This window comes from Actinophytocola glycyrrhizae (genome assembly GCF_042653545.1).
GTDB lineage: Bacteria > Actinomycetota > Actinomycetes > Mycobacteriales > Pseudonocardiaceae > Actinophytocola > Actinophytocola glycyrrhizae.
The window spans coordinates 171,781-229,451 of sequence record NZ_JBHSIS010000027.1 but is presented as its reverse complement, the minus strand read 5'-3'; the positions used below and the strand labels follow the sequence as shown (position 1 = coordinate 229,451).

At 65.7% G+C, this 57,671-nt stretch carries 44 protein-coding genes and 2 pseudogenes (1 of these 46 running past the window's edge); 33 read left to right on the top strand and 13 right to left on the bottom strand.

Translation table 11 applies throughout. The annotated features are described in order from the left end of the window. Positions 1 to 451: 451 nt before the first annotated feature. The 3 genes from ACFPCV_RS37930 to ACFPCV_RS37920 are packed head-to-tail and all read left to right on the top strand — an operon-like array spanning position 452 to position 4,382. Positions 452 to 1,906 carry a hypothetical protein gene (locus tag ACFPCV_RS37930; RefSeq protein WP_378062284.1) on the top strand — a complete coding sequence of 485 codons (1,455 nt, stop codon included), beginning with the start codon at positions 452 to 454 and terminating at the stop codon, positions 1,904 to 1,906. After that, positions 1,903 to 2,469 carry a hypothetical protein gene (locus ACFPCV_RS37925; protein WP_378062283.1) on the top strand — a complete coding sequence of 189 codons (567 nt, stop codon included), beginning with the start codon at positions 1,903 to 1,905 and terminating at the stop codon, positions 2,467 to 2,469. The genes ACFPCV_RS37930 and ACFPCV_RS37925 overlap by 4 nt, the downstream gene beginning before the upstream one ends. Next, a complete protein-coding gene (locus tag ACFPCV_RS37920; protein ID WP_378062281.1) occupies positions 2,466 to 4,382 on the top strand; it encodes an AAA family ATPase in 1,917 nt (638 codons plus the stop codon). The genes ACFPCV_RS37925 and ACFPCV_RS37920 overlap by 4 nt, the downstream gene beginning before the upstream one ends. A 75-nt stretch (positions 4,383 to 4,457) precedes the next feature. On the opposite strand, the gene ACFPCV_RS37915 is transcribed toward ACFPCV_RS37920, so the two are convergent. Continuing rightward, positions 4,458 to 8,135, bottom strand: coding sequence for a tetratricopeptide repeat protein (locus ACFPCV_RS37915; protein WP_378062280.1), 3,678 nt, complete (start codon positions 8,133 to 8,135; stop codon positions 4,458 to 4,460). Positions 8,136 to 8,833: 698 nt separating this feature from the next. Between ACFPCV_RS37915 and ACFPCV_RS37910 the strand changes: the two genes are divergently transcribed. Then, on the top strand, positions 8,834 to 11,650 hold the full coding sequence (locus ACFPCV_RS37910; protein WP_378062278.1) for a helix-turn-helix transcriptional regulator: 2,817 nt from the start codon (positions 8,834 to 8,836) through the stop codon (positions 11,648 to 11,650). Between the two features lie 746 nt (positions 11,651 to 12,396). On the opposite strand, the gene ACFPCV_RS37905 is transcribed toward ACFPCV_RS37910, so the two are convergent. Next, complete coding sequence (locus ACFPCV_RS37905) at positions 12,397 to 14,949, bottom strand: SIR2 family protein (protein ID WP_378062277.1); 2,553 nt, start codon at positions 14,947 to 14,949, stop codon at positions 12,397 to 12,399. 834 nt (positions 14,950 to 15,783) lie between these two features. Then, positions 15,784 to 21,102: a hypothetical protein gene (locus tag ACFPCV_RS37900; RefSeq protein ID WP_378062276.1), complete on the bottom strand. Its 5,319-nt coding sequence runs from the start codon at positions 21,100 to 21,102 to the stop codon at positions 15,784 to 15,786. Positions 21,103 to 21,241: 139 nt separating this feature from the next. Between ACFPCV_RS37900 and ACFPCV_RS37895 the strand changes: the two genes are divergently transcribed. The 6 genes from ACFPCV_RS37895 (at position 21,242) to ACFPCV_RS37870 (ending at position 28,627) form a co-directional block, all read left to right on the top strand. Then, positions 21,242 to 22,618, top strand: coding sequence for a serine/threonine-protein kinase (locus ACFPCV_RS37895; RefSeq protein ID WP_378062274.1), 1,377 nt, complete (start codon positions 21,242 to 21,244; stop codon positions 22,616 to 22,618). After that, entirely contained in the window at positions 22,618 to 23,445 is an 828-nt protein-coding gene (locus ACFPCV_RS37890; RefSeq protein ID WP_378062273.1) for a hypothetical protein, read from the top strand. The genes ACFPCV_RS37895 and ACFPCV_RS37890 overlap by 1 nt, the downstream gene beginning before the upstream one ends. A gap of 217 nt (positions 23,446 to 23,662) precedes the next feature. Continuing rightward, on the top strand, positions 23,663 to 25,612 hold the full coding sequence (locus ACFPCV_RS37885; protein WP_378062272.1) for an ATP-dependent nuclease: 1,950 nt from the start codon (positions 23,663 to 23,665) through the stop codon (positions 25,610 to 25,612). Continuing rightward, entirely contained in the window at positions 25,609 to 27,519 is a 1,911-nt protein-coding gene (locus ACFPCV_RS37880; protein ID WP_378062270.1) for a UvrD-helicase domain-containing protein, read from the top strand. The genes ACFPCV_RS37885 and ACFPCV_RS37880 overlap by 4 nt, the downstream gene beginning before the upstream one ends. 274 nt (positions 27,520 to 27,793) lie before the next feature. After that, positions 27,794 to 28,414: an alpha/beta fold hydrolase gene (locus ACFPCV_RS37875; protein ID WP_378062269.1), complete on the top strand. Its 621-nt coding sequence runs from the start codon at positions 27,794 to 27,796 to the stop codon at positions 28,412 to 28,414. Positions 28,415 to 28,438: 24 nt separating this feature from the next. Then, a complete protein-coding gene (locus ACFPCV_RS37870; RefSeq protein ID WP_378062267.1) occupies positions 28,439 to 28,627 on the top strand; it encodes a hypothetical protein in 189 nt (62 codons plus the stop codon). 3 nt (positions 28,628 to 28,630) lie between these two features. Here ACFPCV_RS37870 and ACFPCV_RS37865 read toward each other — a convergent pair whose 3' ends face one another. Continuing rightward, positions 28,631 to 28,987 (bottom strand): VOC family protein, encoded by a 357-nt coding sequence (locus ACFPCV_RS37865; RefSeq protein ID WP_020641977.1) that lies wholly within the window; start codon positions 28,985 to 28,987, stop codon positions 28,631 to 28,633. 128 nt (positions 28,988 to 29,115) lie between these two features. Between ACFPCV_RS37865 and ACFPCV_RS37860 the strand changes: the two are divergent. Further along, positions 29,116 to 30,638: pseudogene (locus tag ACFPCV_RS37860) on the top strand (IS1634 family transposase). Between the two features lie 155 nt (positions 30,639 to 30,793). On the opposite strand, the gene ACFPCV_RS37855 reads toward ACFPCV_RS37860, so the two are convergent. Continuing rightward, the gene (locus tag ACFPCV_RS37855) at positions 30,794 to 34,435 is read right to left on the bottom strand and encodes a PIN domain-containing protein (RefSeq protein WP_378062265.1); all 3,642 of its coding nucleotides are present in this window, start codon (positions 34,433 to 34,435) and stop codon (positions 30,794 to 30,796) included. A gap of 550 nt (positions 34,436 to 34,985) precedes the next feature. Between ACFPCV_RS37855 and ACFPCV_RS37850 the strand changes: the two genes are divergently transcribed. Then, positions 34,986 to 36,134 carry a hypothetical protein gene (locus ACFPCV_RS37850; protein WP_378062264.1) on the top strand — a complete coding sequence of 383 codons (1,149 nt, stop codon included), beginning with the start codon at positions 34,986 to 34,988 and terminating at the stop codon, positions 36,132 to 36,134. A gap of 267 nt (positions 36,135 to 36,401) precedes the next feature. Here the strand turns inward: ACFPCV_RS37850 and ACFPCV_RS37845 are convergent, their stop codons facing one another. Further along, a complete protein-coding gene (locus ACFPCV_RS37845) occupies positions 36,402 to 37,358 on the bottom strand; it encodes an alpha/beta hydrolase (protein WP_378062263.1) in 957 nt (318 codons plus the stop codon). 365 nt (positions 37,359 to 37,723) lie between these two features. On the opposite strand from ACFPCV_RS37845, the gene ACFPCV_RS37840 reads away from it, so the two are divergent. Then, positions 37,724 to 38,044 (top strand): hypothetical protein, encoded by a 321-nt coding sequence (locus ACFPCV_RS37840; protein WP_378062262.1) that lies wholly within the window; start codon positions 37,724 to 37,726, stop codon positions 38,042 to 38,044. A 444-nt stretch (positions 38,045 to 38,488) separates the two neighbouring features. On the opposite strand, the gene ACFPCV_RS37835 is transcribed toward ACFPCV_RS37840, so the two are convergent. Next, positions 38,489 to 39,052 (bottom strand): zeta toxin family protein, encoded by a 564-nt coding sequence (locus ACFPCV_RS37835; RefSeq protein ID WP_378062260.1) that lies wholly within the window; start codon positions 39,050 to 39,052, stop codon positions 38,489 to 38,491. Positions 39,053 to 39,112: 60 nt separating this feature from the next. On the opposite strand from ACFPCV_RS37835, the pseudogene ACFPCV_RS37830 reads away from it, so the two are divergent. From ACFPCV_RS37830 to ACFPCV_RS37815, 4 genes and pseudogenes are all read left to right on the top strand, one after another. Next, positions 39,113 to 39,835, top strand: a pseudogene (locus tag ACFPCV_RS37830) (bifunctional DNA primase/polymerase); the annotation flags it as partial. A 129-nt stretch (positions 39,836 to 39,964) separates the two neighbouring features. After that, the gene (locus ACFPCV_RS37825; protein ID WP_378062297.1) at positions 39,965 to 40,243 is read left to right on the top strand and encodes a hypothetical protein; all 279 of its coding nucleotides are present in this window, start codon (positions 39,965 to 39,967) and stop codon (positions 40,241 to 40,243) included. 103 nt (positions 40,244 to 40,346) lie between these two features. Beyond that, positions 40,347 to 41,180, top strand: a complete 834-nt coding sequence (locus ACFPCV_RS37820) for a hypothetical protein (protein ID WP_378062258.1) — start codon at positions 40,347 to 40,349, stop codon at positions 41,178 to 41,180. Positions 41,181 to 41,314: 134 nt separating this feature from the next. Continuing rightward, entirely contained in the window at positions 41,315 to 41,470 is a 156-nt protein-coding gene (locus ACFPCV_RS37815) for a hypothetical protein (protein WP_378062256.1), read from the top strand. Here the strand turns inward: ACFPCV_RS37815 and ACFPCV_RS37810 are convergent. Continuing rightward, the gene (locus ACFPCV_RS37810; RefSeq protein WP_378062255.1) at positions 41,455 to 41,898 is read right to left on the bottom strand and encodes a hypothetical protein; all 444 of its coding nucleotides are present in this window, start codon (positions 41,896 to 41,898) and stop codon (positions 41,455 to 41,457) included. The two genes, ACFPCV_RS37815 and ACFPCV_RS37810, sit on opposite strands and share 16 nt — an antisense overlap. Before the next feature lie 449 nt (positions 41,899 to 42,347). On the opposite strand from ACFPCV_RS37810, the gene ACFPCV_RS37805 reads away from it, so the two are divergent. Further along, complete coding sequence (locus ACFPCV_RS37805; protein WP_378062253.1) at positions 42,348 to 42,767, top strand: histone-like nucleoid-structuring protein Lsr2; 420 nt, start codon at positions 42,348 to 42,350, stop codon at positions 42,765 to 42,767. A 125-nt stretch (positions 42,768 to 42,892) separates the two neighbouring features. Here the strand turns inward: ACFPCV_RS37805 and ACFPCV_RS37800 are convergent, their stop codons facing one another. Beyond that, positions 42,893 to 43,420, bottom strand: coding sequence for a hypothetical protein (locus ACFPCV_RS37800; RefSeq protein ID WP_378062252.1), 528 nt, complete (start codon positions 43,418 to 43,420; stop codon positions 42,893 to 42,895). Positions 43,421 to 43,760: 340 nt separating this feature from the next. On the opposite strand from ACFPCV_RS37800, the gene ACFPCV_RS37795 reads away from it, so the two are divergent. The 4 genes from ACFPCV_RS37795 to ACFPCV_RS37780 all read left to right on the top strand — a co-directional run bounded on the left by ACFPCV_RS37795 (position 43,761) and on the right by ACFPCV_RS37780 (position 45,713). Beyond that, positions 43,761 to 43,994: a hypothetical protein gene (locus ACFPCV_RS37795; protein ID WP_378062251.1), complete on the top strand. Its 234-nt coding sequence runs from the start codon at positions 43,761 to 43,763 to the stop codon at positions 43,992 to 43,994. Next, the gene (locus ACFPCV_RS37790; RefSeq protein WP_378062250.1) at positions 43,973 to 44,635 is read left to right on the top strand and encodes a hypothetical protein; all 663 of its coding nucleotides are present in this window, start codon (positions 43,973 to 43,975) and stop codon (positions 44,633 to 44,635) included. The genes ACFPCV_RS37795 and ACFPCV_RS37790 overlap by 22 nt, the downstream gene beginning before the upstream one ends. Continuing rightward, a complete protein-coding gene (locus tag ACFPCV_RS37785) occupies positions 44,625 to 45,107 on the top strand; it encodes a hypothetical protein (protein WP_378062249.1) in 483 nt (160 codons plus the stop codon). Before ACFPCV_RS37790 ends, ACFPCV_RS37785 begins: the two co-directional genes overlap by 11 nt. A 123-nt stretch (positions 45,108 to 45,230) precedes the next feature. Next, entirely contained in the window at positions 45,231 to 45,713 is a 483-nt protein-coding gene (locus tag ACFPCV_RS37780; protein ID WP_378062248.1) for a hypothetical protein, read from the top strand. 99 nt (positions 45,714 to 45,812) lie between these two features. Here the strand turns inward: ACFPCV_RS37780 and ACFPCV_RS37775 are convergent, their stop codons facing one another. Then, positions 45,813 to 46,085, bottom strand: a complete 273-nt coding sequence (locus tag ACFPCV_RS37775; RefSeq protein ID WP_378062246.1) for a hypothetical protein — start codon at positions 46,083 to 46,085, stop codon at positions 45,813 to 45,815. A gap of 70 nt (positions 46,086 to 46,155) precedes the next feature. Between ACFPCV_RS37775 and ACFPCV_RS37770 the strand changes: the two genes are divergently transcribed. The 10 genes from ACFPCV_RS37770 to ACFPCV_RS37725 all read left to right on the top strand — a co-directional run bounded on the left by ACFPCV_RS37770 (position 46,156) and on the right by ACFPCV_RS37725 (position 54,246). Then, positions 46,156 to 47,763 (top strand): hypothetical protein, encoded by a 1,608-nt coding sequence (locus ACFPCV_RS37770; RefSeq protein WP_378062244.1) that lies wholly within the window; start codon positions 46,156 to 46,158, stop codon positions 47,761 to 47,763. Between the two features lie 113 nt (positions 47,764 to 47,876). Continuing rightward, positions 47,877 to 48,176: a hypothetical protein gene (locus ACFPCV_RS37765; RefSeq protein ID WP_378062242.1), complete on the top strand. Its 300-nt coding sequence runs from the start codon at positions 47,877 to 47,879 to the stop codon at positions 48,174 to 48,176. 69 nt (positions 48,177 to 48,245) lie between these two features. Beyond that, positions 48,246 to 48,446, top strand: a complete 201-nt coding sequence (locus ACFPCV_RS37760; RefSeq protein WP_378062240.1) for a hypothetical protein — start codon at positions 48,246 to 48,248, stop codon at positions 48,444 to 48,446. Between the two features lie 258 nt (positions 48,447 to 48,704). Beyond that, positions 48,705 to 49,103, top strand: coding sequence for a hypothetical protein (locus ACFPCV_RS37755; RefSeq protein ID WP_378062239.1), 399 nt, complete (start codon positions 48,705 to 48,707; stop codon positions 49,101 to 49,103). Between the two features lie 21 nt (positions 49,104 to 49,124). Continuing rightward, complete coding sequence (locus tag ACFPCV_RS37750) at positions 49,125 to 49,550, top strand: hypothetical protein (protein WP_378062238.1); 426 nt, start codon at positions 49,125 to 49,127, stop codon at positions 49,548 to 49,550. Positions 49,551 to 49,745: 195 nt separating this feature from the next. Further along, positions 49,746 to 50,711 carry a DNA-processing protein DprA gene (locus tag ACFPCV_RS37745; protein WP_378062236.1) on the top strand — a complete coding sequence of 322 codons (966 nt, stop codon included), beginning with the start codon at positions 49,746 to 49,748 and terminating at the stop codon, positions 50,709 to 50,711. Between the two features lie 200 nt (positions 50,712 to 50,911). Continuing rightward, positions 50,912 to 51,106: a hypothetical protein gene (locus tag ACFPCV_RS37740; RefSeq protein WP_378062234.1), complete on the top strand. Its 195-nt coding sequence runs from the start codon at positions 50,912 to 50,914 to the stop codon at positions 51,104 to 51,106. A 119-nt stretch (positions 51,107 to 51,225) separates the two neighbouring features. Beyond that, the gene (locus ACFPCV_RS37735) at positions 51,226 to 51,855 is read left to right on the top strand and encodes a hypothetical protein (RefSeq protein WP_378062232.1); all 630 of its coding nucleotides are present in this window, start codon (positions 51,226 to 51,228) and stop codon (positions 51,853 to 51,855) included. Positions 51,856 to 51,964: 109 nt separating this feature from the next. Beyond that, positions 51,965 to 53,077, top strand: coding sequence for a hypothetical protein (locus tag ACFPCV_RS37730; RefSeq protein WP_378062230.1), 1,113 nt, complete (start codon positions 51,965 to 51,967; stop codon positions 53,075 to 53,077). Between the two features lie 236 nt (positions 53,078 to 53,313). After that, on the top strand, positions 53,314 to 54,246 hold the full coding sequence (locus ACFPCV_RS37725; protein WP_378062228.1) for a DUF5677 domain-containing protein: 933 nt from the start codon (positions 53,314 to 53,316) through the stop codon (positions 54,244 to 54,246). A 294-nt stretch (positions 54,247 to 54,540) separates the two neighbouring features. Here the strand turns inward: ACFPCV_RS37725 and ACFPCV_RS37720 are convergent, their stop codons facing one another. Together ACFPCV_RS37720 and ACFPCV_RS37715 are read right to left on the bottom strand one after the other, a co-directional pair. Then, a complete protein-coding gene (locus ACFPCV_RS37720) occupies positions 54,541 to 55,647 on the bottom strand; it encodes a hypothetical protein (protein ID WP_378062226.1) in 1,107 nt (368 codons plus the stop codon). Positions 55,648 to 55,761: 114 nt separating this feature from the next. After that, on the bottom strand, positions 55,762 to 56,028 hold the full coding sequence (locus tag ACFPCV_RS37715; RefSeq protein ID WP_378062224.1) for a hypothetical protein: 267 nt from the start codon (positions 56,026 to 56,028) through the stop codon (positions 55,762 to 55,764). Positions 56,029 to 56,416: 388 nt separating this feature from the next. On the opposite strand from ACFPCV_RS37715, the gene ACFPCV_RS37710 reads away from it, so the two are divergent. Next, entirely contained in the window at positions 56,417 to 57,364 is a 948-nt protein-coding gene (locus ACFPCV_RS37710) for a hypothetical protein (protein ID WP_378062222.1), read from the top strand. A gap of 154 nt (positions 57,365 to 57,518) precedes the next feature. Here the strand turns inward: ACFPCV_RS37710 and ACFPCV_RS37705 are convergent, their stop codons facing one another. Further along, positions 57,519 to 57,671: the 3' portion of a hypothetical protein gene (locus tag ACFPCV_RS37705; protein ID WP_378062221.1), read on the bottom strand. 3 nt of this gene lie beyond the right edge of the window; only the last 153 of its 156 coding nucleotides appear in the window; its start codon lies off the right edge, out of view; its stop codon occupies positions 57,519 to 57,521.

The window sequence follows — 57,671 nt, the reverse complement described above, 5'->3', positions numbered from 1 at the left end:
TGGCCGTCTACCTGCGTAAACGGCCACTCACCGGTCGGGCTGACAGGATTCGAACCTGCGACCCCTTGACCTTATTCGGGTCTATCGTGACCTGCGGAGCTCTACGCTTCTCCCCTGTTGACCTGCGAAAACGTGTTCAGCGCTTGCCGTTGCTTGCCGTGCTCTGCCGACGTCATGTTGACAAAATGTGTACACGCAGGGTCTTGAGTGGATCCAGGTTTCCGCAGGTCAGGCTCATCCCTTTGACGGTCGAGACAGCCGTCGCCTGGATCATCTCGAAGAGTGCGACTGCGCCGTCGTTGCCCGAGTACCACGCCCGCAACCACACGACTGCACCCGACCTCGGCCCTGCAGCACTTCGCGCAGACCCACGTCCTGCCGCTGGCTCACCTCGTCTGCGCACGTCAACGACGACTATTCGATATTCGCCCGATCATCTAGAGTCGGTTCTGTGTCACCGGGGGATCTCACACCGCGGCCCGAACGCCAGCCGGGCACCGAGCTGACAGTCGTCAGCCTTCCAGGGCAACTGGTCGAGAAAGTTTCGAAGTCCTCCCGGGGCCGCAACCTCGACATGCTCGCGCGAGTGGCGCAGCTGGACGACGCTGGTTCTGACACCGGCGACCTGTACGAGTGGCAGGCGGCGATGGCCGCAGCCGACGGCCTGGCCCTCTTTTTCGACGCGATCGACGACGACGGAGTGCTGACTCCGGAGTGCGATGACGCGGTGCTGTGCGAGTGGCACGAGGACTGGGTCCGGTTCCGCGGGAGCACGATGGAGTTGGTCTCGGGCAAACACCGCAGCGCGGAAGTGGGCGCCTTCTCGACGGTGACGGCCCTGGCCGACGAAGGCGGGGTGGCGCACCTGTTCAACCGGTGGTTCGCACTCGGCCAGGAGCCCTTCTGCCGACTGGTGACCACAGGAGGTATCAAGGCAGGACCCGCCCGCCAGCTGGAATCATTGAGCCGTCGCCTTCGACAGGCTCGGGCGGCCGGCATGGACCTATCCGTCACGGCCGACGAGAAGCTGCATCTCGAAAGGCTGCGAAGATCAATTATGCAGCACGACAAAGGCACACAGGCGCGGTGGCAGGGGAAGGACGACGTTCCAGGGACTCCGTTAGCTGTACAGAACGAAGAGGTCATCGCGTTTCTTTCGGCGTTGCGGATCGACGTGGTGGCCACGAACCGCGGAGTCGTGCGCGATGCCGCTCCCAACAAGTACGTCAAGCCCGTCCTGGACCGCATGGGTCACACTGCGGTGGACGCCGCACCGGTGTGGGAAGCGGTGCTGGCCCTGTTTCGCGCCCGCATGCACTCCCACGGAGACACGGTCAGAGGCGACCTTCCCGCGGTGTTGCGGCGTGACCGTACGGGAGGTTCGGATCCGGACGTTGAGCAGCGTATCGCCCGGCGTCTGGTCACGATGAAAGACATCCAGTTGGCCATCGAGACGGGGTTGTCGGTGCCCGGGGCCTATCGGCTTGTGCCACCGGTCCCCCCGATCTCACGGTTGGAGATCAAGATGGCGCAAGCGGGGTGTTCGGCGAACGCTGTCGGCCGGGCCTCGGCGTTGCGGATGGATTACGAGGACTTCTGGCGAGATCGGGAAAGCGGAGATCCCGAGGCTCGGGCGGCGCGCCGGAAACTCGAAGGCACGTTGCGTCGCATCAGCGATCACGCGATGGGCGACTCAGAGGTCTCCGGCACGAGGCTGTGGCGCGCCCTCGAGGGAATGATCACCGAGCTGCAGGACGCCTCCCGTCTTCCGGCCGGTGTCGACAGCGATATCGCACTGGGAGGTCTTTGCGACCTGTCGAACCGGTGCGAGGTCTGGTTCGGCCCTACCTTCGACATCGACGCCGTGATCAACAGCAGGCGCGGTGAGGGGATGACACCGTCGTGATCGGTCTGGACAGACCCGAATTGGCCCTGCTACGCGAAGATCTCGCCTACCACCAGGCACGCATTCTCCTGCTGGTCGCCGCAGTCGCGAGTACGGATGGCCATGGCAAGAAGCTCGACGGGCTGACCAAGCTGGCCAAGCTGGACTTCCTGATTCGCTACCCAGCCCTCGGTCCTCTGGTCCTCGACGGTCTGGACCCGACGGACCCCCGCCTGCACCTGCCGGATGCGGAAGCGTCCCCTACGCAGACAGAGGCACCGATGATCCGGTACAAATACGGCCCTTGGGACGACCGCTACTACGCGGTGATCGGAGCACTGGTCGGCCGAGGACTGATCCGCTATGCAAAGGGACGCAAAGGTAGCGTGGCACTCGCCACCACGCTAGCGGGACGAACTGCCGCCGCCCGGCTCGCCGACAACCCCAAGTGGTCCGACATCGCCGAGCGCAGCACTGCTATCGCGCAAGCCTCCTCGGGCATGACCGGCAACCAACTGAAGCATCGCATCTACGACCGGTTGGCCGACCTCATGAACCGCCCACACCGGCAGGAGATCCGGTGACCACCCGATTCCGCGTCGATCTGGTCGGGCTCGACACCACAGAGGGCCCCATCGAGTACCGCTTCCCCTCCGACCTCACCGTGCTCGCTGGCCCCACCGGAGTCGGGAAGACCACTCTCCTCGAGCTGATCAAGTTCGGATTCGGTCTCGATGCCACCCTAGCCCCGGTGGCGCAGCAGCACATCGAGTCAGTGACATTGCACGCACGCATCGGGGACGAGCGCCTGCAGCTCGTCCGCAGCCTCGACCGACGCAAGCGCGCCACGGTCCGAGTCACCGACCTGATCACCCAGGAACGTCTGCCGGACCACAGCACCAATTCCGACGCCGAGCACGCCGTGAACTCGCTGTTGATGCAAGCACTGGGGCTGCGCGACGACCTGCGGGCCAGCACAGACCGCAGCAAGAAACCGGGCGCGCGAATCAGCTTCGGCGACATCCTGACCTACCTCTACATCTCTCAGCGGCAAATCAACCACGACATCGCCTACAGCCAGGAGAACTACCGCGAACCCAAGCGCCGCACCGTGTTCGAGTTGCTGTTCGGACTCACCGATCCCGAGATCCTTGACCTACGCACCACTGTCACCGAGATCCAGGAGAAGATCGCCGCAGCCACCGTCGGCCACAAGACCGTCGTGGAATTCCTCGAAAACAGTGGAACCCGGCAACGCGACGAGGCACAGAGCGCGCTGCGCGAAGCAGTGGAAGCTGAGGCAGCGGCCGAGCAACAGCTGACCCTGCTGCGCGACGAACTCGACCCGGTGTCGGACCGTGAGACACGGGCTCTCCGAGACTTGCTCACCGACGCTGAACGTGGTGCTTCCGATCTCACGGCCACGGCCGCGGACATCAGCCGCCGCCAAGCCCGGTACGCCGAGGAACAACGACGGATCCGATCAGATATGGACCGCCTCGACCGCATGCGCGAGGCCAACCTGATGCTGGCTGACATCGAGTTCAGCGTGTGCCCGCGATGCCTCCAAAAGCTCAACAGCCGCCCGATCCCGACTGACGCGTGCCGGGTCTGTCTGCAGCCCGACCCGGTCAACTCGGATGCCTCGTCAGACCAGTACGAAACACGCCAACTCCACGATCAGCTGAACGAGATCGGCGAACAGATTACTGCCCTGGAACAGCAAAAGGAGCTCGTCGAGACGACCGCTGCAGAGAAGGAGCGGCTTGTCGCGCTGCTCAACGCCCGCATCGAACAGCGCACGGCCCAGCGGATCACACCTCGCCTGCAAGCCTTCAGCGACGCGGCTCAGACCGCGGCCTCAGCCAGGAGCGACCAGCAACGCTGGGAAGCCATCCTCCAACAATGGGACGCGGTCGCCGACCTCGCCCGACACGTGGAGAACCTCACCGCCGAACGCGAACGCCTCCTAGCCCGTATCGAACTCGCCCAGCAGACCTTGGAAACCCGGCGCGGTGCAGTGATCGAGGAACTCAGCGCCGAGTTTGCCGAAACCGTTCGAGCCATTGGCATTCCTGGCGTGCAGACCGCGTCCATCCACCCCACGCGATACCTGCCCGTCATCAACGGCGACGTGTTCTCCAGGAACAGCCAGCTCGGCGGCGGGCTCACCACCGCCACCCAGATCGCCTACTGGTGCACGCTGATCGCGGTGGCCATGCGAACCCCCGACGCGCCCTACCCGATGTTCCTGCTCATCGACAGCCCTCGCCTGGCCCTCAACGAAGACACCACCCTCAGCCCCGCGATGTACCGCCGACTCACCACCCTCGCAGGCACCATGCCCGGACGCCTTCAAGTAATCATCGCCGACAACGAACTCCCCCCGGCCTATCGGGCCAGCTACGCCGAGGTCGATTTCGACTACGACAACCCAACCATCCCGACGATCACCCACCCGGGACCGACGGCGGTCTCCACGATCGAGGTGGCCTGATCTCGCTAGGCCCGACCGGATAGCCAAGATCACCCGCCGAAGTCCGGCAGCGCGACCCGCAGATCTCGACACTGGTTATCGGAGGTGGCGTTGAGGGACACCCAGTTGGTGAGCCCAGGTGCGGACGAGTGTCTGGAGCTCGTTGTCAGCGTCGGCGATCTGTTTGGCATGGCGGAGAAACATCGCAGCCTGGGCAGTGTTGCCGGGGCCGGCGGCGCGGGCGCGGGTGATGAGGGCGTAGACGGCGAGTGAGTCCACCTCGGGTTGATTCAGGGCATGTTGTGCCGAGGCGATGGTTACGGCTTCGTCGGCGATGTCTTGTGCTTGTGGCCACTCGTGACGGTCGCAGTGGACGTCTGCCAGGTTGTTCAGTGCCTCGGCGAGTTTGACGCTGTCACCGACCCCCTGGTCGACGAGTTCACGATGGATGGTCACGGACTCAACGGCGAAGTCGAGAGCGGCATCGTGGTCGTCGCGGGCGCTTGCGCAGACAGCCGCGTTGACGAGCACGCCCGCCAGGTCCTCCCGTGCCTCGTCGCCGGGCAGAGCGCGATACGCGGCGATCGTGTCGCCGAAGACCCGGGCCGCGCGGTCGTAATCCTCGGTCACGTCGAGAGCGCGGGCCCACGCATGGAGCACGGCGGCGTAGTTCTCGTGGAGGTGCTGATCGGTGTCGTGCGCCAGAACGTGGTGGAACAAGTCGGCTGCGCGTTCGGCGTCACGCAGCGCCTGTTCGTAGCGGCCGAGGTCGAACGCGGTGGCCGAGGCGAGGTGCAGGGCCTGGGCCAGTTTGCGGCGTGTTCGGTTCCGGTCACCGCGCAACGCGTTGTCGAGCAACTCGACCGCCTCGGCGACCAGGTCGAGCGCGGCCGGTTCGTCGTCGAGGGCGACGTGGGCGTGGGCGAGTCCGACCAGTGTCTCGGCGAGTGACTCGTCGTAGTCGGCGCGTTGCGGGCCGGAGAGCTTGCGGTAGATGCCGATCGACTCTTCGTAGGCATCGATGGCGTCGTGGTGCCTGTCCATCTCGTGCAGGCAGTTACCGAGGTTGTGAAGGGCGCCGGCGAGCGCGGCGAGATGGCTGCCGGGTACCCGGTCGGCGAGTCCGCGGTAGAGCGGGACGACCTGGTCGAGGTAGGTGAGGGCCCGGTCGTGCTGGTCGAGTCGGCGAAGCAGCGCGGCGGTGTTGTTCATCGTGTCGGCGAGCCGGACTAGGTGGGTGTCGCCGTGCCGGGACACCAGCGCGCGTGCCAGCGCCACGGCCTCCTCCCCCAGCTCCGCGCCCTGCTCCCACAACCCAAGCTCGGCGTGGGCGCCCGCGAGGTTGCCCAGCGCTCGGATGAGTTCTCCGCGGTAGCTGTCGGGCTGGTCGGCGTCCAGGTCCCGGTAGATTCCCACCGCCTGCGCGGTCGCGGCCAGTGATGCCTCGGTTTCACCGCGGGCGTCACGGATCGTGCCCAGCGACTCCAGAGCGGACGCGAGCCGGGCACGGTCGCCGTGATCACGGCTGTGTTCCCACAGTTCCCTGGTGATGGTGACAGCCCGCTCGATCGCCTCGACCGCACGGTCAAGGTCGCCCTGCTCGTGGGTGAGGTCCGCGACGGTGATCAACGCGTCGGCCCGCGCTGTGGCCAGGCCATCCGGCTCGACCGAGCCGGCGTTGAGGTCGTCGAGAAGCGTGACGGCCTCGGCGGCGTACTCCGCTCCCTCCAGGTACAGGCCCAGCTCGGCATGCCTGGCAGCCAACGTGGTCAGCGCACCGGCCAGTTCGACGACGTCATCAGGGCCTTCGGCCAGCGCACGGTAGTCCCGGACCGCCTCACCGGCTATGACGAGCGCGCGATCGTGCTCGCCGACCGCGGACAACCGCAACGCCAGGTTGTGCCGCAGCTCCGCGACGAACCCGGCGTCGACGTCTGCCCGCCGGGTCTCGGCCCGCAGCAACGCGGTCGTGTGGACCACCGCGAACACGGCCAGGGTCAGACTGGTGTCGGGCAGGTTCGCCACGATCACCGCCGACAGGTCCTGATCCCCGCGCAACGCGCCCAGCACGTCGACCAGCGTCGGATCCTCGACCTGGGTCGCGACAGTCATGCCGACACCGATCCGGTCCGCAGTGTCGACGCCCAGCAGCTCGGCCATCACCGGTCGAACGACCGCGCGATGGCGGCCTGCCGCCCTGGACAGGACCGTGAGCGCACGGAACAACTGCCGGTCATCGACCACCGGGGCCAGATCCGTGGTCAGCTCCGGATAGTCGGCCAGCACCAGCGCGACCAGATCCTCGCCCAGCCGATCGGGCCGCAACGGATTCAACGCGGCCTCACCCGGATACAGGTGGGTCAGCCAGTCAAGGTGATCAGCGATCACACCCCGACCCGCGCCGTCGAGGGACCGCAGCGCCGCAAGCACCCGCCGTGCCGCCAGCAACTCGTCCGCACCCACCAACGTGGCCGCGGCGACCAGCTCCCGCACCCGCTTCGCACGCGCGGGCACACCGTGAGCGGCCACAGACCGCAGCCAGTAACGCTCCTCGTGGTCAAGCACTCGCCGCACCGGGTCGGCCCGCGTCGGCAACACCTCACCGGACGCCATACGCACCACCGCATCCAGCACCGCCGCGAGCGCGGCAGCGTGGACGTCGAGAACCTGGTCGTAGCGATCGTCGTCGAGATCCAACGGAGCCACCACATCGGTGACTCGGCCGCCCAGCCGGTCACGGAACGCCGCGACAGCAAGAGCGAACTGCGTGCGCCGCGCTCCGCCCGGCGCCACCCGCGCGACGTTCTCGACCACGATGTCCGCGGCCAGTGCCGCGATACGCGGGGCCTCGTGACGTTCCAGCGTCCGCTGCCATTCGCCACCCGCCCGGGCCAGCAACAACACCCTGGCCACGCCCTGCTCAGCTGACCGTTCCAGCAGCTCGGACAGCAAATCGGCCACCTGTCCGGGCCGTGCCTCCGCGTAATCCACCACGAGCAGCAGACCAGCGCGGACCGTGCGCACCCGCACCAGCACCTCGGGCTCGGCATCCTCCCGCACAAACCCCGCATGCAACCCACGGTCGCGCGCATGCTCGACAAGCTCGGCTGCCAGCCGGGACTTGCCCCGCCCACCCGGCCCGATCAGCAACCGGACATCCAGGGGGCTCGGCTCATCCAGCCATCCGGCCAACCGCTCCCGCTGATCGTCCACCGGGAGGTAGTCGACCACCCGGTACTCCGGCCGCAGCAACTCACTCGGCAACGGATCCTCCGGTAGAGCACGGGATTCGACGAACAGGTCCGGCAATGCCAGCTCCGGCACCCGGTCCACGATCCACTCCGCCAGCCGCGCCAAGTCCGCGTTCAGGCTCGTGTGCCGCACAGTTGCGGCCTGCCGCAGCGACAACTCGGCGACGTCATCGGGCAGATCCGTCGGTATCGTCGTGCCGTCGAATAAGACCGGAATGATCTCAATATCCCGCTCGAGCGCCCGGCGGACCTCCCACCGCACCCAATCGTCCTCGTAGTCGATCAACCGAACCGTCGTGCCCTCCGCACACGCCAACCACTCCGGACCGATCAGCACCAACAGCACCCGAACCTGCTCCAGCGCGGCACGGAGCTCGTCCGGATACCGCTCTCCCGGCGACATCGACACATGGTCGAGAAACACCCGCTCGCTGCCAAACCTGCCAACGAGGAACTGGTGGGCCGAGGCGGCGCCGAACCGCGAGTCCACTGTTCGGTAGTTCACGAAAACGTCGAACACCACCCCATCTTCCCGGCTCAACCGCAAGAGGGTGAGTCAGGAGCCTCCGCGGCTGTCGGTCAGGACCGCTCTAACTCGTTCACGGAGGTCACGTCCCTCACGGCTGTGATGCTCGGTAGCTTGCCGTTCGAGCCGCGCAGGAGGTCTGTTACTCGTCCGCCCCCACACTCTGGCGCCAACCTAACACTATGAGTGACTGTCACCTGGTCAACACCACTTCGGCAGCCAAGCTCAGCACCGGATGGATCTCAGCAGCGTGCAGAAGGGTGCACACGCGACGCCGCCTCACGATCACAAGCTCGGTAGGTTCGCGGATGTCTACGCATGGACTCGACTCCGATGATGGAGACATGAACGCCGGAACGTAGGTCGATACGCAATCAAACCGACAGCCGGCCCACTTGCTTCCATGAGGAATGTTACAGATGATCATCATTCGCACTGGCATTTTGGTTCGCTGCATCATTTTCTCCTTCCTTTTTGGAGTAATTCTTGTCATGTGCATCGGCTCTCAGCAAACATCCTCTTCATCGTGCCAACCCGCCACTTCTGCCTACTCGATATAGATGCAAGGAATAGACTCATTGAATAACTCGTCTTTGACAGCGCGATCGAATGACTCACCGCGCTGTGGAGGCGCTCGTCATCTGACCGACTCCGATAGTTGCGGTGGAATGCGTCGTCAACCTTATGCTGTTGACATGCGGAACGCGCCCGGATTGGTCGGCAGGGACACCGAGCTTGCTCAGTTCGATGTCTGGCTTCGTGATGCTGCGTCTGGTTCTGGTAGGGCTGTGCTCGTCGAGGGAGAGCCGGGTATCGGCAAGTCGTCTCTAGCGCACGCAGCCGTTGCCGCCGCAGTTGAGCAGGGGTTCTCCGTCTACTGGGCTGAGTGTGACGAGCTGGCGCAGCCCCTCCCCCTTCAACCACTGATGTACTCGTTCTTGACGCGAGAGGCGGCTGAGCCTCGGCTCGAGACGATTCAGCAACTCGTACGCGGTGAACTGACTGACGCGGCCGATCCGATCATGGCGGCGGCCGAGCAGATGCTGGCACTGATCAACGAGTTGTGCAGCACGACGCCAACCGTGCTGGTGGTCGATGACCTCCAGTGGGCCGATACGTCCACGATCAGCGTATGGGATTGGCTCGCGCGCCTGGTGGACCGTACAGCTCTACTACTCATTGGAACGTTGCGCCCTGTCCCACAACGCGACGAGTTGACAGCCCTGCGCCGCGCCGTCCGAGCGCACAACATGGTGCGACTGGAAGGTCTTCCCAATGATGCAGTGCGCGACCTCATCGCGAGAATTTCTGATCATGCCCCGACGCCCGGGCTGCTTCAATTGGCGAACGAGGCCGCCGGAAACCCCCTCTACGTCACGGAACTCATAGATGCACTGACTCGTTCAGACCGTCTCCAGGTGACTGATTCGGGCACGGTCGATGTGATCATCGCCGGCCCAGTTCCGCAGTCACTCATCGCCGCCATCTCCGACCGCCTGGACTTCCTGTCCAACAACGCCCGCAACACTCTGCAAGCCGCCGCCCTGCTGGGTGTCGACTTCCAAGTGGACGACCTCGCGGTCGTGCTTGGCCGCCGTGTGCCCGAACTCGTGCCTGTCATCAACGAGGCACGCGCCGCTGGTGTCCTCAAGGACATGGGCGACAAGTTCTCCTTCCGTCACCCGTTGATCCGGCAGGTGCTGTACGACGACATCGCCGCACCGCTGCGGCCGGCATGGCATCGCGACGCCGCTCGAGCACTCGCCGAGGCCGGTGCGCCGATTCAGCGGGTGGAACGGCAACTGTTGCAGGCCTTCAGTGTGCCGAACCCCTATCCGTTCGACGAGTCCCTGCTGACCTGGACCGTCAACGCCGCTCCCGTCCTGGTTGCACAGGCGCCTCGTACCGCGATCGTCCTGTTCCGCCAGGCGATCAAGCAAGTCCCAGCAAGCACCGCCAGCGGCGGCGTCCTCGCCTGCCGCCTCGCTGAAGCGCTCTACCGCGCGGGTGAGGCCGAGGAGGCGGTGCACATCGCGACCCGCGCGATGGCCGTGGTCACCGACCCAGACCTGCTCGTCGACCTCCATTGGACGGCCGCGCAGAGCCGCGCGCACCTGGGCCGCGCCGACGAGGCGCTCGAGGCACTCGACGAGGCCCATCAACTCGCTGAGATGTCCCCACGGCAGCGCGCCCGGCTGCTCGTCATGACCGCACGAGCCCACCGCGACCTCGGCGAGACCACGGCCGCCAGCGACGTCGCGGTCAAGGCGCTCGCCGCCGCAGAAGAGGCGGGAGACACCTGGGCACTGGGCTGGTCGCTGCACGTTCTCATCATGGTGGCCACGATGCGCGGCGAGGTGGCGGCAACACTCCCGTTGTTCGACCGGGCCCTTGACGTGATCGGCGACGACCCCGAACTCAACGACCTCGGGCTGCTGATGCAGATCAACAAGGCCATCGTCTTGGGCGAGCTCGACCGGTACGACGAAGCGCTCACCACGGCCACCCGGGTACGGCAGCTTGCTGACCGCACGGGCAGCCTCGTCCGGCTCGCGCAAGCCCAGAGCGCGCTCGGCCAGCTGCTGTTCTACGTCGGCCGGTGGGACGACGCGCAAGCCGAGGTCGAGACACTTCCCGATGATTTCAAAGATCCAGCTGCGACCTGCTGCGACCGCGGCATCGCGGCGCTGATCGCGTTCCACCGAGGTGACACTGCGACCGCGCGGCAGAACCTGCAACTGGCCGCTGCGAGCGCCGAGCAGATCGGAAACCGGGTGGTCGCCCCACTAGCACTCGCACACAGCCTTGACCGGGAAACCCACAACGACCCCGAGCAGGCCCTCGCCGTGCTCAGGACCTGGCTCGGAAGCGACGCGGAGGATCTCAGCGAACTAGAGGATCTCCTGCCCGAGGCAGCACGACTTGCCGCGCACATAGGGGCCGCTGACGTCGCTACCGATACTGCCGCTCAAGCGGCCACGCTCGCCCGAAGATCCTCCGTACCCCACAGGCTCGGCACAGCCGCCTACTGCCGAGGCCTGCTCGAACAGGACCCACTCCTCCTCCAGCACGCCGCCGACCGATACCGCGACGCCGGACGACCGCTACTGCGCGCCAGAGCACTCGAGGCCGCCGCCATCGGGTTCGCCGAGCGTGACGAGAAAGACGCCGCACGAAAAGCCTTGGCCAGAGCTGGCGATTTGTACGACAGACTCACCGCCAACTGGGACCTCGACCACCTGCGAGCCCACCTACGCCGCCTCGGCATCAAACGAGGGCCCCGAAGCAAACACCGGCAGGCACAAACCGGCTGGGAGAGCCTCACCCCCGCCGAACAGAAAGTCGCCTTGCTAGTTGCCGAAGGCATGTCCAACCGACAGATTGCCGAGCAACTTGTTCTCTCGACACGCACCATCGACACACACGTATCGCACATTCTTCCCAAGCTCCAGGTGAAGAACCGCATCGGCATAGCCCATAAAGCTGCCGAACAAACACGCGACGGTTCCTAACCGAACACCACGGCCTCCACCCAGGCTGACTGGATACCCCAGTCGCCCTATGTCGCTCCACGGCGGTATATGGTCAGCGATGACACCGGCCAAGTCGAGAAAGGCGACAAGAAACCCAAACCGGCACCTGACCACTCATCAAGATCATGCGGAGATTTTGCGGAGACGACAACCCGCCACGGCCGACGCGGTACACCAGATCGGTCAGTATACTGAGAGCAACCACGCTCCCCTGCGGCCCGTATGCCATCAGCAGCCAGGAACCGACACTCATTGGGGATCTGGCTTGACCGTGCGGAGCATGTGCGCGAACCGTGCCGACCTGCCCAGGTCGTGAACGAGGCCGTAACGGCGGCCCGCCATCGCGGTCACTGCCCCGAGCTCGGCAGCCCCGCGCGGGCGCTCCCTACAAAAGGAATTCGGCGACGAACCGTTCGCTGTATGTCTCGGCTTCCGAGAACTGGGCTATGGCTACAACTACCACCAACCTCGCCGCCTGCTCACGCTACGAAGGTGATCCGGACCCGTCCAACCATCACTACGCACTCACATGCCGCAGGGCGGGCGACACGGGTCGCGTGGGAACGCACCCTCATGCCTATGATCGCGTCGGTGTGGTGCCCCGTTGAGCTGGCTCCCGTGCTGAGGCGTCTTGTCGAGGCGCGCTGGATGAGGGCGCGCTGCGTCGATGGCGGCGCGAACTCCGCGACCAACAGCCCAGCGTCCAACGATCGAGTACCGACCCCCTACCGCGGCGGTGTGGCGCATGTATCGGTCAGGCCGGTTGTGGTGTCCGTCAGGGCTTTCGTCAGTGCCGCGAGCGTGTCAGCCTCGTCGCTGGTGAGGGTGGTGATGTCGACTCGGTCGAGGAGTTGTCTGGCCAGGTCGGGCTCGTTGAGCCGCTGGAGGTTGATCGCGGCGTTCAGTAGGGCCCGCTTGGCGTTTCGTGGTGTGCGTTCGGCGACGCTGATCGCCAGCTCCGCCACTGCAGCGGCGTTGTCGGTCCATCGTGCCGACTCGGTCCGCAACGCGAGCCAGGCGAGGATCTCGACATGGCGGACCAGGTAGTCGAAAGGGAAGTGTGTGGTCGCGAACTCGCGCACGCGCTCGAGGCAGGCGGCCGCATCCCGGTACCGGTCAAGTGCGATGAGCGCGTCACAGCGGTACAGCGCCGCCGCCGTGGCGTGCTCGTGGTCCGAACTCTGCCACAAGCCGCAGTAGCCAAGGTGGTACAGGGCTTCGGCACGCTCGAGGTCACGACGCCGGAAGGCGTCGTTGCCCGCCTGGGCGGCGTTTCGCGCCAGTGTCCGAAGTCCTTCGTCGTACCCGTACGGGACGAACACGCACGGCTGATAGTCGAAGGCGCGGCCGATGGTCAGCATCTCGTCGATTACGTCTGCGGGCAGCATCGTCTGCCCGTCGCTCAGGTTGAGGCCCAGCTCGGTGACCTTGAGCAGGAAACGGCCGCGTGCCGGCAGCTCCGGCAGGTTGGTGGCGCACAACGCCCGCACGGTCCGCTGGTACAGCGACGTTGGTGAGCGGTCACCGGCCAGGTCGAGCGCGAGCAGCAGCTGTCCGAGCCGTTCGCCGTGGTGTTGCCGAACATCCCGTTGGACGGCCGTCAGCAGCGCACTCGCCGTCCGCGCCGGGTCGCCGGTCGCGCGGGCGGCGACCACGTCGCTGAGGAGCGGATCCGGTGTGATGGCGGCGATCACGTCGCCGAACAAGTCCGACACTGGGGCCCCGTCGCGCACCAGCCCCTCGAACCGCTCGCGCCACCGCGCGTCGGTAGCGGTAACACCCAGCCGGCCGGCCCGTTGATCAAGCACCGCGGCCAGCTCGTCCTCACCGGAGGCGCGCAGGCACATCGCGAGCAGAAGTGCGCTCCAGGTCTCCTGATCGCCGTCGCCACACCGGGTGGCGCACTCAATGCTGTTCTCCAGCGCGATCATCGCGTGACTGAGGTCCCCGCGGACCAGTGCGTGCAAGGCCTGGCGGCAACGGATTCCCGCAACCCTGCGGACGGCTTCCGCTCCCGGCACCTCGGCGAGGACGCGCTGCGCGTCAGCGAGGAATCTGTCCGCCTTCTCCAGGTCCCCCATGCTCAGCCAGGCGATCGCAGCGTTTTGTCGAACCGCTGCCCGCAGCAGCCGCTGCTCCACCACGGCCTGACCGTGGAAGGAGACCTTCTGCGCGGCGGCGAACCGGTCGAACCGGTCCAGGGCCTCCTCGGCCCGGCGCAGATCGTCCAGCGCCAGCGAGTGGATCCGCTCCTCCTTGCCCAGCAGCGCCCAGGCGGCCGCCGCGGAGATCATCTGCACCGGACCGTCTTCGAACCTGTGCAGGGCGAGTCGGATCTCCGCGCGCGCCGCGGCGGCCTCGTCGGTCTGTCCCCGCAGGCGCAGCAACACCGCCACGACGAGTGCGGCCACCGGAGGGGAGACCCGCCCACCCGAGAGCCAGTCGCGGACGTGGCTCGTCAGCCGCAGGTCGCTGGTGTCGGCGGCAGTCTCGTCACCGGACGGCACGGTCCCGGCGAGTTCCTCCAGCCGGAGGCACTCGACCGCGACCTCGACGCCCCGGAAGGTGAGCGCATCGAGGAACGCTCTGGCCCCAACGCTAGGTTCCGAGCCGGGTCGCACAATCCAGGTGACCCGGTGTGGCAAGGCACCGTGCGCGACGAGCCCGAAATAGTCGTAGTCCATCGCGAAGTCCTCGCCAGAGAACCCGAGAACCACAAGATGCCGGTCGCGGCATGCTGCGGCGAGACTGCGCCGGGTACTCGGCCTGAGGCCACGCTGCTTGTCGAGCAGCAGATCGACCATCGTTTCCGGCCACCGCACGGATCCGTGAATCTTGTAGACGGCGGGTCGTTCCGGAACAACCGGGACAACCGGGACGACGGCTGGGACCACCTCAGGCACCTCGAGTCCGGCCTGCTCGCAGGCTCGCTCGATGAGCGTGTCGAAGTTGGTCGTGATGACGGCATGGCATCGGCCTTCGCCGATCAGGGCGGCTAAGGCCCGGTGCACGCCGTTCGTGTTGTCGTCATCCAGGACGGTCAGGACGCCGAGCCAGTGCCGACCGGCGAAGGCGTCGGAGAGCACCTGGCTGAACGTGACGAGGGGTACGTCGTCCGGGCGCAGCGACGCCGCCGCGGTGCGACTGGGTGTCGAGGTCAGCACGTGGGTGACCGCCAACTCCCGGAGACCGTCAAGTACCGCGGCGTTCAGCCGGTACCACGAGGGGACGGAAGAGGGGCTCACCGTGGAAACACCGCTGCCGCACAGCACGACCACCTCGCGTGCGGTCGAGTGGACGATCGCGTCCAGCGCGACCGGGACAGTGGTTCCGCCGCTCATCTGCTGATCCTCTCCTCAACCACCTGATTGCGCACCAGCACATATGGTTGATCTGGAGATCGGAACTCAAAGAGGTTTCGTATCGTCGATCCGGTGATCCGGGTGACTCATGCCGCCGAGTGTGCGTAGCCCGGCCCGGCAGTCGCCGGTCCGCCGATCCCGGCCGGAAACGCTATTCGGTCAGTCAGCGATGACCAGTGCGAACCTGCTGGGAAGTGACCTTGTACCCGAACGCGCCTCGTCAGCATCAGCGCGTTGAGCGTGCGCCTTGACGGCGCGGTCAGTCCGCTCGACGCTGTAGCCGGTGGCACCTTTCGAACTTGTCGAATCCGGGGAGTGGCTCGGTCTGGAGGTGTTCGTAGGGTGGCGGGACCCCGGAACTGAGCAATCGCTCGATTCGAGGCCATCCTCAGCCGGCGTGCGCAACACCGTGTCCGGCGTCGTGGACGCGGTGGTGCAGGCGGGGGTGCGCGGAGGTGTTCAGTCGCTATGTGCACCAGGTGCGCCGGATCGCGCCGTCGACGCTGGTGGGCCGAGATGCGGAGCTGGCTAAGCTGTCGGCGTTCTGCCTGATGCCGGACACTGCTTGCTGAGGTGGCGGCATCGCGCCGGGCGAGGAACGAGCGCCGGTGTTGGTCGTAGACGGTCTGGACGAGGACCTCTGCTACACCGCAGCCGCTGACGCACACAGTATCGCGACACTGCTGCCGCGGGTCCCTACCGGTGGCCTGCGAATGGAGGCGGCAAGCAGAGTTGTCTAGTGAACGGATTCTACTCGTCCAGTTGTTGCAGTCGCACCGAGGCTCGATCACCTGCGGCGGCCAGGCCGTCGATGATGCGGTGGTAGCGGCTCTTGGCCTCGCCCATGGTTACCCCCGTGCTGCGAAGTCCGATGACCCACTCCTCCAGCAGCCACAGGTGATTGGCGATGAGGTCGTAATGACCGTCGATGATCGACTCGATCCAGGTCAGCGCCGTGGTCATCTGCCACCGTACGGGTGCGCTCCTGGCGAACTTGATCACGGCGTCAACGGCTTTGGGTTCGTGGCGACTGAGCTGTAGCCACCGGTCGGCGAGTATGTCGAGCGCGTCGGGTTGGATCCAGTTCTGGCGGCAGCGGTTGAGGGTGCTGTCGATGTCGGGATCCCAGGATCTCGGGTTCGGGGTGGGCAGCAGGGCTGCGGTCATGTACTCGAATCCGCGGTGCTGGGAGCGCACAGCGGCGCCGTCAGCAACGGTGTCGAGGGCGATTTCCATTGCCCAGGGCCAGAACTCCGCGAGGGATTGCCGGAGTTCGTCGTGGTAGGTGAAGACGGTCGCGAAGCCGTCAAAGAGTTTGTGCAGAGCGTCGCTGTCGGTCGCGTAGCTCGTGATGTGCGCTTCGACTGGGCCGCGGTCACCGTCGAGTGCGATCGTGATCATTCGCTGGGCGATCGGTTCGTGCGCGGTGTGCGCGTGGTGGTCATAGTCGTTGCGCCACCAGTGAGCGAGGCTTCTGCGGTGGGCGTCCCAGAGCGGGACCCACAGTTCGGTGATGGCGCTGTCCAGGCATGGCACGTGCCGGGCGTCGACCATGCACGTCAACGGCATGCGCAGCCGGTTGAGCAGAAGCTCGTCGTCGGCGAGGGCCGTCAACGATTCGTGCACCGGTGGAGCCAGCGGGTCGGGTCGCCGCTGATGTGTCTGCGGGTCCAGGGGGCCGAGCCTGCTGTCGATCAGGCCGGCGGTGGCGGCGGCCCACACTGGTGCGTGCCGGCGGCAGCGGTCAATGCCGGCCACAGCGGCACCGCCGGAGCCGCCGTCGACCTCAACACCGGATTCGATACCGGTGTTGTTGTGGGCGTCGCACGGCGCGGTCCACACCGGCTCGCAGCCCAGGGCGAAGATCGCGCGTACCTCGTCGAACTCGCTGGTGGCCAGGGCATGGAGGCACGCCTGCACGCGCGAGGGATCCAGGGCCAGATCGTCGAACGGCGCGAGCACGAGCAGCGGCGCGGACGCGGCTGCGGCACGATCGGCGCCCATCGAGAACAGCGATCCGCTGTAGCTCACTTCGCCGCTGCGCGGGTTGCTGGCGGCCCACATCACCGCGTCGACGGCCCACGCGAGATCAGCGGGGGTCACCGTCGCCAGGCTCAGGGCGTGGGCGCGTATGGCGGCTGCGGCGACGGCGACGAGGGGGTTCTCCGGCCAGGGCATGCCGGTGGGCGGCTGCTCGGTTTGGGTGATCGCGCGTGCGGTGGCGAGGTCCTCGGCGAGGGTGTCGACGGGCCACTGTGCGGAGTTGTCGTTGTGGCGGCTGTAGCGGTTCTGCAGTCTGTACAGGGTGTTGGTCGTGTCTAGTTCCGCGGTGCGGGGTGCGAGGACGTGCTCGAGGCGTTCGGGTCGCTCGAACTCGATGCGCAGGTGGTTGCCGTCACGGCTCATCCGATAGTTGTCGATGCGGAACTGTTCGGCCCAGGTCTCGATGATCGCGAGGTACTCGTTGTCGTCACTGTCGGCGGAATTGGCGAGTTGGGCGCGGGCGGTGCTGGTGAGGGTGTCGCCGACGGCCTGCAGCTGGGCTAGGCGGTCGTCGTCGCCGGCGAGCCGGGCGTTGATGACCATCGTGCCCACGATTTGCTGGAAGGTCTGTGTGCGCCGCTCGGATCCGGTCAGCTTGTCAGCGTCCGCGTCGCGGACACGGAACCCGTAGTCGCTGCTGACGCGGGCGTGCTCGAGATGCCAGATGGCCGGGGACGCCAGGAACGGATCGAGCAGTGCGCCGGTGATGTTCGGGTGCCGGGTCAGCACGCCGACGAGCAGCGCGGGCATCGCGAGGTTGTGGCAGTCGCGCAGCAGCACCTCGACGAGCCGTGGTGCTGGGAAATCCATCTGCTCCAGCAGGTGATCGATGAACCGTTCCAGCGCCAGCAACGCGCTCATGCACGCGTACGGGCCGACGCTGGTGCCGCGGTACCAAGCCCAGACGTGGCTGTCGCCGACATAGAGCCGGTCACCGATTCCCGGCACGTCCAGGCGCACGCCGTCCAGGTCCTCAGTGCCATTGTCACGGGCATGGCCGTCCAGTTTGGCCAGCTTCTGCACGCGGACGGTGGCGGCGTGGTCGAGCATGCGGTTGAGGAAGCCGATGGTGTCCATTGGGATGGTGTGCAGCAGCCGGAAGAATGGACCGTAGAACCACGCGGCCCGGGACACGCCGAATCCGTAGGTGAGGCCGTGCTTGAAGTCGCGGATGCCGTCGTCGAGGTCATGACCGCCCCAGCGCCGACGCTCGGATGGCTTCTTGATGTAGTAAGCCTCGGCGAGATCGAGCAGCAACGCGGGCCGGGCCGACGACATGCTGACGGCGACGTGGACCGACTCCATCGCGGCATGGAGATGTCCTGGGCGGTCGTCGGCGACCTGACGCAGGTAAGCCTCTGCGCGGTCGTCAACGTCGGGGCCTAGACACGCGAGTGCTTCGATTGCGAAGTCGTCGTAGAGGTCCGGGTCACCATCGAGAATGGTGTCACGGACCTCACGGCGCAACGGATGCGGCTGCGCGTGGGTGCCGGCCATGCCTCGCAACCAGGCCAGGACCAGGTCCTGGATGACTTGACGCACGCTGCGATGACCCGCGCTCGGCCGGCCTTCGATCACCGGCCGTTCACAGAAGATGACCTTCACCAGCGGTGCGAGCGCGAACGCGTCGCCAACCGTGCCGCTGATGTAGCGGGTCTCGGCCAAGCGCAGCAGCGTCATCAACGCGGCACTGTCGTCGGCGGTGAGTGTGTCCCACAGCTGCCGGATGGCCGCGTCGGCGTCGCCGAGCGTGAGAAGCGCTTCGTAGGGCACTTCGCGCCACCGCTCGCCGTGGGCGGCGGCGATCTCGGTGAAACTGGCCGACAGGCGGGCCCAGCCGTGCGTCTCGCTGCGGTCGAGCAGGGCGGCCTGGCAGCCCAGGCGGGCCGCGCGGATCGCCCAGCGGGGAGCACCGGATACGGCGAGCGGCTGCCATCCCTGTGTGATGAACAAGCGGCACAGCGCGAAGTCGCGGAAAAGATCCGTCGCGAACTCGTCGCCCGCTGAGAAAGCGGGATTGTGGGGCACCCGCAGCACACCGTCCGAGCGCAGCTCCGCTGAGCCGGTGCCCGCGGGTGCCACCGTGTCGATGCCGAGGCTGCGGCGGGCCACGCTCAAGGCGGTCTGTTCACGGTCGTGCGGCGAGGCGGTGCCGTGTGTGTGGATCTCGTCGCGGCGGATGAGGCCGCGCCACACTGCGGAGAACACATCGGCCTCGCACAGCAGGTCGGCGGGATCGAGAACGGCGCCGGTGCGCAGCAGTACGTCGACCAGGCCGGGTCGGCCCAGCAGCCAGCGAGCGCGTGGATCACTGCCCAGCCGGGCCAGCGCGGGAAACGTGGACGCGAGGGCGTCGCGCTCGTCGTCGGTCAACGACCCCACCACGTGTTCGGCCGCAGCGTCACTCGAGTCGGCCAGGTCGAGGGCGTGCGTCAGCTCGTCACGGACCTGGCGTGAGCCGTCGGTGCGCGTCACCGCCACGACACCGAAGCCGGCCCGCATTGCGGCTGCGGACATGGTGCGGAACACCTCGCCTTTGCCTTCCAGCACCGACTCTGCGCCGTCGATGAGCACGAGCCGGACAGGCCGAGCGGGGCCTGCCGCCAGGACGTCGTCCACGGCGTGCCCGCCCCACTGGCTCTCCACGTCTGCCATGGTGTGTCGCAGGTCGCGCAGGCTCAGGCTGTACACCGCCGCACCCTGGTCGCGCAGCTCCTCCGCCGCCCGCAGCGACAACGCGGACTTACCGACGTCGGGGTCACCGGTGATCACCACCGCGCCGGCCGAGGTGCCCACCGACCGCATGAGTTCCACCAGACGGGCGCGTTCGTCGCAGCGCTGCAGCTCCAGCGACTGCGCGGCCGAGCGCAGCGCCGGGCGGATCGACTCACGCAACCGCGAACCGAGCCGGTCGATCATCTCCCAGGCGCGGGCGAACCGGGCGGAGTGCGTCAGCGGGAAGTCGGCCACCGCGCGGCGGATCACCGACTGGGTCAGCACGGCCGCCTGCGGTGCCCACTCCCCCACGAGATCCTCCAGACGCGAGAACAGCGCGTCTGCGGTGGCGGGTGTGCCGTCGCGGAGCATGCGCTGCAGCGCGGTGACCGCCGCGGCACGGTCGGCCCGGTCCGTGCGCTCCAAACGCAGGCTGCGTGTGCTCAAGCCGAACAACAGCCGCCAGGTCAGCTCCTGGGCGCTCAGCCCACTGGCCGAGTCCAACTTCACCGCAGCCTGCCCGACCAGCGCCGTGATGTGGTCAAGCCGGCTGCGCAGCCCAGCGTTGGTCCGCCCAGGTTCGCTCACGCGACTGGCCAGCGCTTGCGCGTCCGGAAGACTGCTGGCCAGTTCGGCCAGTTCACCCAACTGGGTGATCGCGTTGGCGTTCGTGGACACCGCGAGCACGATCCGCCACCGCCCCGCCATCACCTCGGACCAGTGCTCAGTGACGATCACCAGAAAGTCCCGGATCAGCGGAACGGACGTGCTGTCACTGGAGGTCAGGGCGGGGTTGCGGCGCACGGCGATCGACGAGCGAAATAGTGCACCGTGGCTGTCACGGCCTTCCAGGACGATGTCGTCGACCGTGCTCACATCGCTGGCCTGCAAGCGGATCGTGTCGACCGACACCGCCTGCCCCAGCTCCTGCAACGCCTCACCAGCCAGGAATGCGGCGATCAGGCACGCCGCATAGGAATGTTCCAGACGCACCCCACCGCCGCCCGTGGAGTACGGACTCGAACCGGTCGCCGATCCCCCGTCGTCTGACGAGATCTCCTCCAACCATGCGCTGATCGACGGGTGAGAGACCACCAGCCGCCACAAGGTCGACCGGCCCGCCCTCGTCGCCGTGACAAACCCGGCATCGGACAGGGTCGACAACGCGTCGTTCGCCGTGGTCGGAGAAACCTCCAGTGCCGTCGCAACCTTGCGGCCCGACAGAGCTTCAGGTGACGCGGCGAGCACCTTCAGTGCCCCGTACTCGCGCTCGCTGAGCGTTGCCCGGAGGGTTTCTGCTGCCGTCGCCATGACGTGGACCCTACACCTCTATGTCCAGAAAAATTGGACATAGAGGTGTAGGTGTGTCACGCTCTGCGGCGAAGCGGCACGCAGATGGGTGCCACTGTCGCCGGATACCGTGGGTCTCCTGAACATGTAGGAAAGCAGGTTGAGGATCACGAGCACCTTCCAGGCCGACGACGGCCACGAATACGAGATCCTGCCGGACCCCCTCGGTGCCGGGGCGCAAGGCGCCGTAAAGCGCGGGCGACGTACTGCTGACGACTGTCCGGTGGCGATCAAGCGGATCACCGACGGCGCAGGCCGTGGTCCCGAGGCGAACCGGGAGCTGCAGATCGCGCTGAAGCTCCACCAGCAGGACTCTCAGCACCTGCTGGCGCCGTTGAGCTGGGCAGTCGACGACGCCGACCTGCTGCTGGTGATACCGCTGGCCGAGCGAAGCCTCGCGGCGGAACTGGCCAGCCACCAGAACGGGCTGGCCGAGGATGCTCTCCTGCCGGTGCTGCGGGACATCACATGCGGCCTGGTCGAACTGCACGCGGCTGGCATCGTGCACCGCGACCTGAAACCGGCCAACGTGCTGTTCTATGACAGCCGCTGGTGCGTGGCTGACTTTGGCATCAGCCGCGACCTCGACGTACGTACTGGCACCGTGACTTTTCAAGGCCACGGAACCGTGTCGTATGTCGCCCCGGAACGGTGGCGCGGGCAACCCTCGACCCACAAGAGCGACCTGTACGCGCTCGGGTGCATCGCCTACGAGTTGGCCACCGGGCACACCGTGTTCGCCGGTGACAGGGATATGCAACGACACCACCACCTTCACACCCCGCCACCGGCCGCGCCGGTTGGCTCGACCTTGGCTCGTTGGGTCAGCCGCCTGCTGGACAAGGATCCGGCACGACGTCCGCAGGACCCCGCGGCTGCGCTGGCCGCCCTGCCGCGAGCGCCAGCCCCGACGGGGCGGTTGGCTGCGGCGGCGTGGCAGGCGCAACAGGCACGCAACGAGCAGGCCGCCATCCAGGGCCTGGCCATGACCGCCGCCGAGGCTGCCGCTGCGGAACGTCGGCAGGCGTTGGCCGACCTGATCGACCTCTGCGCAAGCGTGGACGAGCGGGCGCGACGAGATGTCCCAGACCTGCGCTGGGATGACCATGGGGACATCCAGCGGTTCAGTGTCGATGATGCCCGACTGGAGTTCATCCTCTGGCGCACCACCCACAACCGCGACGGCTTGACCTTGGTGGGCGAAGTGTCCACCGTTGGCCATGGAGCACGCCGCTGCGCGGCAAACATCGTGTGCGAACGCAGCGGTGACCGCCTTCAATGGTTCCTGGACACCGTAGCCCGCAACGCCATCTCAGGCATCGTCGAAGAACCTGCGGGCTTCGCAGAGGAAGCGGAGTTCTTCACCCACTACGACCATTTCCAGCAAGGCGGCATGCACGCATGGGAACGGCAGCGGCAGGTTCTGACCGTCGCCGCGGTGCTCGACCTTCTCGGTGACCTATTGGAGGCGTCCTGATGGCTCGCCAGTGGCGTCAGCCCGTCAACGAAGCGGAACGACGTGGCTTGTTCAACGGCGTCCGGGACAACAGTCTGAGTCACGCCGGCTACATCGGCCGCACGCTCCAGAACACTCCGCCATCCCTGCGCCTCGGTCTGCGGATCGCCTGCAGTCCCCTGGACGCGATCCGCCCGAGTACCTCAGAAATCCGCCGGGCGTTTCTGCGGGTGTTGAACTCGCCTGTGATCACTCAGTTCGTCGCCGGTGTGACCGACACCAGTGGCAGCACCTGGACATCGTGGGAGGGCAACGGTCGACTCAACCACGCCGCAGTGTTCGCCGAAAACCCGGACCAGGGAACGCCGACGGCGTGGGCACGCATCCTGCTGCCCGACCCCCAACCCGATCAACCTTCCGTGTTTCGAGATCCTCTGTGCGCGGACTTCGTCCTGCACGTCGAACCTCGCACCCGTCACGGAGAGCACGCGCCCCCGGTGAACCTCGCGATATGGCACCGCCGCTTCATCGACAGTCTCGCTGTGCCTGACGCCATCGCAACCGGCCTGCTTGCCGGGGATCTGCGGCTGAGCATCAGCGACGAGCCAGCGACGAAGATCGCCGTGTGGCTGGAGGGTCGGCCTGATCTGTCGGCCATGATCGACATCACGAATAGTCGACGACTTCGGGGTACGCAAGTGTCACCATGGTTCGGCGGCTACGCAGTCGCCGCCGGCACTGGCGATCCACCGGCAGCTCTGGCAATCGAGTGGATTCGTCAGATGTGCGACGACTCGCTACACATCGATGGGTACGAGCCGATGCTGCTAACGCTGAGCGGTCCATGAGTAGGCTCGCTGCGCCAGGTGAGCGTTGTACGTCCGATCGGACCGAGCGAGCCGGTGTTCACTCGATTGTGTGCTGTTCCTCAGTGACTCCTGGAGTGGGAGAGTTGACTGGCCTAGGATGGCCGGTCGTGGTGGAGGTTCGGGCTCGGCAGCTTGATCGTGTACCGCTTGCTGAGCGGGTGCGTGCTGCGGGCGTACCGCTAGGGGGATGCGCTGAATGTTCCTTGAGCGTCTCACCCTGACCAACTTCCAGTGCTTCGGACCCGACGCGACCCCGATCCGCTTCGACCAGCAGCTGACCGCGATGCTCGGCTCGAACGCCTCGGGGAAGACAGCCGCCTGCCAGGCACTGCTGCGGCTATTCAGCATCATCGGCGACCAGCGGCGGGTTCGTCCCGAGGACTTTCATGTCCCAGACGACGAGGACGAAGCGCCCGCGACCAGGTCGTTGACGATCGAAGCTGTCTTCGCGTTCCCCGAACTCACCGACGACACAGGCGCCGTAACCGCTTCTTCCGCGGTGCCCGAGTTCTTCCGGCAGATGACCGCCGATGACCAGGGAGACCTGAAGCTTCGCATCGTCCTGGAGGCGTCGTGGTCAGCGGACGGCTCCGTTGCCGGCACCATCGATGAAAGCCGCCGTATCGTTCACACGTTCGATAAGGACTACGGCGAGCAATGGATCACGCTCCACGACTCGGACCGCAACCGCATCCAGATGGTGTACGTGCCGGCCACCCGGGACGGAGCACGCCAGGTCACTGCCTTCCTCCGCGGTCGAGTCTGGCGCGCTAGTCAGTGGTCCGACCCGTTCCGGGAGCACGTGAGTGACGCGGCTGCGGAACTTGCCGAGAAGTTCAGGGACGAAGCCGTCGTCGAGACCGTGACCGGGGCGGTTTCCGCGCGGTGGCAGGCGCTGCACCACCTCGCCTCTGAGCAGAACCCGCTGTTCGAGCCGATCAGCCGGGACATCAGTGTCCTGGTCACGAACGCCGAGATGCTCTTTGAGCCGTCGCCGACAGGGAGGATCCGATCTGCCCGGGAACTCAGCGATGGTCAGCAGTCCTTGCTCCATATCGCGCTAACCGCGGCGTCCCTAGACCTCGAAACGGCGATCGCTGCTGGCGAGCACGACGACAAGTTCGACATCACCGGCATGGCTCTGCCGTCCCTCACTCTGCTAGCGATCGAGGAGCCGGAAAACAACCTGGCACCGTTCTTCCTCTCCCGCGTCGTCCAGCAGCTCCTCGACGTGACGACATCCGGCCGCGCGCAAGCAGTCATCTCCAGCCACTCCGCCAGCGTCATGTCCCGTATACGACCCGAGCAGGTGCGGCACTTCCGCTTGAATGAGACCAGCAGAACAACCCGTGTGTGCGAGATCGTTCTGCCTGACGGCTCCACCGAGGCCGGCAAGTACATCCGCGAGGCCGTCCACGCGTACCCCGAGCTGTACTTCGCCCGCTTCGTTGTCCTCGGCGAAGGCGACTCCGAACAAGTTGTCCTTCCGAAGCTCGCGGAAGCGAGAGACCTGCACATCGACCAGTCGTTCGTCGCCGTTGTCCCCCTCGGCGGCCGGCACACGAAACATTTCTGGCGGCTCCTCCGCCAGCTCGACATCCCCCACGCCACGCTCCTCGACCTCGACTGGGGCCGCGCAGGCGGAGGAGAAGGACGCATTCGCGACGCCTGCACCAACCTCCTAGCCGTCAACGTCGACCCGTTCGACGGATCCGAGGAGATCCATGGCTTCGCCTCAACCGACGACATCACCAACCTCACCACCGACGAGTTCAAGGATTGGATCCACCACCTGGAGAAGTGGGACGTCTACTTTTGCACCCCGCTCGATCTCGACATGCTGCTGCTGAAGCGGTTCAAGTCCGCCTACACCGACAATCTCGAGGAAGGACAGCAAGGCCCAAGCAGCAAGGGAGACCCACGCGATGCCGTCCTCGGCGACCCCGGCGTACGGCCCGACGTGTCGTACTGGACGGAGGAGAAGACCGACGACCTGCGCTGGTACCGGTACCTGTTCCTCACGCACTCAAAGCCCAGTACCCACCTCCGCGCCCTCGCCCACGTTGACTCAGCTGAACTGGCTGCTGTCAAGGGGCCGCTCGCACGGCTTCTGGACCGGATCGAGCAAGCGGTCGCCCCGATATGAGGACCGACCCCGCCGACTGGCGTCCGCGCGATATCGACGATCTCGAACCCGCAGCCTGGGATGCGCTGCGCGCCGGCACGGCCTCGGTCACCGCTGGGCCAGGCGCGGGGAAGTCGGAGTTCCTCGCCCAGCGTGCTGGCTTCCTGTTCGAGACCGGGCTGTGTCGTCCTCCCCAACAGATTCTCGCGATCTCGTTCAAACGCGTCGCCGCGGCCAACCTTCGCCGGCGTGTGCGGACCCGGTTGCCCGAACACGTCGACCGGTTCGCCTCGATGACGTTCGACGCGTTCACCAAGTCCATCGTCGACCGGTTCAAGGACCTCCTGCCGCCTGCCTGGACAATGAGCGGCAGCTACCGTATCGGCTTTGCCAATCAGGCAGAGGTCCGTGACTTCCTTGGCAACCTCGCAGTGGCGGCGCCCGAGGGGTTCCGTAGCGGCGTCTACGGGATCCGGCAGAACGAGTTCATCAACAACCTTGTCGGCCCCTACGAGTTGGAGCCTGAACCGCGGGAACCGACGACCGCGGTGGACTACGCGGTGCAGCAGTGGTGGGACCAGAAGTACCGGGCCCACGACGTCCCCACCGTCGACTTCGTCATGCTGAACAGACTGGCCGAGCTGATCATCCGTTCAAGCCCGCAGCTACGCCGCGCACTCACCGCGACCTACCCCTTCGTGTTCGTCGACGAGTTTCAGGACACCACCTACGCCCAGTACTCGTTCCTGAAGTCAGTGTTCGCACGCGAAAGCACGACCGTCACGGTCGTCGGCGACCGCAAGCAGCGGATCATGGGCTGGGCCGGCGCCCTCACCGACGCGTTCGCCGAGTTCGACCACGACTTCGACGCAGAGCCATTCGAGCTGACCTGGAACTTCCGCTCAACCCGGGAACTCGTCGAGTTGCAACATCGGTTCGCGACACGACTCGACGCCGACACCCTGCCGCAACTGTCACAGGTTGCCAGCCAGGTCGGTGGGGCCCCGGTCCAGATCTGGTCGTTCTCCACCACCGGGCTCGAGGCCGCGTCCATCGCCGCATGGATCGCCGCCGACATCGAACAGTCCGGACGCTCGCCAGCCGATTACGCGATGATCGCTCGCCAGCGGGTGGCCGACCTCGAACCCGATCTCGCGCAGGCACTCACGGCTCAAGGACTCAAGCTCCGCAACGACGACGCACTGGTCGGCGACCTCCGGCTGCAAGACCTGCTCAAGGACGACTTTGCGAGTCTGCTCATCGGTCTGGTCCGCCTCGGCGCAACCCGCGGCGGCCAGCCACAAACCTGGCGCGAGGTCACGACAACGCTGACCCGCATCTCTCCGAACGCCCGCAACCGCCAAGCGGGGTCAATTACCGACGACACGCTCTCGCACTTCCTGGCCGAGCTACGCAGCTGGTTCGCCGCCACGCCGCTGAAAGACGCGACCATCGGGCAGGTCATCGACTTCACCGACGAACTCACCGAGACCCTCGTCGACAAACTCACCGCATTCGTGAACTTCGACAACATCGCGCAGAAACGCGTCCTCGCAGACAGGCCCGAAGACCTCGCGGTGACGCTCAACGCGTTCAAGATCCGGCTCGCCAACGTCCTCCAACACGTAGAGTCATGGGACCAAGTGGCCGCCGCGTTCATCGATGACGAAGCCGTGCCGCTACTGACCATCCACCGCAGCAAAGGGCTTGAATACCACACGGTCTTCTTCGTCGGCCTGGACGACGACCAGTGGTGGGCACACGCTCGCGACACGATCGAATCCACCATGGCGTTCTTCGTCGGCGTATCCCGTGCCGCAGAAAGACTCATCTTCACCCAGTGCGACCAACGCGGCTCCACCAACAACATCACCGACTTGTACGAAGTGTTGAACCAGGCTCAAGTCCCGTACGTGCGAATGGGCTGACGTCCAGCGAAGAGACGTCTAGCCCGGCGGCCAAGCTTCCTGCCGATCGGGTGCCCCCAGCTCGGATGGAGCGAGCTATACGGATCGCGGTAGGCTCGGTGTTATTCCGCGACACCGACCAGCAGCTGACCACTGCGGGCCGGTGGGCGGTCAACTCCGGGCGCCTGTTTGGGCCCTTGCTGATCGCCCTGGCCGCCCTCGCCATCCGTGCCCGGGCCAAACGTTGACACAGTCTCAAACCTGACTTGGCTCAAGATCGCTGATCTTGGGTAGGGTGCTGGCTGTTGAGCTGCGGTTTCGTCGTGTGAACGGCGAAAATCTGCGCACTAAGCGGCCGGTTCTAGGGGTCTGCCCATCGCTTCCCGGTTACGGCTTCAGCGACAAGCCGGCCGCGCCGGGGTGGGGGATCGAGCGGATATCCGACGCGTGGTGCGAGCTGATGGCCCGGCTCGGCTACCGGCGGTTCGGCGCCCAGGGCAGCGACTGGGGCACCAGCATCGCCACGAGCATCGGTCAACGGCAACCCGATCGGGTCGCCGGCATCCATCTCATGCCGCCGCTCGCACCGCCCGATCCGGCCACGTTGGACGACCTCACCGGTGCCGAGCGGGCGGCGCTCGCGACACTGCGGGAGGCGGACGAATGGGGCTCCGGATACTCGGCGCAGCAGTCGACCCGGCCGCAGACGGTCGGCTACGGGCTGGTCGACTCGCCGGCCGCCCTCTGCGCCTGGATCGTCGAGAAGTTCTGGTCGTGGACCGACTCCGGTGGCGACCTGCATCGGGTTATTACCCGGGATGAGCTGCTCGACAACCTGATGCTCTACTGGCTGCCCGGCACCGATGCCTCATCCGCCCGGCTGTACTGGGAAAGCCTCCGGCAGATCAACGAATAGATCTCCGGGTCGGCCGGCGCGCCGGTGACCGTACCCACCGGCTGTTCGGTCTTCCCCAAGGAGCTGCAGCGCCCGTCTCGGCGGTGGGCGGAGCGCCGGTTCCCGAACATCCGGTACTGGAACGAGCCCGGCAAGGGCGACCACTTCGCGGCGTTCGAGCAGCCGGCGTTGTTCGTCGACGAGGTCCGGTCATTCTTCCGGCTGGTCCGCTGATGGTCACCCGTACTCGGTAAGCGGCTGGCTAAAGATCAACAAGTGCCCATCGGGTGTCCGTACGTTGAAGTCGCGCATCCCGTAGGGCCGGTCAGCCAGTGGCTCGACGATGTCGGCGCCGCGGGCGCGCAGCTCGTCGTGGCAGGAATCGACGTCGTCGACGACAACCGTCACCCTGGCCGGGCCGACGCTGCTTTCGGCGTACAGGTGGAACTCGGCGGTGTCGCGGATCACGGCCGCGTAGCTAGGTGGGGTCTCCCAGGTGAATATGGTGTCGAATCCGAGCGCGTCCGTGAAGTACGACCGCGCTGCCTGCACATCTCGGCACGGCAGCACGGGAACCGCCACCCGCATGACCATTCCGTCACCTTACCTGACTTTGGCTCAAGATCGCTGATCTTGGGTAGGGTGCTGGCTGTTGAGCTGCGGTTTCGTCGTGTGAACGGCGAAAATCTGCGCACTAAGCGGCCGGTTCTAGGCTGTCTCTCGTGGCGTATGTGCGCACGGTGAAGACGGCGTCGGGGGCCAGGGCGGTGCAGATCGTGCACTCCTCGCGTCGCGGGTCGCGGGACATCGAGCACATCGGCTCGGCGCATGACGATGCGGCGTTGGAGGCGCTCAAGGCGGTGGCGAGGCAGCGTCTGGCTGTGGGGCAGCCCGAGCTCGACTTTGGCCCGGACTTCGCGGCGTTGCAGGCCGGCAGTGGTGCTGGTGGTGGGCCGCTTGCGATCACGTCGTCGCGGATGGGGTACCTGTGGGACGCGCTCGGCCACGCCTACCAGCTGTTGGGGTTCGAGGAGGCCGCTGGTGGTGACGAGGTGTTCCGATTACTGGTGCTGGCACGGATCGTCGAGCCGACCAGCAAGCTGGACAGTCTGCGGGTGGTCGAGGAGGCAGGTTTCGACCCGCCGGCGTACGCGACCCTCAAGCGGCGTCTGCCCGCGTTCGCGAAAGAGTCCTGGCGGCAGAAGTTGGCCGCGGCGTGCGCCCGCACCGCTGATCTGGGGCCGGCGTCACTGGTTCTCTACGATGTGTCCACCTTGTACTTCGAGACCGATGCCGGGGACGGGTTCCGTGAGCCCGGGTTCTCCAAAGAACGCCGCCTGGAGCCGCAGATCACGATCGGGCTGCTCACCGACGCAAGCGGGTTTCCGTTGATGGTTAACGCGTTCGAGGGCAACCGGGGCGAGACCACTACGATGCTGCCGACCATCCGTGCGTTCATGGATGCCCACCAACTGGCTGATGTCACGGTCGTGGCCGACGCTGGCATGATCTCTGCGGCCAACCAGCAGGCCATCGAGGCCGCGGGGTTGTCGTTCATCCTCGGCGCGCGGATACCCGACGTGCCGTACGTGGTCCAGGCGTGGCGCCACGAGCACCCGGATGAGCAGATCCCGACGGGCACATCTTCACCCAGCCCTGGCCTGCCGGCCCCAAGGACCAGCGCCGCGACCAGATCATCTACTACCAGTACCGGGCGGACCGGGCTCGGCGCACCCTGCACGGCATCGACGAACAGGTCGCCAAGGCCGAGCAGGCCGTCGCCGGCAAGACCGCGGTCAAACGCAACCGGTTCATCCAGCTCACCGGCGCCACCAAGAGTGTCAACCGGACCCTGGAAGCCAAGGCACGCGCCCTTGCCGGCCTCAAAGGCTACGTCACCAACCTCCCGGACGTCACCGCCGAGTTCGTGATCGACGCCTACCACCGACTGTTCCACATCGAGAAGTCGTTCCGAATGTCTAAACACGACCTACGTGCGCGGCCGATCTACCACCACAAGCGCGAGTCGATCGACGCGCACCTGACGGTCGTGTTCGCCGCCCTGGCCGTCAGCAGGTGGATCGAGCAGACCACCGGCTGGTCGATCAAGAAGTTCGTGCACACCACCCGCCGCTACCGCACCATCAACATCCAGGCCGGCGAGCACACCCTCACCGCCGTCGACCCGCTACCCGACGACCTCCGCGATGCCCTCACCAGCATCCACGACCGCGGTGCGCACTAATTTGAGCCAAGTCAGGTCTCAAACAGGCGGAACGGGATGGGGAACATCCCGGCGACCGTGACCAGCAAACGATCATGGATCGCCTGCGACCGACTAACAAAACTTCGCTCGGTCAATCATCTAGGCTACTGCGACACCTCCGCTGACATTTGCGTTTAGGTTGATGTGGGCCTAAGGAAGACCGCTTCTCGCACGATGGACCGATCCTGTTCATCAAGTTCGGCGGTCAACCAGAGAGCTGCACGAGCACTGAATTCGGGCCCGCCTTGCGGGGTGAATGCTTCGAGCATGAGCGTGATCGTTCGCGGCAGGAGGTCGTTGCCGGCGAGTTCCTTCGCTGCATTGCGGGCAGCCTTCAGTAACTCGGGGAATCGCGCCGCGGGGGCGTCACTGGAGAGAGTGGTACTGAACAGCATCGTGGCGGCGATTGTGGTGACCTGTTGCGGTTGTTTGCCGTGAGCAGCACCGGTTATTCCGGCGTAGAGCCATGCGCTGAGGTGTTCGGGGCCGTTGGCGGCCACGTGATTGCCTAGGTGGCGCCAGACCCGGAATGTATGTTCTCCGGGCCTCCATGCGGTGGGTCGGGAGAATGCGAACGCGGCAGCTCGTGGTTCCCATTGATCGAGTTGAGCGACCCTGACCAGTGCGTCAGCATCGAGAGGCAGGTCAACGCAGTACTCGTGTCGAAGCGTGTCGAGCTTCGCATCTAGGTCTGTAGCCTCGATGGCACCCGATTCGGCGAGAGCGCGCAGTATGCCGACAGTCCCGAAAGTTGCGATACCTTCTGCGCGGGCGAGTGCACGCAGGACGAGGTCATCAGTGAATAGGGGATGTCCATGAGTTACCGCATAGTCAAGCGCTGTCAACCACGGCAGAAAGCGGTCGTCCTCGGCCAGATCCTCCAGCCGCGGAAGGTGACTAAGTCTTGGCCAGTCAACTACATCGAGGTCACTTCCAGCAGCGGCCATCCATTCGGAGTGATTTCGGAGCGCTTCTTGGTGCTCAACGTTGGCTTCGGCGATGGATGGGAGTCCGGCTTGCGTGTCCCATCCCAAGTTTCCGTCGGACGGGAGCCTGAAGCCCTCAGCAGCCTGAACAATGTCAGCATGTGCAGGCGCAGGTATGACTATACGCTGGAAGGATCCCAGTATTTTTGGCCAGAGCGAGGCGACGTAGTACAGTACGGTGAGCGCACTGGTGTCGATAACAATTGATCCATGCATAGCCCCACGCGCGTCACTCGCCTCCCGCGCCGCGAGTTGGTCGTCGGCCGGGTGAATCGGTAAACAGCCGGCGGCACGGTGCATCAATGCGGTTGCGTAAGGCTTGCCGCTGAGGACTGAAAGCATTCCGTACGGTATTTCGGCGTTTGCCACTTGCCTCTGAAGCTCTTCAAACTGCTGGCTGCCTGGCTCCAGATATGGCCGCAGCGCCGCGATCATTCCCTCTGGGTCGTCTGGTATAGAAATACTGAAGAAGCCGGGGTGGGCTGGGTGCTCTTCGATGAAGCGCGCGATGCGGGTCCGCCACCGTGCTTGCGAATCCTCGGAGGCGGTTTTGTGGATCCGTGACGTGTAAAAGTATCCGATTGCCGCAGCGGTGAAGTCGGGCGAATCACCGAACTGATCGATCACCGATAGGAGCTCGTCGGCGAGTGCTGGGTCGGATCGGAATCTCGTGTGCAGATGGATCCACACGCGGGCACGTGGCTCGGTATCGGCCTCCAACGCAGGGTGGGTCTGCAGAGAGGCCCACGCTTCGTCGAAGCGTCGCTGGTTGAACAGCGAGCCCACCAGCAGCCAGCGCAGATGTACGGTTTCTCCGTGTTCGTCGATGCTCGCGCGGACCCGTGCCTCCATCTCCCGCCAGGCCCCGCGGCTCTGTGACGCGGCAATGAGCACGTCGTGCAACATCAGCCGCGTTCGAGGTTCGTCACTGATCGCGGTCAGTGCGCGGACCGCGAGTTCCTCTGCTTGCCCCAGGCGTCCGCGGTTAGCACTCACGTGAGCCGCCTGCGCCAGAAACGTCGGATCGTCGAACCGAGCTGCCGCCCCGATCAAGGTGTCGACTGCAGCATCGATGCTGTCGCTGCTGAGGTACAAACCGACGAGCGGGCCGATGACGTGCCAAGACTTGTTCCGCCAGGCGCGGAGTCGAGCGACCGCGGCGTTGGTGTCGCCTGCGGCATGGTCGGCTTGGGCCAGCACAAGCGCAGCCTCGACGTCGTTTCGCGTCTCAAGGCGCTCGCGGTCTGGAAGCTGTTCTCCGAGCGCGGCTAGCGCGCTCCACACCACCAAACGGTCGGCATCGTTACTCGCCAGCGACCAGGCTTCGTGCAGCAGCTGCGCGGCGTCAACGGTGCTTCCGCCTACAGCGAGCAGGTGCTGGGCGCGTAGCGTGCGCTGGACACACGGGTCGGAAACTCGGTCTAGGGTCTCAGCTGCGATCTCGGGTTGGCCAGAAGCCAGCGCGGCCTCTATGACGGCTCGTTGGACGCCTGGGGTTGCAGCTTCTTCTGGGGTTGCCTCACCGTCCGGAACGGGTCGGCCGAGAGTGAGTACCTCGTCCCAGTGGTCACGAGTGGCCGCAATACCGCAGGCTACGGCGACAGCGTCGCCGCTCAGTCCGCGCCACCGACGCCAGAGATCACGTGCCGCGAGTGCCGCCGAGCGCGCTTCGCGCAGTGTGGCGGGCATGCTTCCGGAGGCCGGTAGATGCGACGCCTGCTGCAGATGCAACGCCAGCCTCAGACGTAGTCCAGCGAACTGGGGATACCGTTCAATCGCCCTGCGGTAGGCAGCGATCGCACTGGAGAGGCCTCTTGTGGAAACCAATGCCTCAGCCGCAAGGACGAGTACCGCGATATCCACCTGGTCCGCGTCACGGCTTGACGACACAATTCGCTCAGCATCATTGTCGAGCGCGGCAGCAACGATTCCCACTGTCTCCGCATCGCCACCGACCCGCTGGGCCTTTTCGACGAGCCTCCGCGCACGAGCGTCGTCATCGCATGACACCGCAGCCAATGCAGCACGTGCGAAATGCCGCGCCCGCTCGACGCCGAAGTCCGCCATCTTCTCCCACAGCATCGAAGCCACGTTCCAGACGCCGTGAGCGTTCGCGATCTCGGCCAACGTGAGCCAAGCGTCCATCGGGGCCCGCTCGAGCCAGTCCGGCGGATCCGCTGCCAGCGCGGTTACAGCAGTGGACGGATGCTCGTTCCCTGTAACGATCTGCAGCAATTTTGCCGCCAGACCAGCGTCGTGCTCGGAGAGACGTTTGATGGGTTCGCGCGCGGGCGGGGGAACTTGCTCAAGTAATCTTGGCAAGTCCCTTCCAGTCGATAAGACGTTTTTTACTTCCTTGATCTCGTCAGCTACACCTGCAACGTCGGTCCTGACGCGATGTTCCGCAACAGCAACAGCACGAGACGGCTCAAGGCTCGGAATAAGCGCCCGTATCGTCGCGTCTACGATTTGCTCAGCATGTCGGTGCCGCTCGGCAAGCGACGGGCGCCGCGACAACAGGTGAAACGGCCGCCCTAGTTCAACTTTGAGACACTCAACAAGCTCGTCGTAGCTCTCCTCTGGGCTCGTGACCAGACCACCCCATGTCGAATCACGAAAAAACCAGCGCCTGTATGCGTATCGCGGAAGTTTCCCCGTCGTCTCGCGTACGTTCTTCGTCAGTCGTCGATATTCGGCACCAGCTCCCCTGATGCCGTTTACTGTGCGCGCGAAGGCGTCCGGCGCCACAACGCTGCCAGCAAGCCACGCCACAAGCGCGTCAATCGCCATCGATCACCCTTCAAGAACCGCAGGCACTGGGGTGAACAGGCTACTTCGACCTCCAACCAGCAACACCTCAACACACCAGCCTGTTACCCACAGTGACACAGTTGAGACTGTTGGCTGCTCACGCACTTGATCGGTTGAGCAGACCGCAGGACTCGCGTTTCTCAGATCATCTCGGCGTCAGCGCCCTCCTGGCGCTGCGGATCGGTCGACTCCCGGCTGACACCGAGCGTCTCGGCCCGGCCACCGTCTGCATGGGCCCCTGGCTGCAATCCGTCGCGACCGTGGCGCGGCGTGGTGTAGGCATCGCAGCCTGCACGCCTCCGGCCTCGACGACATCGATTCTCTCGGGCCTCGTGGACATGCAGAGAGCTCTCGGATACGATCGGTTTGGGCAGTCTGGACTGCCTATCTCCGAGTCTGAGTTCCCACGCGACGAAGACCCTGAGGACAACGGCGGCCGATCCAGAGCAGCAGTTCCTGTTGGTTGAGGTCTCTCTCATGTCACAGGGCTGGCAGGCGTGGGTTGCATGGCCCGGGAACAGAGATTGAGATGGCCGCCAACAATCACACACACAATCGTGAGATCCAGCAGGATGCGCGGGCGTGGTCTGAATTCACTGGCACGAATTACACTGCCGCGCTACGGCAGATGAGGTCCTCTCTGGCTCAGGGACTTCTCGGTGAACGTGTCAGCGCACGGCAGTTGATCGCTGTGCTCGACGATCACGAGTTGATCGGCGCACACGGCGGCGATCCCGTCCTCGACGATTACGGCTTCTTCTCGGACGCGCCATGGAGTTTCGACGGAGAAACCGATTTCATCAAGTTGGCCCTCATCACCGACATGCTCCGAATGTTTACGCCCACCGCAGAAACAGGGACCCCAGAGGTAGGCAGCTACTCGCTGAAGCACACCGCTGAACGTTTCCTCAGGCCGCATTGCTCGCACGTATCCAACGGCCGGCTGATCTGGGCAGCAGCAGCGCTAGGGCTCCAGATCGTCGCCCCGGATGGCGCCGGACCGAACCTCCTGATTGGGGTGTCCGAGCGTGAGCACGACTACGTCAGCCGCATGGTCAACCCGGGAAGCCGCCAACCGCGCGCGGACCACTATCGTCCTCTCGGATACACGCCCCTGCAGACCATGCTTGAGCAGTACGCATCAGGTGGGCCTATCACGGGCGGCTGGCACCGACCAACCCCCGTGGACGACGCATCTCCGTTCCACGACTGGCTGATCCTGCACGCTGGCCGCAACGATGCGATAGGCGACTTCGCGAGCGACTACGTTGCGGGCGTACGAGACAGCGAACACCGCGTCGCACACACTCCCGGCCAACTGCTGACGATCCTTCACGAAGTCCCACACTCGCCCGAAGCCTACGAAGCGGCAGTGACCGCGATCGCGGAGTGGACGAAGACGGTTCCATCGTCGACCCCTGTTCGTACTGAGCAGATCAGCGGAGGTGAAAGCCACCACCAGGGATGGGGCGCTGGCGCCGGGACTGTGGAGCGCTATGAGTACCGCTGTCCCTGCGGCGATGGAACGATCATCGAAGAGCACGACAACGTGCCAGGCTTCCGTGAGCACGATGTATGGATCGCGTGTGACAAGTGCAGCGCGGAGTGGCGCTTCGTAGACGGCCAGTCTGTACGGCAGTGGGGCTTGGAACCCGTGACCGCGAACGCGACGATCTGACAAGCCAGCTGGCGTAGACGGTCTCATACACCGCACCGGGCCCGAGATAATCGGCCCGGTGCGGTCCGACCATCTCCAAGCTCTCGGCACCGCACGCAGGTCAAGAGGACTCCAGATGTCAGTGCCCGCGCCTCGACAGACGGGGGCGTATCTCACCGATGATGCGGATTGGTGACACACGCGGTTCATCTCGAACCGAGATTTGGGATCTACTGCCTCTGCACCGTCGCATCACGCGCCAGATTCAGTGCGGATCGCGCATCGTCATCAACCGAAACCGTCGTTGCTCGCTTGGTGAGCACCTCGGCGTAGTGCGGCCATGTTGCTGGCAAAGATACGAGCAGAACTCGCGGCGTCAGGCACGAGCGGACTCGCGTGGAAGGTGCCGCTGTAGAGGGCAAGTTCGGTAGGGACTTCAGCGTGCGCAAGCCGCTGGGCATAGTTAATGCCTTCGTCTCGGAGCGGGTCAACCTGATAAACGTACACGTACGCCGGGGGCAGCCCGCTGAGGTCTTTCGCACGGGCGGGTGCCGCGTACGGCGAGACATCAGGCGTCCCGGGCTTGCTCGGCCCGAGGTAGCAGTCCCAGCTGTAGACGGCGGCGGAGCGGTACCAGATGGGTGTGTCGTCGTAGGTCTGCATCGATGGGGTGCTGAGGGTGTCGTCGACGGGTGGGGCGCCGAGGTATTGGAAGCACAGGGGCGGGCCGCCGCGGTCCCGGGCCAGGAGTGCGAGCCCGGCGGCGAGGCCGCCGCCGGCGCTGTCGCCGCCGACGGCGAGCCGGGATCGGTCGATGCCGTGTTCGTCAGCGGTTTCGTGTGCCCAGAGCAAGGCTCGGTAGCCGTCCTCGAGACCGGCGGGGAATGGGTGCTCCGGGGCCAGTCGGTAGCTGACGGCGATCATGATGAGGTTGCCCTCGGCGGCCATGCGCCGGGTGACGTGGTCGAACATGTCGACGCTGCCCATGATGAACCCGCCGCCGTGGAAGTAGACCATGGCCGGGAGCGGTCCGTGGCGGAGCTTGGGCGCGTAGATGCGCACTGGCACGCCAGGCTCTCCGGGCACGACGGCGTCATGGACGGATAGCGGTACTGGCGCTTCGTATGGTGGCATGTGATCGTTGAGTCGATCTTGTTCGGCGCGCAGTGCCGTGAGGTCTGAGAAGTCGTACGGTGGGAAGACCTCTACCCAGGGCGCGAGCTGCGGATCGTAAGCGCGGGTCAAAACCCCTCCTCGTCACACTGCGTACTGCTCTCAACAAGGTAGGTTCAAACAGGGCAAATTTCCCACCACTCTTGCCGGTGACCACCCCTGTGGGTGACCTGCCGAGCATGGTTGCCCCTTGGTTCGGCGTCAGCTCCAGACTGAGCGGAGATCAGGTGGCAATCTGTCACACCGACCATGGACACGGTCTCTCGCAGCATGGACATGTCACGGTCTGCAACCGTCCTGAGCGTTCGTGTGCGCTCAGCAGGTAGCTGGCCGTGAGCGGTGTGTGCTTGGCGGCCGTCCGCCTACAGCTCTGGTGTGTCGAGTACGTCTCGTTGCCTGGCTGTCCATGTCCGATGCACCTACCGTCCCCCACGGAGGTGGTCGAGATGGCGACATCGTTCGAGCAGGACCTGCGGTATCGGCAGCCGGGGACGGCGATGCTCGGCGTCCGCCAACCGGATGGCGCACGCGTTGTCCTGCTGGCCGACGACATCGTGGCCGTTGACATCGCCGCCACGAATCTCCTGCTCGCCGCGGAAGCCGAACGGCTCCGCGGCAAAGGCCTCATCACCGGCGGGCCCGAGCCGATCCATGAGACAACTGACGGTCTCCTCGCGCTCGATGACCAGCACATCTACCAGCTCGTCCACCGCGACAAGCAACGTCCCGAAGTCGCGATCTACGAGCGCACCGGCTGACCGGAACCAGGGGCGACCCCCTGCCGAGCCCGGACAACGGTCACCTAATCTGGTGACTTCGGGAACACACGTACCGGCGATCGTCGTCCGATGCGTCGTGATGGACGATGAGACGTTCGTACAGCACCTGGCTCGGGTTGTTCCCGATCTGTCGGCACAGCAGGTCGAACACCTACGTCAGACGCTCGGGCTGGATCCGCCGTCAGCCGAATCCCGTGCCGCACTGCTCGGATTCCTGCGTGATGTCGCACCACGCACCGGCTGTACGCAAGATGGCGTTCTCCTTTGGAAGACACATCCTGTCGACCGCCCGCACAGGTAGCGAGTACCGCGCCCCACGCCGCGTGGCGTGCTTGTGGGCGCTGCACGTCGACAACGCTGAGATGGGTCCTGCCACGTCGGGCAAGGCGTGCACGTCGTAGCCCTCACGCGCATCGCGTTCGGTCACGTGCTGTCCACGGCGGATCGATGGGCTGGCGTCGGCAAGTTCCGATCGAACGCCTCGTCGAGTATCCGCGCCGTCGTCTGCTCCAGCGTCGAACTCTGCGGCACGACTCGTTCCCCCAGCACGTCGAGTACGTCTCGGTGTCGGTACCACGCGGCCATGTGCTCGGCGCCGAACTCGGCTGCCTGCGGTCGAGTGGCGTGCCGGCGCAGGGACTCTGGGTAGGTGACATCCAGGTAGTAGAACGTGGTTGTCCCGCGGTGATCGTGAGCGAGTTCTGTCAGCATCTGCGCGTAGTGTTCGGCGCGCAAGATGCCTTCGATGAGAACGTGGTAACCCTGGTCCAGGACGTAGCGGGCCACGAGCGACATCAGGCCGATGTTGGCGCCGTCAGACACGTCACGTTCCTTGAGGATCGTGCGGCGTATGACGTCCTGCTGGACCAGTGCGCATGTCCGTCCCAGCTGGGAGCGCACGGCGAGCGCGACTGACGTCTTTCCCGCGCCGGCGTTCCCTCGCACGATCACGAGCCGGGTGTGTTCTGTCCCCGTCGCTGCTGCCACCGCACGGACGTTACCCCCGACTGGCATGTACGAGACAGTCACGGTTCCTGCCTCTTCCGAATGCCCAGGCGCCAGAAGTCGGCGCTGATGGTCCTGCACCGACAACGCCCACCAAGCAACCACCGTCAGGTGACCACTCGCCCTCTTTTGAGCCCTCATTTCGGCCTGCCAGCAGGTGCGAGCGATTTCACGTGCTCGTTGTACAGAAAGGTAGGGGCATTGTCTATTCACCTTGAGTCCTCGTCACTTCTCGATGCTGCCCTGACTGCGGCGTCGCGTGGGTGGCCGGTGTTTCCGTTGTCGCCGCGCAGCAAAGTCCCTGCAGTCAAGCAGTGGGAGACAGTCGCGACCACCGACCCGGTCCGGCTCCGGGACTGGTGGTCCTTCGATGTGCGTCGCAATGTCGGTGTCGCGTGTGGACCAGCCGGGCTGGTGGTGATCGATCTTGATGAGACACGCGGTCGGCTCTCCGGCACGTGGGGACCGTTGGGTGTGCGTCATGGCCGGGAGGTACTGGCGTTGCTCGCACGATGGGCTGGTGAGCCCGACCCGGTAAATACCTACACCGTTCTCACTCCGTCGGGAGAGCATCGCTACTTCCTCGCACCCACCGATCGGCGGCTCCGCAACACGGTCGGTGCCAGTGGCCGCCGGGGTCTGGGACCGGCCGTGGATGTCCGCGCGTGGGGTGGGGCGGTAGCGGCGGCCGGTTCGGTCCGGCTGGTCGACCGGCAACCGAGGATCTACCGGACGGATCCGCGACGCCCTGCGGACCCGATTCCGTTGCCGCGGTGGCTGGTCACGAGACTCACACCTCTCCCTCTCGCGCCGATCACGCCGATTCGGCTCCGCCATGGTGACAACCGCCTGGACGCCTACGTTGCCGCCGCGGTCCGAGGGGAGGCCGCGAATGTGGCCAACGCCCTGCCGGGGACCCGAGCGATCGAGGTGTTCAAGGCCGCGTTCAAGTTGGGTGGTCTGGTCGGAGCAGACGTGCTCAACGAGCGCGACGCCGAGGACGCGTTGCGCGATGCCGCACTGGTGCACGACGGCATCGATCGGTGGACACCCGCCGAGGCTTGTCGGCACATCCACAACGGCATCGCCCGCGGCCGCCAACACCCCCGCGTCATCGACCTGCGGACACCGACCGAAGCGCACACGCAGGAGCTGGACGACTTCGCGGCATAACTGCTGCCGGAGCGCCACCCGCTGGCTCATGCCCCTATCTCATGCCGGCCCGGTCAGCGAGCGGCCAGTGGCCCCTCAGCCCGCATCGCAGAGGAGGTACTTCATGACTACGACATCCCTGGCCCCGTTCGAAACGAACGGGCGCCGCCTACCCGACTCCATGGTCCAGGATGGGGTTCGCAAGGCGTTCCTCAACGCAGACCACAAGAACCAGAGGCGGCCCGGTCGGCCCGCTCTCGTCGAGCTGACCGGCGGCACCGAGCACCAGGTTCGCCGGGCGATGCGTATCGCCGAGTCCGAGATTCCCAAGCCCGAGAGCGACGTGCCCCGGAACTCTCCAGAGGATCACCAGAACGGGACATCGCTGGATACAGAGATCCTCCCCCCGCCCGAAGGAACTCCCCCACAACCCGACGAGCCACTACCGGCGCGCGAGGCAGACGCACCTCCCTCAGTACCGGATGTCAGCAATCCACGGGGTTCCGATCCGCCCCGCGCATGGCCGTTGGGGCTCATCGGCCTGGCCGCGGCGGTCGCGGTCTGGGGCGGCTGGGTGGATCTGGGCCAGTTCACCGGCTTCGGCATGGTGCAGCCGCTCCCCGGTCTGGTAGACGGACTCTGGATCAACACCGCCATCGTCCTGCCCGTCGGCATCGAGGCCTACGGCGGATACGCGTTGCGCACCTGGTTGTCCTCCGCAGCACTGTCCAAGCGCACGCGCACCTACGCTGGCTGGTCAGCGCTGGCGAGCCTCGTGGTCGGCGGCGGCGCCCAGGTCGCCAGTCACCTGCTGAAGGCGAACGGCGTCGCCGTCGCCCCGTGGTGGGTGACCGTCGTGGTGTCGTGTGTTCCGGTCGCCGTGCTCGGGTTGGCGACTGGCCTGGCAACCCTGGTTCGTCAAGACACCACCGCTACCAGCGGAACATCGAGCGACTGATCAGCCGCTCCTCACGCCCACATCAATGACCGGCGGGCGAGAGCGACCACGTCTCCGCGTCCGACGACGGGCGACGCCTGAGGCTAGCCGCCTATCTCCGGCTCGCGGACCTCCCGATCACAAGGAGCACTGTCATGCTCGGCGTACTTCTCGCGGCTGCGATCGTGGCCGCGGCGATCAAGGTCACCTTCGCCGCCTGCGGTCACCGCGTCACCTGGCGGCTGGCGTTCGTGCTGGCATTCCTGGCCCTGTTGCTCACCATGTGTGCCAGTGTTTACGCAGCACGCTGAGCGTGGCGGGCCAGCTCATCATCCAGATGGCGCATCCGTTCGCGGCGGCCTCGTCGCGTCAGTGCGTACCTGCGTGCGTTGACGATGCGTTCCAGGTCCGGCAGGAGCTGGTTGTCTTCGCCGAGGATCGGGTTGGATCGGAACTCCCATGCGACGACGCTGACGAATCTGCTGGGGTTGATGGCGGCATGCGGGACTCCACGAGGAATCCACAGCGCCTGATGCGGCTGCTGCCAGATCTCCTGGTCCAGTCCGTCGCCGTACAGGGTGAGCGCACCAGCCTTTCCAGCCTTCCACAGCAACACGATCACGTCCGTTTCGTCGTGCCGATGAGCACGTGCCGTGTGTCGTCCCTTCATGCGGACCAAACCGGCGCTCAGCCGTGTCGTGCCCATGCCGTTGATGTCGGCGCTCACCAATGGCGCCATCGGCTGTCCTTGTCGCGTCATCGCGACCTCGGCGCTGCCTATCGATACTAGTCGTGGAACTGCGTTCACTGTTCTCCCCCCATGTACCAACTCGACAGACCCGGCACAGCACGCGCGCAATCTCGTTCTTGGATGCGTGCACGATTCCGCCGGACCCGGGCCCTGTAACCCATGCTCTCGGCCTCCTGGACCGCGCTGGCGGAAACCTTTCCCTCGTCCGTCAGCCATCTCCAACGTACCCATGCGCGGGTCTACATTGGAGTGCTCAGCCTGCGTTCCGCGTGGCCGGATTGTGGCGCGACCGCAGCACCACCGACGACGCCAGGTTTCAACCAAACCTCACGTACCGTGGACATACCGCGTGCTACTACACAATTTTGTTGGTGCGATACACTTTCAGCAACACATCGACGCATAACAGTATGTGCAGCAAGAAAAGGATCCAGTGAATGGCTCAGAAGGTTCTGGTACAGCTCGTCGATGACATCGACGGCCGCTCCGGCGATGACGTGTCCACCATTCAGTTCGGACTGGATGGTGTCACCTACGAGATCGACCTCAACGAATCCAACGCCGAGCGCCTGCGCGGCAGCCTGGCCAACTACCTGGCCGCGGCACGCCGTGTGGGCGGCCGGATCAAGCGGGGCACGAAACCGCAGCCTGGCGGCAGCAACACGCCTGGCGAGGCCGGCCTGATCCGGGAATGGGCCAAAGCCAACGGGTTCGCGCTGTCCGATCGCGGCCGGATCCCCGACAACGTGATCGACGCCTACCGTGAAGCGCAGGCCGCCGACAAAACGCCCGCCAAGGGCAAGGCACGGAAGCCGTCGTCAACCGGCCGAGGCCGCACCGGCGCAAAAACTCGTTGACCAAGAAAGGTGGCAGCCTGGGTACCCCGACCCCTTTTGAAAACTCCGGAGGTTGGAAGACACAGGCTGCCATCTGACAGTCAACTCTCACAAAGAGAACCCTGTCACACCAAGATCTTATTCATTCAGCGTTCCGTCCACATGCGAGACGCTGCCATCGCGGTCCCTGCCATGGGCGCCGCCGAATCCGATCCCACCACTGTCGCGGCTGTCTGGTCGTCTGCGGTGGTCGTTACAGAAGTCGCGTGCTGCGAACGTGCGTGTCCATGCGACGCCGCCCGAGCCTTCCTTGTCTTCTTCCTGTCGCCGCCGTCCGTTCCGGTGACCGTGGCGGTCGACGTCGGGTCAGTTGCCAGCTGCCGTAGCCGTCTGAGCTCGTCCTCGGGCATCTCGAGCAACTGCGCGGCTCGCGGATAACGGATCCGCAGTTCTCCGATCATCCGGTCGACAACACGTCCCATCGCCAGCTCCGCAGCATGCATCGCATCGCGTGCGACGACACACTCCTCCTGCCGCACAGCGAAGTCTGCTGCGAGGTCCACTTCGGCCTCGTCGAGCCGTCGGCGCTCCTCGTTCAGTTTCCGCTGGCGCTCCAACGCCTGCCGGCGCATCGCCTGTCGACGCCGGACCTGAACGGATGTCGCCGGACTCATCGCCCCATCAGGCACGCTCTACGGCACACGCCACTCCCCCAAACCGTTGCACACTCCTGCCGCCGGGGGATGCGACACCATCACAAACCACGGTACACGACGCCGCGAACACCGCGCGCCTGTCAGACAGCGCTCACCGGGCACTTCCGAACAACCAGTGCCGTGTCGCCAACATCGCAGGTGTGCCGGCTCTCTCTCCTGACACACCACCTCTCGACGATCCTGCCCGCAGTGTCCTCATAGGCCACGTCGCACTCAGGACCACCCGACGTTGTCCCCGACGTCCTGGCCAGTGGGGACGCGACAAGCAGACGCGGGTGCATTCCGAAAGGACCGCCGTATGACAGATCAGCATGTCCCTCGCACAGCCTTGGCGACCGCGCTCAACAGCGGCGCCGACATGCTGGAGCGCGAACTGGAACTCGGCGACCGTGATCAGGACCTGATCAATCTCATGGTCAACGCCACGCTGGCGCGCCTGGATGACCCCACGGTCTCGTTCGATGACATGATCGGTGACAACTTCGACACCCTGCCGCACGAGGTTCGTGGGTGGTGGTCATCGTGGACGTGACTCCCGAGTCGGCACGCACGCTGGCGGAGCATGCGGTCGCCACGGCCGCGACCTTGTCCGCCGCGATGACCACTGCCGTGCGGAACAGCGTCAAGATCCAGGACAGTGCTCATCTCCCGCCCGGCACGCGTTCCGCGACGATCACAGCGCTGGTCGAACGTGGTGTTGCCGGGCTCGGGACGCGGGTGGGCGGCAGGTATGTCCACTTTCTGACCGATCACGGCAACCTTGTGCGTGAGGTCCTGATCAAAGGCGCGGACGCGGTGCTGTTCGAGGCCACCAACCCCATGCCCGCGGCCCCGGTCATGCTCTTCCTCGCCCCCGGCCAGGAGGAGCCCCATGACGATGTCACCTTCACGGCCGAGACCAGGGCCTGCGCCGGGGCGCTGACCGACAGCCAGGCGCAGGCGTTGCTGGAGTGCTCGATCGGCGATGACGGCGCATACCACTACCTCACGACCACCGATGAAAGCGTCGCCGCCGAACTGGTCGCCCTCAGGCTCGCCGCACCCAAGCATCACGCAGGCCTCTACGCCGGTGTCCACCCGCTCACCGCGAAGGGATCGAAGGTGCACGACTACCTCGCCATCGCACCCCTGCTGCCCTCGATACTCCCTGGCGGTGCCCACCATGGCGGCTGATGACGTCACCGCATTCGAGCACGCCGAGGCGACAGCGTCCGAGTCTCCAGTTCAGGAAGCACGGCGTGCGATCGCCACCGCCAGTGCCCTGCCGGTGCCGCTGCGCGAGGAGATGGTGGCCGCGAACAACGACCCCGACGGCAACGTGCACGTCGTCTACATCGACGCCATGTTCAGTGACCCGGCGACCGACGCCGAACTGATCAGCCGTGGCCTGGTCAGCGTGCACGAAACGATCGCGCCTTGGCTCCCGCTGCCGCTGCACAGGCTGACCCCTTTCGGGCTGCTCGTCCGGACCGTTCTGACGACCAGCGCGGAGCATGTTCTCGCGCTGGCCAGCGACGAGGTGGAGCGCCACCGGGCACTCGAGGCCCACCGCGCAGCGCCTGACCACCATCCCACCACCTGCGGCTGGCCAGTATGCACCACCCCGTCGTGCGACTGGCCGATGTGCGCCATGGCCGCACCCTGACCGCGACCACGTAGCCACCCCGGACATACCCGGCAGTGAGCGCGCAAGTCCCCGTACACCACAGAACCGTCACGGAACCACCGCAGATCCGCACGCCCGTGATCGTCCACACAGGAGGATGCCGTGAACGCCCTTCCCGCCGAGATCGTCGAATTCGTCCGCCTCAGCCAACGCGTCTCCACGAACTTCACCGTCACGCTGCCCAGCCGGGAGGTGTTCGACGCGGTCATGACCGCGATGGAGCGTGCGAACTCCTTCGACCCGCGCGAGGTGGCCCAGACCATCGGTTCACTGTTCGACAACGCCATGCGGGTCACGTTCGGCGCCGAGGGATCTCCAGTGCTCTACATCGAGGTCCCGTTCTTCACCCACCAGCGAATCACCGCCCCCCACTGGCTTCGGCGATCGGTACACCGACGACCAGCGTCGCGACTTCGCACGCCAGGTCATCTCCTGGGCTCGCGCGATGCGGGCCGACGAGATCTTCGTCGAGCAGTACCCGGAAACCAATGGCTGCGTCGTCGAGGGCGAGCCCGGCGAACACCCTCACCGGATCCGGATCTGGTGGGACTGAACCCACCACCACGCCACGCCAGGCCGTCCTGACCATCAGGCGCCTGCTGTAGGCCCCCGGCCGCATCGTCACCGGCGGCTCCGCGACGCCAGTTCGCACCTCACACACCCCTCTCCAACCTTCACCTGGGCTCAACACCACTTCGAGATTCCCTTTTGCAAAGGAGCTGTCATGGCGGTAGCCACTGAAACGATCACCGAAGCCCCAAACCCGACCGAGGACACCACCGACGAGGTCACCGAGGAAATCACCGAGGAGAGCGCTGAGGAGATCACCGGGGACACCGACGGGAACGTCGAAGGAGATCCGACCAACGACAGCGGCGGGGAGGTGGTCGACGACGCGGTTCCTGGCGAGGAGGAGTGGTACACGGTGGTGTGGGTGCCGCCGGGGTCGTTGATCATCGGACCGAACGTGCGGCAGGAGAACGCCGTCCCGGGCAAGGACGGGGTGCGTGACGTCAAGAAGCGCGGTGTGCGCGCGCCGATCCTGGCGTATCGGGACGAGTCCGGGGACCTGGTGGTACTCGAGGGGCAGATGCGGACTCTGCAGGCGGTGGAAGCCGGCCGCGCAGAGGTGCCGGTGTGGGTGCAGCCCCCGCCCGCCGCCGACGAGAAGACCGCGACGATCGACCGGATCATCAACCAGCTCGGCGAGAACGACCACCGCACACCGATGACCCGCGGCGACGTGTATCAGGCATACCAGCAGCTGCGGTTGCTTGGTTTGTCCGCGACTGCGATCGCGCGGCGTCGTAGCCGACCCAAGCGGGTGGTCGAGGACTCGCTGCGGGTCGGGGACAGTGAGCTGGCGGCGAAGGCGGCCGACAAGTACGACCTCACGTTGGAACAGGCGGCGGTGATCGCCGAGTTCGAGGACCTCGGTGATCTGGAGACCGCCAAGGAGCTGATTCTCACCGCGGTCGAGAAGCCCGCCAACTTCGCGGTCCTGGCGCAGCGCAAGCGTGATGACCGGGTCGAAGCGGAGCGGTTCCAGCAGGCCGAGGCCGCGCTGGTGGAGCAGCTCACCGCGGCCGGGGTGACGATCTTCGACGACTCGATTCCGGAGTGGACCGGCCAGGCCCGCGTGCTGAACCGGCTGCGCCCCACTCCGGAGGACGAGCCCGGCACCGAACTCACCGCGGAGGCCCACGCCGATTGCCCCGGCGATGGTGCGTGGATCTTCGAGGGCTACGACGACAACGACCAGCGGATCCCGGTCGCCCGTTATGGCTGCGCGGATTTCCGTGCGCACGGCCACGCGCTGTCTCACGCGCCAGCCGGTCAGGTCGAGTACGGCTCAGGCACCGCAACCACGCTGGCCACAACCGGAGCATCCGACAACGTCACCACCGACGGCACCACCGACGACGGGTTGTCTGAGCTGGCTCGGGCGGAACTGGAGCGGGAGAAGGCCCGGATCGAGCGGCGGTGGGTGATCCAGAACAACAAGGACATGGACGCCGCGACCAAGGTGCGCCACGAATGGCTGGCCAACTTCGCCCGCCGCAGCAGCGCCCCCAAGTTCGCGCGCAAGTGGCTCGCGCAGCAGAAGCTGAACGGCTCCTATGACCTGCGCCGGGCGATGGAACGCGGCCACCGGCTCGCGCACAAGCTGCTCAAGCTGCCCGAGCCCGGCTACGGGCAGGTCAGCGGCCTGATCGAGAAGATCGAGAACGCATCCGAGCCGAAAGCGACGGTGTGGGACATGTACCTCACGCTCGCCGCGCAGGAAGAAGGATTCCAGCGCAACGCATGGCGCTCACCATCCACCGCTGAGAAGGAGCACATGTCGATGATGATCCTTCTGGGCCACCAAGCGCATGACGTGGAGCGCAAAGTGGTCACCGCCGAACGCATCGAGGACGTGATCGCCGCGAACCTGCCCCCTCACCTGGCCCCGCCCGTCCCCGTCGACCTCGACGATCTCGACGATCTCGACGAGGCAGCTGTCACCGACGACACGCTCCACGACACACAGGACAACGTCACCGAGGACCACGACATGCAGGACAACGGCGATGACCAGCCGCGCGACGTCCCCGATCGTGACGATGTCGAGGATCTCGGTATCGCCGCCTGAGGGCGGTTCTCTCCTGTCGGGGCACGAGGTCTCGTGCCCCGACAGGAAACCCCTCCATCACCCACGAACTCCGAACAACCAGTTCGGGTGACCTTGCGATTCAGGGAGATGCTGTGCCGAGAACGTCCCATGCCACGGAGAGCGTCGATCCGGACTATGTCTTGCTGATGGTCCGGTTCCACATTGCCGTGTTCGACCACAACCCTGACGAGTGCGACGTCGACGCCTGCGACTACTGCTCATGGGACTACCACGACACCTACAACCTGCTGGTGCACTTCGTGAAGTCGCTCGACGACTGGATGATCACCAACGGCCGCGCACCGCAGGTGTGGCGACACCCCATCCGGCGGCGAGTAGCCGGCATCCGCCGCGCCACGGACGGTGTACTTCGCGCACTCGCAAGAAAGTAGTCGCCACGACACCGACTCGACATCGACTCGACGACGCGCACATACGACCGACATGTTCCGGGAAAGCCCATGGTTGACGATCTCCGACGACTGACCTTGTCCGAATTCGAGATCACCGCTGCTCTCGTCCCGGACGACGGCACCGCGCACCTCGAACACCTACCGTGTGGCCGCATCATCTCCGATGTCGACCCCTACCACCCGCTCAGCTCACTGGTATCCGACGCAGTCGCCCACCGTTGCATCCACCCCGACCAGCCCTCGATGTGAGCGGCGACCACGGATGAACCACACGCCGGGATAAAGGCCCTCGACCAGAAGGGTGCCAGCCCGAATGGGCGGGTCGTGACAGAGCCCGTGTGGTGACCGTCCTCCGTGGACCAGATCGTCCTAACCGGCCTGCTGCACACCGCCCCGTCGCATCTCAACGGGGAACGACTCCAGGCCGCCAACCGGGCTGGTCTGTCGCCGGTGCCTTCGACCGCCAGCCGTAAGCACCCAATCCTCGACCCCGGGAGGGCCACCGTGATGCGCAACTACACCGAAGCCACCCCGCTCGGCCCCAGCCCCAGCGGCGACGTCGCGGGTGCAGCGCAGCTGTCCACAGCGTGGGGCCGGCGGTTCACCGCCGACCTAGGCGACGGGCGATGGGACGTCTGCGACGTCGACGTATTCGTCGTCAACGCCGACCACCACGCCGACCACAACGAGGCCAGCAAGCCGCCGCGGCCGGTGATCAAGCTACGCGTGGCGCACACGCTGTGCACCGACCCGACCGACCCGACCGGCACCGAGCTGGACACCGCGCCAGTGGACAGCCGTGTGCTTCCCGGAGACGACGCGACCGACGATCTCGCGCACGCGTGGTGCGCCGCGTTCGACTCCGCGACGGTCGACGTGCCCAGCTGGCACCGCAACCTGCCCTGACCGACAGGAGGACAGATCATCATGCTCACATTCGGCTACACGCGCGGCGTGCCCCCACACGTCGGCACCGCGTGGGGCTGCCGTGCAATCGTCGAGCAGAGCGGCATGCTCGACGTGTTGTGGGACCGCGTCGCCCTGGCTGGTCCTGACCAGGTCCAGCTCGCCGAGCATCTCAACCAACACCTCGACACTGCCTGCACCCGGGCCAGCGAGTTGCTCCGCACCCAGGTCATGCGTATCGACCGCGATCAGGAGTTCGTGCTCTACGAGGACCCCAGCGTTGTGGTCAAGGGCAACACCCAGCGCAGTCACGGCTACCTGTACCTCTGCGCCTACCTCCGCCCGCGGTGCGACGCGCCCGCCCGTCAGGGCACCGACGTCGGCTCGTGCGACCGGCTGCTCGACGAGTACGGCGGCTGCCCCCGCGCCGGCGACCACATCGAGTGACTGCCCGACGCGACAACTCCTCACGATCGCAACGAGCGCCGCAGCCCGCGCACTCACACCCCCGAGGGCCTGCCGAGCACGGGCCTGGGATGCCATCACCCGCGCCGCGGCTCGCCGACACAACCCGATCACCATTTCGCGCGGCGGCCTCGTATCTGCTCGCGCACCGTCACTTGGTTGGGAGCTGAATTCGTCATGCCTACCATCGCCCCGCCCGCCGCCTCATCAGCCGATGCGCACGACGCGCTCCGGCGGGCTCGGGTGTACCTCGCGCGGGTGGCCGAGCCGCCCGCTACCAGCCTCGCCGCGTTCGTCGAGGTCCACGGACCCATCGAGGCCGCCGCACGGGTCCGCGCCGGTGACGTGCCCGACGCAGTCCGGGAGGAGACCGGCGCGCGGCGCGAGCAGGACCTCGTGGACGAGGACCTCGCGGCCGCCGCCCAGGCCGGTGCGCGGCTGATACTGCCCGAAGACCAGGAGTGGCCAGGGTGGCGGATGCTGTGCCTGTCCGCCGCGGCAACGCACGGGATCACCTGGGCAGCGCCACCGATGGCCTTGTGGGCCCGGGGCCCGGCTCACCTGGCCGGCATCCTGGACACCGCCGTCACGATCGCCGGATCACAGACGGCCACCAGCTACGGCGAACACGTCGCCGCCGAGTTCGGCTCCGGGCTCGCCGCCGCCGGGACGACCGTCGTCGCGGGAACCTCGTACGGCATCGACGGAGCAGCCCATCGAGGCGCGCTGGCCGCGGACGGCACCACCCTGGCCATCCTGGCGTGCGGCATCGACTTCACCTATCCAGCAGGCCACCGCACGCTGATCGACCGCATCGCCGCACAGGGACTCGTGATCAGCGAGTACCCGCCCGGCACCCCACCCGCTCGGCACCGGTTCATCGCGAGGAGGCGTCTTCTCGCTGGACTGTCCGACGGGACGGTCCTCGTTGAAGGCACAGCACAGGGACAGTCACGGTTCACCGGCTTGTGCGCGGCCGCGCTCGGCCGCTCGTCGATGGCTGTTCCGGGCCCGATCACCTCGCGCCAGTCCGGCGGCTGCCACGACCTGATGCGCACCGGGACCGCGATCCCGGTGACTTCAGTGGACGACATCCACGAAACGATCTCATCAGGCCACGCTGGTGTCCGCCAGCGGGCGTGACCACAAACGATCCCATGCGTGCCCGGCTCACGGGGGCCGCGCCAACGGGCAGCGGTGTTTTACCACCCGTCGACGACGTGGCAAAGCCACGCGCTGTCGGGGCCAGCGGGCGGCGTGATCCGCTCAACGCGCTGCGCCCCTGCACGCTCCTGGTCAACTCAAGCAATCCCCCTAGTTCCCAACGATCGGAGGTGACACAGATGCCCCATCACCTGCGTTTCGATCCCCGCACACGCGAAGGGCGCGCCATCCACAAGCTGTTCGCCGCGGTCAAGAACGACGTCGAGGAACCCAACGGCAGATGGAACGGCGCTGCCGTCGTCGAACTGCTCGATCAGTGGTTCACCGACCTCGGCTATGACGTCGCCACACCCGCATCCACCGTGGACATCTGATCCCAGAAACCGCCCCATCCACAGCCGTCGTGCTCGTTCGCTGGCAGGGAGGCATCCCAGCGGCCTTCCACGCATCAGCAGTGACATGAACCATTCCCAGACTTGGAGGTACTTCCGCGATGACCACTAGCAACCTGTCCCCGCGCCCACGCCCGCGTCCGAACACCGCCTCCAACTCTCCCTCGGCCGGGACTGGCGACCTCGCCTCCATCGTGGACAGCGTCCTCGGTGGCAGCCTGGCAGGCATCTTCGAACGCATGGACTGGGCCGAGGACGAGATCAAGAAGGCCCGCGCCCGGCACCCGAAGCACTCCGACCGGCTCTACCACAGCTTCCTGTTGCTCACCCCGACCCATGAGCGCATGGCGACCGAGTTCGTGTACCGCGCGCACTGCCGCGAACTGCTCGACCGAGTCGCGGCCGGCGCCGACACCCGGCCCGGCACCGCGGCCGAGGTCTGCTGCGCGATGCTCGAAGTCACCCTGCGGACGCCGATCAGGTCCGCGGCCTTCGGCCTGTACCTGCGGATGTGGCGCGCCGCTGGCTTCCCCGAGTACCCCGAATTCGCTGAGTGGAGCGTCCATCACGAGGCCCTGGACCACACCACCATCGACGACCACGAGCAGTTCGCCCGCCGCAAACTGGCCGTCGCCGATCGCCGCCTTGGCGTCATCGACTGCTCAGGGCAGCACCACGGCGATGACGTCAGCTGCGTCTACGCAGCCAGCCAGCACAAGCTCGCGAGCTGACCTCCTCGCTCGCCACCAAGCACGGCCCCGGGCCTACCGGCCTCCCGGAACGCCACGGCGAGGCAACAACGATGCCATCCGGGATACCCAGACGAGCAGGAACAGGTTCATGCCCATCACTGAGTTGCTGGGAACCATCACTCAGCACGGCCAGGTGCACCTGGCCCACGACACCCCCGGCGACCGCGGCACCGTGTGCACGGACAACAGCCACACCCCGAAAGTGATCACAACAGTGCTCGGCGTGGTCGATGACGACGGCCACGAGCCTCTCCTGGCCATCCTCCACGCACTGGACCTGCATCCGGACCGGCTGTGCCGCCGCTGCTTCGGCCCGTGGGTACGTGCCCCCTACGCCTGGCAGTGGGCTGCACGGACGAACTCCTCCCACGCCGATCTCGACGCCGGCCTGGACGCGCTCGTGGTCGACACCAGCGTCTCGGCGTACGTCCTCGACGTCACCCAGGCTGGTCGATCCAGCGCCGACGGGTTCACGGTGCTGGTCGGTGGTTGCACACCGCACCGGTTCGGCGAGGTGGCCAACGCCGCTGCGCGCGCCACGGCGCGCCGCCGGGAGCGGAGCGGCGCGCGGCTGAGCGCGGTGGCCATCCGCGACGACGAAGCACTCGCCTCCTTCGTCTACCGCCCGCACGACACCATGGTCGAGCTGTACCGGACCGACCGGCCGCCCAGCCCGTTCGCCACCACCATCAACGGCCACCGCGCACACCGGCTGGGCTGGGAAACCGACGTGTCCGGCGGGCAGCGCGGAGTCCTTCCCACCAGCGCCGAAGGCACGATGACGATCACGCTGGACGGCGCCGCCCTGATCGGGATCGACCTGACCGCAGGGAAGGTCCTGACCTGGCCGGACGGCGAGCACGCCGAGATCGTCGCCGAGTTCCCTGCCGACCCGCCATCGTCGTTCTCGGCACCGTTCACGTGGACCACACCCAGCGGTGAGTATCAGGGCATCTCGTTCTCCGAGAGCGGCGGCGAGCACATCGTGGTGTGGCGCCGCGACGACACACGTACCTGGCGATGGTTCGCGCGCCTTGACCGGCCACCTGCCACCGCCAACTGGATGATCGCGTTCGACGAGTGGCGGATGCGCGTCACCGGCTACGTCATGACACATCCCTACCCGGCCTGGACGGCCGCGCACGGCACGACCCGCGATGTCACAGACCTCACACCGGTGCAACCGGACACGCACTGCTGACCACGTTCGGTCAACAGGACGCGCCGACCGACACGCCGTCGCCGAGGCAGGGGTGTCGCCAGGTGCGGCATGTCGCCGCCGTGTCACAGGCATGAATCCGATCACGCGCCCGTGCCGGTTCTTGGAGCGTTCTTCGTGTAGGGGCTCAGGGATCTTGGTCCTCTCTCAACGATCTTGGCCCATTGTTGGCCCATGGGCCATTACGTGAGACCAGCAGTGCGGTGCATGATGCCTCTGTGGCTGTGAATGAGAACCCTGACGTCGAAGCGCGGTTGGCGGCGGTCGAGGCGTGGATCGCCGCACAGAAGCAGACCTTCGTTATTGGGGACCTGAGCTGGGACACCGCCTGGTCCGACCTTCGCCGGATCGCGGTCAACTGCATTCTTCGACGTCAGTTCGAAGCGCTCGACGCCACCGTGGTGCTGGCCAAGGCTGGGCTCGGACATTTGGCGGTCGGGTTCGTTCGGCCGGCGCTTGACGAGTTGCTGTGGATGCTCTGGGTGAAAGACCTGCCGCAGCAGGATGCGCAGGACCTCCTCAGCGCTATGGGGCGCTCTGACGGCATCCGCTCTCTACTGGCCCAGCGAGCATTCGTCGGTGACGACGTCATGCAAGAGCTCTGGTATCCGGTGGTGTTCCTAGATGCCCAGGAGCAGCAGCAAACTTCCGTGAAGGACGAGCTGAAGAGGATCCGTCAGCAGTTCAACTGGTCCGGGAACCAGCTGCCCAGCGCCAGCTGGCTTGCGGAGCAGACCGGCCACAAGGACCTGTACGACTACCTCCACTCCGCCGCGAGCCGTGCCCTGCACTTCTCCATGGGCGAAGTGATGCGCAACGCATGGGGCGAACCTGGTGGACGATTGGTCACCTTGCAACCGGAGTTCCGTGCCTACCGGACCGACTTCGCGCTTGACCACCTGCCCGCGCTCTTCCTGCAAACCGCAATTGCCTGCGAAGACTTTCTCGAGGATGCGGGGATCACCGGGCCAGACGATGAGGAAGCCCTGGAGAAGCAGGTTCTCGCCGCCGCCAAAGGCCTCGGCAACTTCGGTCGGGTGCCACTCGTCCATGCCCACGAATGGAATCTGACGCCGACCGGACCACTCTCACTCCGGCGATCCCCTGAGCACCCGGAGCACGATCGACTCCAAGATCAACCGACCGATTGACGATCCCCCAGACCACGCCGGCCAAGGTGCGTCTCACCGGTCCCGGCGTGCCGATTGTCCCTGCGCACGCCGGAGGTTCCGCCGCGCCCGTCAGCGTCGGTGTCCAGCTCGACCCGCGGTTCCGACCACCCTGTGTGGGACATCTTTGTACAGAGAGCCGTGAAAGCCAGGTGCTCGGCGTTGGCGTGGACGCTCAGATTCCGCTGTCCGCCCGCCAACTCTCGCCATCGGTGAGTCGACGCAGGGTCTCGGCTCTGGAGATCTCTGATCGTTTCGGTGCTCCAACGATCGCTGTCAGGCTACCCAAGAAGCCAGCAGATCTGTGAAGAAGGTCCGCAACATGGTTGGGGCGCTGGGCTGGCTCAACTCGAAGCCACCGAATCGGTAGACCTCGTACCCGCGTAGCCGAAGTCGCCGGTCCTCAGCGACCATCTGCGAGTACAGCCGTGGAGAAGCGGCGTCACCTTCGGCGTAGTGCTGTTTGCCGTCGACCTCGATCACGACCCGGCCTCCGCCTGGGACCAGCAGCAGGAAGTCCATCCGTTCCCGAGCAAGCGCACCTGGACGTCCACCGCGCTGTTTCCACGTCGACGGGTCGTAGTGCAGGTAGACCTGCGGCAGAAGAGCGGGCAGGGACGACCCTTGATCGGACCCGTAGAGCTCACAGTAGCTTCGGAACAGCCTCTGTTCGACAGGGTTGTCACGTACGGACGCGGCGAGCCGGCGGTACAGGTCCAGCGCAACGTCCCGTTCTGATGAACCGTCGAGGTTGCTCCTCGCACGCCACCAGTTACACAGTTGGCCCCAGGTCAATCCGGACGTGTCCAGTGGGCGGTCGTAGAACAGGCAGTATTCGGCGTTGCTGGTGACTTCGACGACGTTGTCGATCGCGTCCCGCAACACGATGTCCGGCTTCGGACCAGTAGAAGCGAAGATCAGGTTGCGAGGTCGACCGTCCACACCGCGCAGGCCTGAGCGGGTGCCCCGCTCGTCATCGAGGTCGTCCAACCGCGCGAGCACCGGGTTGAACACGTCGCTCAGGTAACCGCGTCGAGCGGCCCAACTCCCACTCATCCCCTGGGAACTCCAGAATCCATGGAATCCCGTAAAGTCTCTGAACGGCAGATCGAGCGGCACCTCAAGACGCTTGAGGACCGCCCGCAATGTCCGCAGAACCGCCGCGATCTCATCGTCGTCGAGCGTCTGCTCACCATTGGTGCCGAACAACTCGAGTTCGCTATGCGCGAGGCGCCCCAAGTCGCCGGCTGCATCGATGTCGTTCGGCTCTGACTGCGAACCGCGTCGGACAAGATCCAGTCGGCCGAGATCGAGAGCGTCCCTGAAACGCGAACTGGCCCACGGCTCCCCGTTCATGTCCCAGGCCGGATCCTCCTCCGACACAACGAACCAACTCGACCTCACATACGCCAAGCTAGCCGGTTCCCTGATGGCGAACATCCGGACATGCCGCAACAATGTGACGATTTGCCCGCTCAGGAGCCGGTAGCCGGCGAGTCACAGGCAGAGGCGACAGGGTGAGGCGGTGCCGCCGGCATGAGCCTGGGCGAACTTCTCCAGTTCGGCTCGCTGCCCGCAGAACTTGATGTACTCGCCGGTCCACCGAGTGCCGCGCGCCGGAGTACTCGCGATGGTGTGGCAGATGGCCCGGTGAAGCACCAGGTAGTTCGGGGCGGGGCTGCGGGCGGTGTTGAGCACGAACAGGTCCGAGTGATCAGCCAACCACCGCTCGTAGCCAGCCTCATCGTCCTGGAAGCGCCCCACCGATACATCATCCACCACAAACCCACCAACCGACACACGCTCAGTAGCCGAATGGTGGGCCAACGCATGACTGGTTCGGAGCGGTACGCATGGCACGCCGCACGCAAAATGCCAGGAGATACGTCAGCCAGGAGACCTACTATCAGGGTCCATGGTCGTCTACCCGAGTCGGAACCGGACGGATTCGTCGCCTAAGCGGGCTGCTGAACCGGAAGCGGAGTTCTATGAGCGGATCGCTGGACCGTTCTAGGACCAGGTTCGGGAAGTGATCAGCGAGTGGTGGTCTCACCTACCGAAGCATGTCCAGCCCGGACTCCGTAGTCGCCTTCTGGATCGGAACTCCGACACGAACGTGTCCTCCGCGTTATGGGAGTTGTACCTCCACGAGATGCTGCTCGGCTCCGGCTGCACCGTCGAGATCGAGCAAGCGCTCGGAAGCCGCGGAAAGAACCCGGACTTCCTGGTGACTCAGGGTGACGAGCAGTTCGTCATCGAGGCGATCTGGACGACACAGCGCGTAGGCGACATAACGCACAGCGTGTTGACACCTTCTCTGATCGATGCCATTGACAGTGTGCCAAGCCCTGACTTCTTCCTCTCGGTCTTGATCAACAAAAGCGGGTCCGTAGCACCGCCGCTGAAGCGACTGAAAGCCGGGTTGACGCGATGGCTGGCCGACCTGGACCCCGACCGGGTCCTCGCCGACCAGGACCAGCACAACGTGGCGCTGCCGACCCACACCTGGCAGGAAACCGGATGGTCCATCTCGTTCCAGGCAATTCCGCGAAGCCCGGACAGGCGAGGCATCCCGTCGAGTAAGACGGCGGTGATGTACCCCGAGATGGCCTGGCTCAGTGGCAGGTCTGATCTGGTGTTCAACGCGGTCAAGAAGAAGGGCAAGAAATACGGCGAGTTGTCGCTGCCGTTCATTGTGGCAGTGGGGCATGCAACCCCCTTTCCCGAGGATGAAGACATCGAGGCCTCGTTGTACGGAAGCGCGGTCGAGTACACCCGCCCCGGTAGCGCATCGACCTTCAGTCGGCTGCCTGACGGCTATTGGACAACTCCCCACAACGACGGCCACGGGCGGGTAAGTGGCGTCCTCATCGCCAACAACCCAGGACCGTGGAACTGGGCGAAGAAAACCCCTGTCCTGTGGCAAAGTCCCGACCCGAACTCGATCAAGGCACCGGTACTCCCGACTTGGGCAACAGTGCAGGTAGCTGACGAACAGATCGAACGTCAGTCGCCGGCCGCTCCAGCCCACACCGCAGTTCGTCTCACCGAACAGTGGCCGACCGGCGATCCCTTCCCGCGACACGCCAACGGAGGATGACCTTCACGTCCCTGCCCAGCGAACGAGGCAACACTGGCTGATAGCGGTCGTGTCAGCTCACACCGAGTGCGCCGATGGAGGCCCGCACCGGTTGGTTGCAGGTCGACGATCCGAGCGACTTCTGAGACGATGCGGGCTCTCCTCGGTGTGTGTTTCACCGCCACGTGTGGTACAGCCAGAGCAGAACGGTGGCGGTGCCGATGCCCTTCTGCCAGGTCTTGGGCAGTACGCCCAGCGATACGAGCAGACTGGCGATCGCCAGCCACGTGCGCGGATCGCCGAACGCATCACCTGCGCCAGCCCGTGC

Coding starts and splice junctions, on each gene's coding strand:
- ACFPCV_RS37745 (WP_378062236.1), top strand. CDS start 49,746: ATGCCTACCATCGCCCCGCCCGCCGCCTCATCAGCCGATGCGCACGAC.
- ACFPCV_RS37810 (WP_378062255.1), bottom strand. CDS start 41,898: ATGGCGCCATTGGTGAGCGCCGACATCAACGGCATGGGCACGACACGG.
- ACFPCV_RS37855 (WP_378062265.1), bottom strand. CDS start 34,435: ATGGCGATTGACGCGCTTGTGGCGTGGCTTGCTGGCAGCGTTGTGGCG.
- ACFPCV_RS37750 (WP_378062238.1), top strand. CDS start 49,125: ATGCTCACATTCGGCTACACGCGCGGCGTGCCCCCACACGTCGGCACC.
- ACFPCV_RS37820 (WP_378062258.1), top strand. CDS start 40,347: ATGACTACGACATCCCTGGCCCCGTTCGAAACGAACGGGCGCCGCCTA.
- ACFPCV_RS37885 (WP_378062272.1), top strand. CDS start 23,663: ATGTTCCTTGAGCGTCTCACCCTGACCAACTTCCAGTGCTTCGGACCC.
- ACFPCV_RS37880 (WP_378062270.1), top strand. CDS start 25,609: ATGAGGACCGACCCCGCCGACTGGCGTCCGCGCGATATCGACGATCTC.
- ACFPCV_RS37710 (WP_378062222.1), top strand. CDS start 56,417: ATGCTGCTCGGCTCCGGCTGCACCGTCGAGATCGAGCAAGCGCTCGGA.
- ACFPCV_RS37900 (WP_378062276.1), bottom strand. CDS start 21,102: ATGGCGACGGCAGCAGAAACCCTCCGGGCAACGCTCAGCGAGCGCGAG.
- ACFPCV_RS37815 (WP_378062256.1), top strand. CDS start 41,315: ATGCTCGGCGTACTTCTCGCGGCTGCGATCGTGGCCGCGGCGATCAAG.
- ACFPCV_RS37795 (WP_378062251.1), top strand. CDS start 43,761: ATGACAGATCAGCATGTCCCTCGCACAGCCTTGGCGACCGCGCTCAAC.
- ACFPCV_RS37755 (WP_378062239.1), top strand. CDS start 48,705: ATGCGCAACTACACCGAAGCCACCCCGCTCGGCCCCAGCCCCAGCGGC.
- ACFPCV_RS37800 (WP_378062252.1), bottom strand. CDS start 43,420: ATGAGTCCGGCGACATCCGTTCAGGTCCGGCGTCGACAGGCGATGCGC.
- ACFPCV_RS37735 (WP_378062232.1), top strand. CDS start 51,226: ATGACCACTAGCAACCTGTCCCCGCGCCCACGCCCGCGTCCGAACACC.
- ACFPCV_RS37865 (WP_020641977.1), bottom strand. CDS start 28,987: ATGGTCATGCGGGTGGCGGTTCCCGTGCTGCCGTGCCGAGATGTGCAG.
- ACFPCV_RS37805 (WP_378062253.1), top strand. CDS start 42,348: ATGGCTCAGAAGGTTCTGGTACAGCTCGTCGATGACATCGACGGCCGC.
- ACFPCV_RS37760 (WP_378062240.1), top strand. CDS start 48,246: ATGGTTGACGATCTCCGACGACTGACCTTGTCCGAATTCGAGATCACC.
- ACFPCV_RS37890 (WP_378062273.1), top strand. CDS start 22,618: ATGGCTCGCCAGTGGCGTCAGCCCGTCAACGAAGCGGAACGACGTGGC.
- ACFPCV_RS37740 (WP_378062234.1), top strand. CDS start 50,912: ATGCCCCATCACCTGCGTTTCGATCCCCGCACACGCGAAGGGCGCGCC.
- ACFPCV_RS37775 (WP_378062246.1), bottom strand. CDS start 46,085: ATGATCAACGACCCCGGCGGCACCCACACCACCGTGTACCACTCCTCC.
- ACFPCV_RS37850 (WP_378062264.1), top strand. CDS start 34,986: ATGGCCGCCAACAATCACACACACAATCGTGAGATCCAGCAGGATGCG.
- ACFPCV_RS37730 (WP_378062230.1), top strand. CDS start 51,965: ATGCCCATCACTGAGTTGCTGGGAACCATCACTCAGCACGGCCAGGTG.
- ACFPCV_RS37785 (WP_378062249.1), top strand. CDS start 44,625: ATGGCGGCTGATGACGTCACCGCATTCGAGCACGCCGAGGCGACAGCG.
- ACFPCV_RS37910 (WP_378062278.1), top strand. CDS start 8,834: ATGCGGAACGCGCCCGGATTGGTCGGCAGGGACACCGAGCTTGCTCAG.